Origin of the sequence: Streptococcus wuxiensis, from assembly GCF_040888245.1 — a bacterium.
In the GTDB taxonomy this organism is placed as follows: domain Bacteria; phylum Bacillota; class Bacilli; order Lactobacillales; family Streptococcaceae; genus Streptococcus; species Streptococcus wuxiensis.
In genome coordinates this window covers 1-54,491 of sequence record NZ_JBFNFE010000007.1, presented here as the reverse complement: position 1 = coordinate 54,491, position 54,491 = coordinate 1, and the positions used below count along the sequence as shown (strand labels likewise).

The window sequence follows — 54,491 nt, the reverse complement described above, 5'->3', positions numbered from 1 at the left end:
GGGATAGTCTTAGTTGTTGAACCATCTTCGAATGTTGCTGGAACATCATCATCCATTGGTACACTTGGATCACCTTCTGTAAACTTAGGTTTACCTGTTTGTGTCTTACCTTGGATATCTGTTGATGTAACATCTTCAGCTGTTGGAACTACTGGAGTAATCTTAGGTGTGTAAGTTGTTTCTACAGCAGTACCGTTAGCATCTTTAGCTTGAACCTTAACTGGAACAACATCACCTGAGTATGACTTGTCAGTTGGTGTGAATGTTACAACACCTGTTTCCTTATCAACTGTGAAAGTACCGATTTCTTTACCTTCTGGTGATTTAGCAACTACTGATGTAGCTGGTTTGCCATTTTCGTCAAGAAGAGTAATGGTATCCTTGTCGATTGGTGCAACTGGGTCACCTTCTGTGAATGTTACAGTACCAGTTTGAACCACACCTTGAGGTGCAACTGATTCAGCTGGTGTTGCAGTTGGTGTTACCGGAGTTACTGTTGGTGTGTACTTAGCTGTTACTGGGGTACCGTTCTTATCTACACGTTTAACAGTCACGCCTGTTCCTGTTCCTGTGAATGATTTTTCTGGTACGAAGGTTACAGTTCCGTCTGGTGCTACTGTGTATGTTCCTTCACCTGGGATAGTCTTAGTTGTTGAACCATCTTCGAATGTTGCTGGAACATCATCATCCATTGGTACGTTTGAGTTACCTGGTGTGAATGTTGGTTTACCTGATTGTGTTTGACCTTGTTTATCAGTTGAAGTAGCATCTTCAGCAGTTGGTGTTACTGGTGTTACTGTTGGTGTGTAAGTTGAAGAAGCTTTTGTTCCGTTCATATCTTCACGAACAACTGTAACTGATGGAGCTGTACCAACAAATGATTTTTCTGGTACGAATGTTACTGTTCCGTCTGGTGCTACTGTGTAAGTACCAACACCTTCAACTGTCTTAGTTGTTGAACCATCTTCAAATGTTGCTGGAACATCTTCGTTGATTGGAACAGTTTTTTCTACTCCATCAACTGTAACAGTTCCACCCTTGAATTCAGGCTTACCTTTTTGAGTTGCGCCTTGGATGTCTGTTGTTTCAGCTGGTGTTGCAGTTGGTGTTACTGGAACAATCTCAGGTGTGTAAGTTGTATCAACCTTGATTCCGTTTGAGCTTTCAGCTTGAACCTTAACTGGTGTTACTTTACCTGTATAAGACTTATCAGTTGGTGTGAATGTTACAGTACCAGTTGCTGGGTCGATTGTGAATGTACCGATTGGTGTTGTTCCATCTTCAGCATAAGCTGTTGTAGTTGTAACTTCATTACCATCTTTATCCAAAAGTGTGTAGCTGTTATCTTTAATAGTGATAGCTTTTTCTTCACCGTTTACAGTAACAGTTGAACCTGCAAATGTTGGTGTTCCTGTTTGAGTCGCACCTTGGATATCTTTAGATGTAGCTGGTTTAGCTGTTGGAACAGCTGATTTTACAGTTGGTGTGTAGCTTGCTTCAGCAGTGATTGTTGAAGTTTCACCTTTGCCATTTGTAATAGTTGCAGTTGCTTGAACCTTAACGCCTTTAGCTGGTCCGACAAAGTCTGGTTCTGGAGTGAAAGTTACCGCTCCTGTAGTAGGATCAATAGTGTAAGTTCCTTCTCCTGGAACTGTCACAGTAGTTTCATCAGTAGGTTGACCAGTTGCTGGGTCTACCAATTTCTTACTTGTGATTTTCGCAGTCTTATCGTTGCTTAACTCAAATGTAGGAGTTTGAGTTTGTGGAACGTTTTGGATGTCCTCAGAAACTTTGTCTGTTGGTGTGATTGTAATTGGAGTTACAGTTGGAGTGTACTTAGCCGTAGCAGTCTTAATGTACTCCTCTTGAACCTTACCATCTTTGTTTCGACCAACTGGTGCTGACAATGTAACTTCAATGCCTTTAGCTGTTCCTACAAAGCTTGGTTCTGGAGTGAAGGTTACTTCACCTGTTGAAGGATTAATCGTGTATGTTCCTTCTCCAGCTACTGTTACAGATGTCTCATCAGTCGTGCGACCAGTTGCTGGGTCTACCAACTTAGCAGGATATTCTGCGCTTGGAGTGACTGCAATCTTGTCACCATTTAAGTTAGTAGCAGTTGTGTTAAAGGTTGGTGTTTCTTTTTGAGTTGCACCTTGAATATCAGTCGATGTCTTGTCAACCCCTTCGATTTCAATCGGAGTGACTGTTGGAACGTACTGACCATCCATAGTATTCAACTGACCATTAATGTTTGGTTCTTTGTCTGGGAATTTTGATGACCAACCAGTATCGTAACCATTGTTATCTACACGACGGATAGAGATACCATCTGCAGTTCCTAGGAAGTTATCTTCTGGGATAAACTCAACGTCTACGTCTTTACCATTGGCAGTGATCTTGTATTTCCCTTGACCTGGTACAACATAGTAACCATCTGCATCAAGCGTTGCGCGGTTGCCATCTTTATCAACGATGTATGGTTCTACTGTCTCGTCGATAACTGCCTTAGAGTTGCGTTGATACTTGTGCTCTCCACGTGCTGTAAAGGTTACTGTTGCTGTTTGTTTAGTAGCTTGAGGACCAGAAGTTTCCTTGAATTCCCCTTTAGGTGGGTGGGTGATTTGAGTCTTGAAGTCTTCTACTTCCCCTGAGAAGGCCATGCCAGTTGGGCTTTCGATCTCGTTCGCTTTCTTAGCGATACGAACACGAGCACCAAGTTCGTTGACGCTAGGATCGATGTAAGTCTTGCTGTTTGCAAAGGTCAACTCGACTGTCCCATCTTGGGTCACTTTTGCAAGATTAGAGCGTTCATCTTCGTCGAATTTACCATTTTGGTTAAAGTCTACCCAACCATAGATATAAGCTTCTGAAGCTCCGTCCAAATGGGCTTGAACTGACATCTTGTAGTTCCCTGGGCGTGTACGGTCCATCTTGATCATCTCATTGGTTGTACCTTTGAGTTCTTCAGGAAGCAATTGATCAATTCCTTCATCGGCTGTAGTTGACTTATCATCACCGAACCAGTCAAGAGTCGTGTTTTCATCCATATCTGGGCTCACATTACCAAGATACGGTTGATTTACTTTAGCTCCAGTCACACCGTCAACAGTTGCAATAGTATGGACTGCTTTACCATATGACTCAGGAGCATCCCCTTCATCAAGTGGGAAGAATCCTAGCATAGCAGACTGTTTACCACCTGAAGCGATATAAAGTCCCACTTCAGATGCTCCACGCGTCATTACGAGTGGAACTGTGTAATTTCCTTCAGAAATGTTTGGTCCAAAGACGCCTGTCCCTAATCCACCGGTCACTTGGTCAGGATTTCCAAAGTACTTCCAAGCTACTGGTTTCTTATCAGGTCCAACTTCAGTAGAGCCACGAAGTTGTCTAAGGTTTTGATTATTGTATTTAGGTGAAGGTCCCAAAAGGTTGTCTGTATCTTGTGGTTGATAAGGAACAGAAGTGGCTGGTCTATTAAATTTCTTCCATTCCCCAATGTGCTGCCAACCTTGTCCGTTGGTAGTGAACATAACAAATTCACCAGGGTTAGCAGACTCGCCATCAGCCATGACAACAGCCGGCTTCACTGTCTTGCCACGGAAGGTTGCAGAGATTTCAAACTGAACCCCAATATTCCCACCATTATATGCAGAACTCATGGTCGTCTGCTTGTTTTTGGTATCAACGTTTTCTAGTTTGATTTCACTCCAACGAGTTTGGGCATCAGCGATAACGTCGGCTTCTTTGCCATCAGCAAAATATTGCCTAGCAATTGGTGAAGTAACACCACTTACATAACCATTTTTAGCATTTGGATCATAGGTTGCTTTTTCTGCTTCTGTAGCCCCTTGATTTTCCATACGATTTTTATAGATTTCAGTCGCTTGGAATGGTTTCAAAGATTTAACTTTTACCGTTACTACATAACCAGGCATGATTTCCTTGGTATAAGTAGCCCCAACTTGAAGTGCTAAGCTCTCTGTTAGCTCATTTGGTTTCAGTTCATCTTTAGCGACTTTGATTATTTTCGCTCCTGTCCAGTTAGCTACGTCTCCAAAGTCCAACCAAGTAATCTGGCTAGTCATAGATTTGGCATCAATATCTGTTGTAAAGCCAGGTTTTTCAACTTTTGGAGTTGAAGTTGCATCTACAACGTCTGCACCAATTCCAGTAGCTGTTGCAGTATCTGCACGGAAGGCTGTGTTTTTGTCAATCTCTTTACCATTACGAGGGTCGTTTTTCCCTGTATTTGCGATTGCGTTAGTACCTTCAGCTGGCTTTGTGTTTTCTGCAGGTTTACCTGTAGTGGTTTCTGTCTTTTCAGTAGCTGCTACTTTTTCTTCGGCTACAGCTTTTTCTTTGTTTTTAAGTTTAGAATTAACAATAGTTACAAGTGATTGGTAAGCTGCGTCAAGTTCAGCTTGGCTTGTAGCAGAAGTAAGTGCATTTTTAGCATTAGCAAGACCTACCTTAAGAACTTCAACACTCTCGTCTGTCTTGTTGCTGTATTTACCATTTGCCACGTTTGCTTCAATTTCAGCAACGTAAGCTGCCAATTTTTCGCTATTTAGCTCAGGTTTTACTTCAGTAGAAACTGCAGGGGCTGCTTCTGCTTTATAAGTTACTTCTTTAGCAGGTGCTGCTTCAGTAGTTACAGGAGCTTCTGCTTTGTCTACTTCTGTTGTAGCTGCAACTCCTTCAGCTTGTTTTTCTTCAGTTACTTCATCAGCTCCGACACCTGTAGCAGTTCCGAGCATTACCAACGTTCCGAGTAAGACCGAGCAAACTCCTACATGAAGCTTACGGATCGAGAATCGACTAATTCGGTCGTTAAACAGATCATTTTTCATGTTTTACCTCCAATACCCTTTTGGGAATGTATATATTGTTATAGTTTATGCATTGTTTTTTCCAAAATCCTAAACATGCAACGCTCCTATTTTAGCACTATTGTACTTAAAAACCAAGCATTATGCTCATTGTTTTGAAAGTTGAAATCAATATACATTTATTCCATTTTTTTACTATTATTTCAAGAAAATATACATTACACTTTCATGTCCAACACACACCAAAAGAGGGAAGTTCCCCTCTTTTAGATGAGTAGATTATTCACTTGTTTCAACAGTCTCTACTAGGACATCCACTTGCTCTTCCTCTTGTGAATCAGCAAGAGATGATTCTTCATTGATCGCTAGTGGTTCAATGTTACGGTAGCGAGCCATACCAGTACCCGCTGGGATGATCTTACCGATGATAACATTTTCCTTGAGACCAAGGAGATGGTCTTTCTTACCACGGATAGCTGCGTCTGTAAGGACACGAGTTGTTTCCTGGAAGGAAGCTGCTGACAAGAAACTATTTGTTTCAAGTGAGGCTTTGGTAATTCCCATAAGGACTGGGCGACCAGTCGCTGGCACACCACCTGCGATAAGAACATCTTTGTTGGCATCTGTAAAGTCGTTGATATCCATGAGAGTACCCATGAGAAGGTCTGTATCCCCTGGATCCATGACACGAACTTTGCGGATCATTTGACGAACCATTACCTCGATGTGTTTGTCACCGATTTCTACCCCTTGGCTACGGTAAACTTTTTGTACTTCACCGAGGAGGTAAGTTTCAACTGACAAGACATCACGTACAGCAAGGAGACGTTTTGGTTGGATAGAACCTTCTGTCAGAGCTGCACCGCGAGAGATTTGATCTCCAACTTGGACACGCATACGGGCTGTAAATGGTACCACGTATTCACCTTCGCCAGTTTCACCTTTAACGAAGACTTTCTTGGTACGAGTTGAAGCATCTTCTTCGATGGCTGTAACTTCCCCTTTGACTTCTGTGATGACCGCTTCCCCTTTAGGATTGCGGGCTTCAAAGATTTCTTGGACACGAGGAAGACCCTGAGTGATATCGGTATTTGAGGCAACTCCACCCGTGTGGAAGGTACGCATTGTAAGCTGTGTACCAGGTTCCCCGATAGATTGGGCAGCGATTGTACCAACTGCTTCACCAACCTCAACCGCATCACCAGTCGCCAAGTTGATACCGTAACAGTGACGGCAGACACCATGACGAGTGTTACATGTAAATACAGAGCGGATGGTTACTTCTTCAACACCAGCATTGACAATTTCACGTGCCTTGTCTTCTGTAATCAATTCATTTGGACCGATGATAACTGCACCAGTTTCTGGGTGTTTAACAGTTTTCTTAGTGTAACGACCATTGAGACGTTCTTCGAGAGACTCAATCATCTCTTTACCTTCAGTAATAGAACGGATCAAGAGACCACGGTCAGTTCCACAGTCATCCTCACGAATGATAACGTCTTGGGCAACGTCAACCAAACGACGAGTCAGGTAACCTGAGTCGGCTGTCTTAAGGGCCGTATCGGTCATACCTTTACGGGCACCGTGAGTTGAGAAGAACATTTCGAGTACTGACAAACCTTCGCGGAAGTTTGAAAGGATAGGCAATTCCATGATACGTCCGTTCGGAGCAGCCATCAGACCACGCATACCGGCAAGCTGTGAGAAGTTTGAGATGTTACCACGGGCTCCAGAGTCCATCATCATAACGATAGGGTTCTTAGGATCTTGGTTAGCAACCAAACGTTTCTCCAATTTTTCACGGGCAGCACGCCATTCAGCTGTAACAGCATTGTAGCGTTCGTCATCTGTGATCATACCACGACGGAATTGTTTTGTGATTTGTTCTACACGTTTGTGTGATTCTTCGATGATTTCAGCCTTGTCTTCAACGACTGGAATATCAGCAATACCCACTGTCAAACCTGCAAGAGTTGAATGGTGGTAACCGAGGTTCTTCATACGGTCAAGTAGGGCAGATGTTTCTGTCGTACGGAAACGTTTGAAGATTTCAGCGATGATATTTCCAAGGTTTTTCTTCTTGAATGGTGGGTTGAGTTCAAGTCCTTCAATAGCTTCCTTGATATTTCCACCTAATGGCAAGAAGTACTTAGCCGGAACACCTTCTGTCAAGTTAGCATTTGTTGGCTCTTGCAAGTAAGGTAGTCCTTCTGGCATGATATCGTTGAAGAGGATTTTACCTACAGTTGTAAGCAAGATTTTGTGTTTTTGCTCTTCTGTCCATGGTTTGTTAAGGCTATCTGTTGCGATACCAACACGTGAGTGGAGGTGAACATAACCATTACGGTAAGCCATGACAGCTTCGTCACGGTCCTTGAAGACCATACCTTCGCCTTCACGACCAGCTTCTTCCATAGTCAAGTAGTAGTTACCCAAAACCATGTCCTGAGATGGAGTAACAACTGGTTTACCATCTTTAGGATTCAAGATATGCTCAGCAGCAAGCATCAAGATACGAGCTTCTGCTTGGGCTTCTTCTGAAAGAGGTACGTGGATGGCCATTTGGTCACCGTCAAAGTCGGCATTGTAGGCTTCGCAGACAAGCGGGTGCAAGCGAAGGGCTTTACCGTCAATTAAGACAGGTTCAAAGGCTTGGATACCTAAACGGTGAAGGGTAGGTGCGCGGTTCAAAAGTACTGGGTGTTCTTTGATAACTTCTTCGAGGATATCCCAGATACGTTCATCTCCACGTTCTACCAAGCGTTTAGCCGCTTTAACGTTTTGAACGATATCGCGCGCAACGATTTCACGCATAACGAATGGTTTAAAGAGCTCGATTGCCATTTCACGTGGCACACCACATTGGTACATCTTAAGAGTTGGACCAACGGCGATAACGGAACGTCCTGAGAAGTCAACACGTTTACCGAGCAAGTTTTGACGGAAGCGTCCTTGTTTCCCTTTGAGCATATGGCTCAATGATTTAAGCGGACGGCTACCTGGCCCTGTGATCGGACGACCACGACGGCCATTGTCAATCAAAGCGTCAACCGCTTCTTGAAGCATACGCTTCTCATTTTGAACGATGATACCTGGCGCGTTCAACTCAAGCAAACGAGCCAAACGATTGTTACGGTTGATAACACGACGGTAAAGGTCGTTCAAGTCAGATGAGGCAAAACGGCCACCATCCAACTGCAACATTGGACGAAGATCTGGTGGAATAACTGGAAGGATGTTAAGAACCATCCATTCAGGCTTGTTCCCAGACTTGTGAAAAGCATCCAAAACATCCAAACGGCGGATAGCTTTGACACGTTTTTGTCCAGTAGCTGTTTTTAACTCTTCTTTGAGTTCAGCAATTTCTTTTTCAAGATCTACTTGTTTCAAGAGGTCTTGGATCGCTTCGGCACCCATTTTGGCAACGAATGAACCATGACCAAACTCACGCAAGCGTTCACGGTATTCACGCTCTGTCATGATAGACTTGTGCTCAAGTGGAGTATCCTTAGGATCAATTACCACATAAGCTGCGAAGTAGATAACTTCCTCGAGGGCACGAGGACTCATGTCAAGGGTCAAGCCCATACGGCTTGGAATCCCCTTGAAATACCAGATATGAGATACAGGAGCTTTTAACTCGATGTGTCCCATACGTTCACGACGAACTTTTGTACGCGTTACTTCAACACCACAACGGTCACAAACAATCCCTCTGTAACGAATGCGTTTGTATTTACCACAAGCACATTCCCAGTCTTTTGTAGGACCAAAGATCACTTCGTCAAATAGTCCTTCACGTTCTGGTTTCAACGTACGGTAATTGATTGTTTCAGGTTTTTTGACTTCTCCATAAGACCATGAACGGACTTTGCTTGGAGAAGCTAGTGTGATTTGCATACTTTTAAAACGATTTACATCAACCACTATTTCTTCCCTTTCTATTATAAGTGAACTGCTTATTCTTGTTCAGCAGCTTCTTCTGTTGTTTCCGCTTTTGCATTTTCTTCTGCTTCAAAGGCTGCTTTAGCCTCCTGAGCTGCTCTTTCGCGGGCTTTTTCAAGGTCATCTACGTGGATGACATCTTCGTCCATTCCTTCATCAAGGTCACGAAGTTCCACTTCTTGATCGTCTTCGTCAAGAACACGCATGTCAAGACCAAGAGATTGCAATTCTTTCACAAGAACTCGGAATGATTCTGGAACACCTGGTTTTGGAATTGGTTTTCCTTTTGTAATAGCTTCATAAGCTTTCAAACGTCCGTTGATATCGTCAGACTTGTAAGTCAAGATTTCTTGAAGGACATTTGACGCACCATAGGCTTCAAGCGCCCAAACCTCCATCTCACCGAAACGTTGTCCACCAAACTGAGCTTTACCTCCGAGTGGTTGTTGTGTAACGGTTGAGTAAGGTCCGACTGAACGAGCGTGCAATTTATCATCAACCATGTGGTGGAGTTTGATCATGTACATGACACCAACTGACACACGGTTATCAAATGGTTCACCAGTACGTCCGTCGTATAGGATAGTCTTAGCATCGCTATCCATACCTGCTTCTTTGACAGTATCCCAAAGATCTTCAGAACTTGCTCCGTCAAAGACTGGCGTTGCGATGTGGATGCCAAGAGTACGAGCCGCCATACCAAGGTGAAGCTCCATAACCTGACCGATATTCATACGTGATGGCACCCCAAGAGGGTTCAACATGATATCGACTGGAGTTCCGTCTGGAAGGTAAGGCATGTCTTCTACAGGAACGATACGAGAGACAACCCCTTTGTTTCCGTGACGTCCGGCCATCTTATCTCCGACCTTAATCTTACGTTTTTGTGCGATGTATACGCGAACTAGCATGTTAACACCAGATTGCAATTCATCACCGTTTGCACGTGTAAAGATTTTAACATCACGAACGACACCATCGGCACCGTGTGGTACACGAAGGGAAGTATCACGCACTTCACGAGATTTGTCACCGAAGATAGCGTGCAAGAGACGCTCTTCAGCAGAAAGGTCTTTTTCACCCTTAGGTGTGACTTTACCTACAAGGATATCCCCTTCTTTAACCTCAGCACCGATACGGATGATACCCATTTCGTCGAGGTCTTTAAGGGCATCTTCACCAACGTTTGGAATTTCACGAGTGATTTCTTCAGGCCCAAGCTTTGTATCGCGAGTTTCTGATTCGTATTCTTCGAGGTGAACAGATGTGTAAACATCGTCTTTCACCAAGCGTTCGCTCATGATAACGGCATCCTCGAAGTTGTAACCTTCCCATGTCATGTAGGCAACGATTGGGTTTTGTCCAAGCGCCATTTCACCTTTTTCCATAGAAGGTCCATCAGCGATAAAGTCACCTTTTTCGATGACATCGCCAACTCGAACAAGGGTACGTTGGTTATAAGCAGTACCTGAGTTTGAACGACGGAATTTTTGGATGTGGTAAACATCAAGGGAACCATCTTCACGACGAACTTCTACTTTGTCCGCATCCGCATAGGTAACCTTACCACCATGTTGTGCAATAACTGCTGCTCCTGAGTCATGGGCTGCTTGGTATTCCATACCAGTACCAACGAAAGGCGCTTTAGGATCAATCAAAGGAACAGCCTGACGTTGCATGTTGGCACCCATGAGGGCACGGTTGGAGTCATCGTTTTCCAAGAAAGGAATACATGCTGTCGCAACGGCAACTACCTGCTTAGGAGAAACGTCCATATAGTCAACGCTTGATGCTGGATATTCTTGGTTAACCCCTTGGTGACGTCCCATGACAACTTTTTCAGCAAAAGTTCCATCTGCGTTCAATTTAGAGTTGGCCTGAGCTACTGTGTATTCATCTTCTTCATCGGCAGTCAACCAAACAATTTCGTTGGTAACTTTACCAGTTGCACGGTCAACTTTACGGTATGGTGTTTGAATGAAACCATACTTGTTGAGGTGCCCGTATGAAGACAAGTTGTTGATCAAACCGATGTTTGGTCCTTCAGGTGTTTCGATTGGACACATACGACCATAGTGAGTGTAGTGCACGTCACGCACTTCATATCCAGCGCGGTCACGTGTCAAACCACCAGGCCCTAAGGCAGACAAACGACGTTTGTGAGACAACTCAGAAAGTGGGTTGTGTTGGTCCATGAACTGTGACAATTGTGAAGAACCAAAGAATTCTTTGATCGCTGCAGTCACTGGACGGATGTTAATGATTTGTTGAGGTGTCAATACTTCGTTATCTTGAACAGACATACGTTCACGAACATTACGTTCCATACGTGAAAGTCCAAGACGTACTTGGTTGGCAAGCAATTCACCAACAGCACGAATACGACGGTTTCCGAGGTGGTCGATATCATCGATACGACCGATACCTTCAGCCAAGTTAAGGAAGTAGCTCATTTCAGCAAGGATATCTGCCGGAGTGATAGTGCGAACTTTATCATCTGGATTTGCATTTCCGATGATTGTTACAACACGGTCTGGATCAGTTGGTGCCACAACCTTGAATTTTTGAAGAACAACTGGTTCTGTCAAAACAGCTGAGTCATTTGGAGTGTAGACAATCTTGTTCAAATCGCCATCCAAATGACTTTCGATGCTCTCGATGACATCGCGAGTCATAACAGTACCCTTTTCAACTAAGATTTCACCAGTTTCTGGGTCTACCAATGGTTCAGCAATTGTTTGGTTGAGCAAACGAGTTTTAATATTTAATTTCTTGTTAATCTTGTAGCGTCCAACAGCTGCCAAGTCATAACGACGTGGGTCGAAGAAACGAGCCACAAGCAAGGTACGTGAACTCTCAGCAGTTTTTGGTTCACCTGGACGAAGACGCTCATAAATTTCTTTCAAAGCTTCGTCTGTACGAGAGTCCATTGGGTTTTTATGGATATCTTTTTCAACAGTGTTGCGAACCAACTCGCTGTCACCAAAGATATCAAAGATTTCGTCATCGCCTGAGAAACCAAGTGCACGAACCAAAGTCGTAAATGGAATTTTACGAGTACGGTCGATACGAGTGTAGGCGATGTCTTTTGAGTCACTTTCCAGTTCCAACCAAGCTCCACGGTTAGGGATAACAGTTGAACCGTAGCCCACTTTACCGTTTTTGTCTACTTTATCATTAAAGTAAACACCTGGAGAGCGCACCAACTGTGATACGATAATACGTTCACCACCATTGATGATGAAAGTACCCATCTCAGTCATGATTGGGAAATCACCAAAGAAGACTTCTTGAGTTTTGATTTCGCCAGTTTCCTTGTTAATCAAGCGGAAAGTTACAAAGATTGGTGCTGAATAACTTGCATCATGGATGCGAGCTTCTTCAAGCGTATATTTAGGTTCTTTGATTTCGTAGCCAACAAATTCCAACTCCATTGTTTCTGTGAAGTTTGAAATTGGCAATACATCTTCAAACACTTCCTTCAGACCATGGTCTAGGAAATCTTTAAATGAATCAGTTTGAATTTCAATCAAATTTGGTAAGTCAAGAACTTCTTTGATTCTTGAAAAACTACGACGGGTACGATGTTTCCCGTATTGAACGTCATGTCCTGCCAAGATGATTCTCCTTTTTAAATAAAGTTCCAAGCTTAGTCGCCTAAGCTAATAAATATCGTTTAATGGTTCTAAAACCCCTATCAACTTATCCCCCTTGACTAATTTTTCAGAATCTTTAAATCTCTGTTACAGATGCAAAAAATACCGAAAAAAAGCACAAAAAGAGCAGTTAAATCTGACTTTTTTCAGGAGATTTAACTGCTGTGAGCCTTGTCCGGACAATATTTCAGACAAAACCTACGACAAATGATTACTCATATTATACCCGATTTTCTCTAATTTTTCAAGTCCTTTGAAGGATTTTTCTTGCTTTAGTATAGTTGTGGCTTGTTTTCAGAAAAGGTGATTTTCATACATCAACCTTACTGTGGTTTTTCTAGGATAAAAATTTCATCCGAAGAATAACTGCTTTCCTTGTAGCCAAGCTGTTCATATTGTTTGACCAGCTCGACATAGAGTTCACTCGTATCCTTACTCTTTCTTGGAATCACCACAAAATCAATAGATGAGTCCACTTTCTGACCGTTGTGATAGAAAATGTCATATAATTTTTGATGTTTTCTAAGAATTGGTGTGTATGGATGTTCGGCGACAACTGAAGATTCAGACGGCAGACTTTCTAAAGTATACTTGATATTATCAAAATTTTGTTTATTCTGATGATAATAGCCAATATTAAAATTCCATTTATGCGTCAACTGGTGTAAGAGTATTCCAGATACAACGATACCTATCGTAACTGTAAGAACAATTAATTTTTCTTGTAAAATCTTGTGGATTTGAAGTTCTTCTAAAGAGAGTAGAGTCATTAGAAAAAGCAGTGCTGCACTACCATAACTATATTGAAAACCAATATCATACTGATAAGGCCAGTTTGGCAACAAATTAATGACAACAAGTGGTAGAGCCAATAAATAATTTTCCCAACTACGTTGTACAAGAGGTAGGAAACAAAGTGGAGCAAGCATTAAGAACAAATAGCCCAATCTTTTCGCGGTGAAAATTGTACTGATCACATATTCTGGATGGGTCAAGAGATTTTTCAAGACCATGAGCAATCCACTCTCACCATTCTGTAGGTAGGTATCGAAACGAGAGACCATACCTCCTTCACCATAAGCACTCAAGAGATACATCGCAAACATGAAATAAACAATCGGTAAAACGATATCTGCTAACAGTATCCGTACTTTTGTTGTTTTCGATAAGGTAAAACGTTTTTGTAAAAGGAAGTAGGCGCCAATACTAATAACATAGATAAAGGCATCTTCCTTTACTAACAAAAGCAGCAAAGTCGAACCTATAATACCCAGTTTTTGCTCGGAAACAATGAAATAGAATAACCAGAATATCAACGCAGTTAGGAAACAATTTTCATGGAGATGAGTCCCTCCTGAAGTTGTAATAACTGGGAATAAAACAAACCATGCTACCGTCAATATATTTGTTAGTTTAGAAAGTTTGAATTTAGGAAGCAGTAGTTTTAGAGGAATAATTGCAGAAAAAGCAATTAAAACCTGTAAAATGTCTAACGTCTCTACATATGGGAATAATTTATAAAAGGGAAGCATTAGATAAAAGATTGGAGAAATGTGTACCGCAAAATGGGAAAGCACTCTGTCTCTCTCCAATGTTGTAATCGGAGTCCAATCTGTATTCATACGCTCAAACATTTGAGAAAAAATACCAATGTCAAAGGTAGTTACTTCAATTGTCTTGACTTTATAGTAGACAACGACACAGAGATACAAAACATAAATAATACTAAGAGACAAGACTGCCCACCATACTATTTTTTTATGCTTTTCTAAAAACTCCTTTACTGGTAACTGTACAAAAAGTAAAATCAGTACAGCAGAAAAAATCACTGCTAAAACGACTGGCCAAATTAATGTATAAAATCTTGTAGTCGTTAAATCAACGGCGTGAAAACCAAGCGCCGTATCATTAAAATTTGAATCAACTAGGGTTAACAACCGGGGGAGTGTCCCTACTACCGTAAACAAATATAAAAAAGATAAGGTTTCACCTTTGAACTTAAAAAACACAAAGAGAACCACAGCCAAAAGTAGTAAACCTAGCGCCAGGAAAAATGAAATACTTTTATAGACAGCAAAAAATAAAGCTAGGCATGAAATAAGAATATTAATCCTACGAATATTGAGGGATGACTTTATTTCCACTACACCAATGAATACAGCTGCTATAAGAAAGACCAAGATTTTGTCAAAAACAGGTCCCGAATTTAGACTTAGAAAAAGATCTTGCGGAGCATAGTGCAATAAATTCAATAAAATAACTATTAAATATGCACCGAGACCATACGATAAAAATTGCTTTCGTTTTTCAAAAATATTTCCTAATACTTTTTCCACAGTTATAATCCTCCTAATAATAAGATAATTGTATCATAATCCTTCTATTCCTTCTATCCTTTTTTGAATCTTTTGCAACACTATCAATGGAATAGCTTCTTTTTTCATTCTCGAAAAAACTGAACAGAAAAAGAGTGGTTCAAACTAGTAATAATCTAGGCCGAACCACTCTATTCTAATTTCCTACTCTAACTCGCGTAACGATACCGTCTTTATCAGTCATGCTGAACTCTGCCGAAGAAATCCACTGAGTTACCGCTTCGCTACTTTGAGATTGAGTAAATACTTTTAATAATTCCTCTTTGTCCTCAACTTCAACCACATAGTAGGCTAGCCCCACCATTCCATTCTTACGTCGAACTAAGTTTTTGCCACCCCATTCATTTACAGCTAGATGATGGTGATAAGTTCCTGATGCGATCCAACTGGCATGTGGAATCGTGAATTTATTCTCCAGACCTAGAGACTCTTGATAGAATGTACTCGCTTATCAGCCAATGTCAATCCAGATGCTCAACGCTGATAACACAAGAAAAACCCTCCCCGTGTAGGAAGGATTGTTTGGATTTAATGAGCCAACATTTCTTGAGCAATCTCTTGACCTGATAAGCCATCTGGATAGTAGGTTGGCCAGTTGTCCATCTCTTCAAAGAGGGCTTCTTGGCTAGTGCCTCCAAAGAAGATATGGAAATGCTCTGCCTTGACCGGAGCGATATTGTGGTCGCTAAACTGAACATACTTGAATTGTCCAGCGTCTGCATCAGTCGCTTCAAAGAGGAAGCGTACTCCACGATTTCCTTTCTTATAAGTCAAAATTTTCTTGCCGACATACTTATAAGTATATTGCTTACTTTGGCCTCCTTGGATAAATTCCATAGTATTATCTGCAATATTAATCTTGTTTACATCTGTTTGGTAACCTTTTTGATAGTAGGCTTTGTATTCATCCTTGGTCATCTTACCAGTCAATTTAGCCTTGTAGTCAAATACTTGATCAAGAGTCCCATCCTCAAGGAAAGGATAGACTGACTGCCAGTTGCCAGCATAATCACTCAGGGTACGGTCCTTAACATCTGCATCCTCAAAGTAGCCATTTTGAACGGTTTTAGTTTCCTCTGCCTTTTCTGGTTCAATCTCTGCTCCTGCCTGATCAGTTGTTTGCTTGAGTGCCTTGAGGTTTTTCTCCATGATAGAGATATAGGTTTCTCCAACCTTCATGTCCTCTTCGGTCAAGCTTTCAAGAGGATTCAGAACATCTAACTTCACTCCTGTTTCTTTTGAGAGGGTATTCGCTAGGGCTTGAGAAGCATTTTCTTCAAAGTAGATATAAGAGATTTTGTTTTTCTTGATGTACTCGGTCAATTCTGCCAAGCGGCTTGCTGAGGGTTCCGCATCTGGCGAAAGCCCAGAGATAGAGACTTGAGTGAGTCCGTAGTCCAAGGCAAGATAACGAAAGGCAGCGTGCTGAGTCACAAAACTCTTTTGTTTTGCACTAGAAAGTCCTTCAGTATAGGCCTTGTCCAGAGCTTGCAATTTCTCGATATAGGCAGCTGCATTTTGCTCAAAGGTTGCTTTTTTATCAGGATAGTCAGCTGATAAACTGTCACGGATGTGCTCTACAAGCTTAATGGCACGCGCAGGAGACAACCATACATGAGGGTCATACTCGTGATGATGACCTTCTTCACCATGGTCATGGTCTTCCTCTTCTTCACTTCCTGGAAGAAGCAACATATCTCCAGTAGCTTTAATGGTTTTTACTTTTTTTGCATCTAGAGATTCTAAAAGTTTAGGAACCCAAGTTTCCATATTTTCATTCTCATAAACAAAGGCATCAGCATCTTGGATTTTAGCGACTGCCTTAGGTGATGGTTCATATTCATGTGGCTCTGTTCCAGCCCCGATTAAAAGTTCGACATTGGCTGTATCCCCTGCTACTTGCTTGGTAAATTCGTAGACAGGGTAGAAAGTTGTCACGATATTTAATTTCCCGTCTGCTTGTTTTTGATTAGAGCAAGCGACTAAGAATAAGGTCACAAGACTTGCCAAAAGTAGGCTTAGTTTTTTCATTTTCTTCTCCTATTTGATAAAACGTTTGAGTAAGCTGACTACTAAAAAGACAACTACAAAGATAATGGTGATACTTGCACTTGGTGGTGTCTCTGCATAATAGGAAATATAAAGCCCCGCAACCATGCCTAGAAAACCAATGACGCTAGCAAGTATCATCACAGAACTAAAGTTTTTACCTAGACGCAAAGCAATACTTGCTGGTAAGACCATGATAGTCGATACCAAAAGCGCTCCCGCTGCTGGGATCATGAGTGCAATAGCCACACCCGTTACCATGTTAAAGAGAATAGACATGGTACGCACTGGAAGACCATCGACAAAAGCTGTATCCTCATCAAAAGTTAGAATATACATAGGTCTTAAAAAGAGGAAGGTCAGGATTAAAACAACCGCTGCAATAACAAAGAGACCAATGACCTGCTCTTGACTAATAGTCACAATAGAACCAAAAAGGTATTGGTCCAGACTCATAGAGCTAGAGCTCTTACCCTTACTCATAACAATAAGTGAAACTGCAAGGCCTGTAGACATGAGAATGGCTGTCCCAATCTCCATAAAGCTTTTATAAACCGTACGTAGGTATTCAAGGAAGACCGCTGCAATCAAGACAATCACAATGGTTGAAATGGTCGGAGAAATTCCTAAAACCAAGCCAAAGGCAACCCCTGAAAGCGAGACGTGACTCAAAGTATCACTCATAAGACTTTGACGACGCAAGATTAGGAAGGTCCCAAGAACTGGTGAAAAGAGACTCATGGCAATAACAGCCAAAAAGGCTCGCTGCATAAAATCATAAGACAATAGATTAAGCATGCTCCACCTCCTGGTCACTTTCATGGACATTGAAGCAACGCCATGGGGAATCTTGGTCTCGGACCAGGTGAATATTACGATCTGCGTAGTCCTTAACTTCTTCAGGATCGTGAGTAATCATCAAAACAGCCTTGCCATGATGGTGGGCACTGTGGTGCATGAGTTCATAAAACTCATCCTTGGTTCCCGCATCCATCCCTGTCGTCGGCTCATCCAAGATAAAGATATCAGGATCTGAAGCAAACATACGTGCGATAACAGCCCTTTGCTTTTGCCCGCCAGAAAGGGAGCCAATGCGTTTATCCCGATGTTCCCACATACCAACAGAGTTTAAACTAGCCTTGATATGTTCCTCATCGTGAGCATTTAGACGACGGAACCAACCTTTTCTTGGATAACGACCTGATTTGACAAATTCATAAACGGTACTTGGAAAGCCTGCATTAAAACTGGCAATCTGTTGAGGAAGGTAGGCGATTCTTAGTTTTGTCCCACGAGTATTGGTCTTTGAAATGGTAACTTTGCCAAATCTTGGTTGCAAAATACCAAGACTGGCCTTGATAAGAGTCGTCTTGGCAGCTCCATTTTCTCCAGTGAGGGTGACAAATTCCCCACTATCAACACTGTAATTGATATGCTCAAGCACAGGTTCCTTGTCATAATAGAAGGACAAATCCTCTACTGTGATGTATCTCATTACTTGATTTCTCCTACTAAAGCAGTTAAAAACCGCTGGATAATTTGTTGCTCCTCAGCCGAGAATTGACTGGCAACTTGTTCATAAGTCGAGAGGGTGTGCTCATGATGATGGTGATGCTCTTCAGCAATCGGTCGAGCTAAATCTGTCAATTGATAGAAAATCACTCGAGCATCCTTTGGATCCTTAGAAGCTTCCAGCATCCCCTCTTTAATCAAGGACTTAATGGCCTTGGTGACGGCTGCTTGACTGACATTGAGACGGCGAGCCAACTCCGAATTCGTTAATGATTCCTCTGATAAGAGCATAAGAATATGCTCCTGGGTATTCGTCAAGGCCACTTCACTCGTGCAATGACCAATCAAAATTTCATGCTGATTTTCAGCTTTCAGGATTACTTCATTTAAAAAATGATCAATTTCTGTTGCTAATTGTCTCATGATTTGCCCCTTTCTTCAAACAATTTTTCTATTATTACAGTACTTTCAGTCTGTTTGTTTACTAGTTAAGTATATCACATCCAAGTATAGAGTCAAGAAAAAAGATGAAAACAATTTTTTATGTTTTCATTTTCTTGATCTCTTTTTACTTACCCTTATTCAAATGAAGAGGCCGCTACAACACTGTCCATTACCAAAAATCTTTCATTACAAAGAGCCCAAAACAAGGTTCGGGCTCTTTTGCTATTTATTGAAAATCTTTAATATTCCCATCGTAATTTGCCCAATCTTGGCTAAAGAAGCGGTCATTCATTTGATAACTAGGTGCTGTTGTTGGATTGCTCAAAAAAGGATTTACAACCTTATCAAACGCCAGCCAGCCTAACCAACCGATATGAATCGTATCCTTGACAAAATAAGATTCATCACCGTTTTTTGAAAAATCAGCAATATTGGTAAAACCTTGACTCTCCAACTGGTAACGAATTTTTTCGACAGAGTGTTGATACATTTCCTCACTTAATCCTGTATAATTCATCCATTTTTTATTGACAGGTTGAAAGACAAAGATCACATTGACCTTAGATTTGGCAAATTGATCAAGCACCAGCTGTAAATCATTGTATTCCCTTGACTGGAGGAAGTTGTAATTTTTTTGATACCCTTCCCACTTTTTCAAATCCTTCTTTAGTTGAGTATTGTAAAAGTGGTTCTCCATTCCCAAATCATTATTGGTCGTGTTTTCTTCTGCATCCTTACGTGCAATATTTTCCAATTCTTCATACGAAAACTGATCTGGGAGACTACTCAAATATTTTTCAATATGATCTTTATACTTTAATCGGCCTCGGATGGAGAATTGACCAAAAAGGGCTGCTTGTCTTTCATTGAATTCTGCAGAAGCTGTAATTATTGAATGATCAAAGTCTGACAACTGTTCATTCTTAGCCAGTTTTTCAACAATCCCCTTCATAGGTACGCTTGGATTCTGCTTCAAGAGTCTATTAGCCGCATACTGAGTGGCCACATCCCCAGATTGATTTTCCAAGAAGGCAGTTAACTGATCATTGTTAAAATAAGTTTGAAAAGTAACTGGATCTTGATCTTCCTTTGTAAACCACTGTGGAGAGATCACAAACACCGCTTGTTTATTTTCAAGTTCAGATGTGATTTGTTGCATCCCAAAGTACTGGCTAAGAGAAGCTGCTCCTGCCTGCCCCATAAAATACGGACGGTAGGAGCGATTATACTTTTCAGCCAACACTCCTGGATGCATACTATCAAAACGAATCCATTCACTCGACCCAAAGAAAGGGACAAAACGCATATTAGGGTCTGTTAGAGCTCTCACTTTTTGGCTTCTCTCCTTGAAGCTTTCTGCACTTATAGAGGCTGCAGAGTATTTTTCCTCCATAAGATTATGGTTCTTGCTACTTGGATAGAAACAGATAAGAAGAAAAACCAATAATCCCGCTACAAAGATAGGCCCAAAGATTAACCACAGGCGTTTAAGCATTCTTTAACTCCGTAATTCCTGCCACGATTTTATTGGCTGTATTCCAGTCATCACGGCCAAATTCTGTAACCGGGACACGAATATCAAAGCGATTTTCGATTTCCACGATCAATTCAACCGTTCCCATGCTATCCAAGACACCTGCATCGAAAAGATCTTCATCCATCATGTCAGAAACATCTTCCATAAATAATTCATCGATTATTTCAATAACTTCTGATTTGATATCCATTTTTTAATTCCTTTTATTTTTTAAACCATAAATCATTCAAAAATCCAGAAAAGATTAAGAATGAAACCATTACGACATGGAAGGTTATCACAATGCCAAGCAACTGAGCCCAACGATTCTCAAGCAAGGGAGGTCGCCCTGCTTTTTTTCGTTCTTTATTGAGCGTTTTTTTCTTTCGAACCCAGGCATCATTCATCACTAAGCCTATCCCATGAAAGAGTCCGTAAGCGATATAAAACCATGTTATCCCATGCCAGAAGCCCATGAGGAGCATGTTTAGGATATAGGCAATACTTGAAGTCACATTTCGATTCTTAAAAAGCTTCTTTCTCGTCATCACCATGACCATGCGCATAAAGACAAAATCACGGAACCAGAAGGATAAACTCATGTGCCAACGATTCCAAAAATCCTTCAAATCCCTTGACAAGAAAGGTTTGTTGAAGTTAATCGGACTACGAATCCCCATCAGATTTGAAATAGCTATAGCAAACATAGAGTAACCTGCAAAATCAAAGAAGAGTTCCAAACCAAATGTGTACATGATGGCCACTACATAATAGTTAAAGACACCACCTGTTTGTAAAGCTAAATTCTTTAGCGGTGGTAATAAAATCTCGCCTAAAATATGAGCTAGGATAAATTTATACAGAAATCCCCACATGATATACCGAACGGACTCGGCTAGCATATCTAGCAACTCATCGCGCTCTGGTATCGTCTTATAATTTTCATTAAAACGTTTGAAACGATCAATAGGACCACTTGAAAATGTCGGCATAAAGAGAAGAAAACGCAAATACTCCCACATTTTCAAATCCTTAATGACTCCATCTCTAAGTTCGATGATGATTCCCACTGAACGAAAGGTCAAATAAGAGATTCCTACGAATCCCAGCAGAGACTGTGTACCGTTAATAGCTGGTTGCACCTTGACAAAGATGATGGGAAGGAGGGACAGAAAACTAACGAGGTAGAATACCCAGTTGCCATCCTTGCTTTTTCGATAGTGCTTGTAGAAAAGCAGGAGCAATATTTCCCAGCACAGATAAATACCCAAGGCAGCCAATTGATTGGTCTTGCCTCCCGTCAACATAGTGACTATAAAGAACAGACTAACCAATATTTCATACCAGCCAAAACGTTTTTTGAAAAAAAGACCGATAAAGATTGGTAAAATTGCAGCAATCACATAAAAAAAGTACTGCGGATTCCCATACGGCTCAATATGAGGCAGCTGTTTCAGGAAATCCATCATCTATTATTCACCTCGTTAATCAATCCTTTGATGTCAATCTTGCCATTTGGAGTCAGTGGCAATTCCTCTCTGTAAAGAAACTTAGATGGCATCATGTAAGACATCATAATATCTTCCAAGTCTTCCTTGATCGCTTTGGTAACATCAATCTCGCGCTCAAATTGTTCCTTGACCCCATCTTTTAAGATAACATAGGCCAAGAGATTTTGAACCTTGTGATCTTTATTATAGCGCGGTACCGCAACAGCCGAGTCAATGTACTGAGATTTGTTCAAGTTTTGAGAAACATCTTCTAGCTCAATACGGTAGCCGTTAAACTTAATTTGGAAATCCATCCGTCCACCATAGAGAAGGAGGCCTTCATCTGTCATGGTTCCGACATCTCCCGTATGATAGGCTGGCAGACCTTCAAATTCGAAGAAGGCTTCTGCTGTTTTCTCTGGATTATTCATATAACCCTTTGAAACAGCTGGTCCAGACACGATGATTTCCCCTTGCTCTCCATTTGGCAATTTGTTGCCTGCCTCATCAATGATGAAGGTTGGAGAATCTTCTTTGGTATAACCAATTGGCAAGCGTTTAAGTGTCGCTAACATCTCATCTGTGATAGCAACCGCCGACAAAGCAACTGTTGCTTCTGTTGGTCCATAGGCATTGATGATGCGCGCATTCGGGAAACGTTCACGCAGTTTTTGAGCCGTTTTAACAGTTAACTCTTCCCCATCAAAGTAGAAATGGGTAATGCCTGGCATCTTTTCAGCATTGAAATCTTCAGACAGCATGGCCATATCTGCAAAAGATGGTGTCGAAGTCCAGATAGCAATCGGAAGAGAAAAGATAGTTGCAAAGAGTTGTTTGAAGTCTTGAGTAATGGCTGATGGGAGGGCAAAAAGCGTGCCTCCAAGAGCCAAAGTTGGCGCCCAATACATGACAGACAAGTCAAAGGAATAGGGCGGTTGCGCCAACATTTGCGGACGCTCTGGCGTCGCAAATTCTTTATCTGTGTTCATCCAGTTGGTGAAGCTGAGCAGGTTATCATGTGAAATCTGCACCCCTTTTGGTTTCCCAGTTGTTCCTGAAGTAAAGATGATGTAGTAGTTATCATCCCCTTTGACCGGATGTTGCAAATCATAGGCATGCTGAGCCGCATAAGCTTCACGCACTTGCTCCAAGGACATGATTGGAGCAGCTGGGTTTTCAATTGGAAACTCTTTGATGGCGATGATTAAGCTTGGCTCTGCTACTTCAACAATGGCAGACACGCGCTCCAAGGCAGAATGGCTGTCAATTGGGATATAGGCATGGCCAGATTTGGTCAAGGCCACAAAGGTTGCTAACATTTCATATTCTTGGCCACCAAAGACCACAACAGGTGACTTTTCAGGAAGTTCCATCTGGTCAATATGGGCTGCTAAGCTATCTGAATCAGCCTTCAATTGGCCATAGGTATGCTCTTCTCCAAGGATATTGTATACCGGAAAATTAGGCTGCTTTTGAGCATAATGCTCAATGGTTTCAATCATATCTACTATTGGTTTATTTGACACAATAGGGGTTCTCCTTAAAGTTAAAATTCATTGTAGATAAAGCCACCCTGACCTTGACCAAGATAACTAAAGAAATAAAGCAAACCCAGTAAAACAATAAAATACAAGGCTGTCCGACCAAGAAAGAGGTAGAGTTCTTTTCTCTGTTTCATCAAGAAAAACCTTTCATTCCTGTAATTTTCAACTAAAATAAAATCAATTTCTTACTAACTTATTTTCTGCTATTATACCACTTTATAAACTATTTTTTCAATTGTTTTCCGTCCATTTCCACTACATTTCAACATCATTAAATTGTTCCATATGATACCTTCTAATGATAGCTTTAATGCTTTCCAGTATAGATTATATTGGGAGCTACAACAAAGTAGGCTCTATACTACCTATAGAGGACTCCCCACTATAAATATTATAGAGCCTTATCTTATGTCTCACTTTATCGATAGAATCCCCTTTATCTAGAGATTTTTATAATATGTAATCTTAAAATTCACTATAGATGAAATCTTGAATGTTCGAAAAATCAGTTACAAAACAGTAGATTACGATGCTTAAAATAACTGTGTAGAAAAACAAGGTCCACAATAGTAAACGATGTGTGTCAGTTAGTTTCATTTGCAAATTTGTAAAGTTCTTTTTCAACTTCCATCCATCCTTTCACCCCAACGTGCATCACGTCAAATAAAAAGTAATCTTCATACTCTTTATTTCCATAGTTTAACACCGTAGCACCGTGGCTTTTGGCAATACTTTCTATTTTTTTGTAAGTTTCTTCACGCATTTCTCGTGAAACACCTGTGTAATCATTCCATTTACCATTTACAGGAAAGATAATGACTTCAACTTCAATTCCCAATTCCTTAGCAACTGTCAAGAAGAGTTCCATATCTGAATACTCTGGTGACTCTATGTAGCTCAAGTCTTTGTTAGAATCTTTCAACGAAGCATAGCGGTCTCTCAAGTAGGTATTGTAGTAGTTATTATCCACAGCATAATCATTGTTATCTGTTTTCTTTTTAACTTCTTCTACAAACTTCTTCGTCATCTCCTCCCAATCATAATCCGGCGTTTTATCTCCTAGTGCAGGATAGTCTGATTTGGCATGATTTTCATAGAATTTTCGTTTAAGCTTAAAGGAATAAATTGCATTGTCAAGCTCCAATAGTTTTTTATCAATGATTGTTCCTTTTCCTTCTATGAAATAGCTTTTATACTTTTTATAGATATCATTTTGTTGTTTGTTTCCTTTGGTAATTTCAATAATGCGATTAATCAGTTTTTCTTTGGTTTCCTTACTGATTTTCTCGTTATCTAGCATGTGGAAAATATGTTCCTGAGAAGCCTTGTTCAAAAAGGCATCTTGATGAGTCCCATCCTTTTCGAACCATTGAACAGACTCTACGATGGCTACTTTTCGCTTACTCATAGCACCCTCAATCGAACTCAAGGTCGTAGCTTGAATGATATTTTGAGAATAACTGGTTCCTATCTGCATGATATTAAAATCATTGTAGTTAAAGATTTTATTGGGATGATAATCTTCATTTATCGTCGCAACTAACTCTGAGGAACCCATTAGAACTAGTGTATTGGGAGTGATATTATTTGTTAGAATATCTCTACTTTTATACTTTTCATAAGAAGTGCTGTAGCGAATACTATTGTCCTTGACTTTATAATAGTCGTCAATCTTCTTGACATATGTCACATTTAAAAGAGCAAGAGTCGCAATTACTAGCACAAGCGATAGTAAAAATGCTTTTAACTTTATCATCTTGTTTTGTCCAATCTCCTTGTTTTAGCAGATCTCTTTATCTACTTAGAATTGCCATAATTATCTTATAAGGTTCACCTGAAAAGATAAAGAAGCCAATCATAACTAAATTCATGGTCATAAACCAACTTATTAGCTTGTACCAAGTTTTATTTTTATATTTCTTATAAAAAGTGCTTTTCTTTTGATAAATTTCAAATCCAGACATCAAGATTCCATGGTAAAAACCATAAGCGATGTAGCTGACACTAATTCCATGCCAAAATCCCATAACCAACATATTGACCATATAGGCATAGGCTGCATTGTGTAATCTATTCTTAAACCATTTCTTTCTGATAACCTGCATCAAAACTCTTGAAAATACGAAATCTCTCAACCATGTTGACAAGGTGATGTGCCATCTAGTCCAGAAATCCTTGATATCAATACTCAAGAAAGGTTTATTGAAATTCATCGGTGTCTGAATACCCAAAACGTTACTGCTTCCAACAGCCATCAAACTATACCCCGCAAAGTCAAAGAACAGATAGAGAGTATACAGGTACATATATTTGATTGAGTAGACAACTGTACCAGTATTGCTTAGAGAAAGTAGTATCTGGTAAACATAGTTGATAAAACAACCTTGTAGAGAAGGCCTAAAACGATGCGGTAAATACCATCACCTGCTAACTCTAGGTAGTCTTTTCTAGGCATGACTTCATTGATCTCTTTTAGAAATCTTCTGCTACGATCGATTGGACCAGAACTAACTGTAGGGAAAAAGAGTAGAAACTGCAGATAATCTTTTACACTGATTTTTTCTTTGATTAAACCATCCGATATTTCTAGCATGATCTGAATGGTCTTAAAGGACATGTAGGAAATCCCAATAAAAGCCAATAAATGTAGCTGGGTTATTGCAAAGACTTTATTGACCACTAAAGGTAAAATGGATAACATAACTAGAGGTTTTAACCGTTTTGAATCCATTCTTTGTGCTATGAAAACTAGGACATATTGGTAGATGATGAAAGCCAATAGATAAACAACCATGGATTTACTCTTACCATAGATGGCTCCTGCAAATAAAATTGACAGACTTAAAATATAATAATCCTTACGCTTGCCAAAATAGTTTAAAACAAAGCCAATCAGTAAAACCACAAATAATAGAAGGAAAAACTCATTCCCCTCAAAATAATTCATACCAGATGGACTCCTTTTCTCTTTTTCTCATCTCCTGATTTGTCATTTTAGGATTAGTCCCTATCATATTATCAAGGATAATTAACTTTATTCATTATATCATAATTTAAAAACTATATACCTCTATCATCCAATTTCCTAAATAAAAAATCCAAATGACTCCCACCACTGAATTCCAATAACGAGACAAAATTATTTACACAACAAATATAATTCAAGACCTAAAAGATTGATGAATGAACTAGTGAAGTACTCTGTTTTTTAGCTGAAATAATAATTAACACCAGTATATAAACTTAAAAAAATCAAAACGACCAAAATGAAGTGAGGCAGCGCTCCTTATTTTGGTCATTTTTGGTAAGTTATGTTTATTGAGATATAAATATTTGGGTTTTATTATCTTAGAAAAGTGAAAATACGAGAACTGCTAGGGCTGCACCGATAACAGGTCCCACAACTGGAATCCAAGCATAAGACCAGTCTCCATCGCCTTTGTTTGGAATTGGCAAGATACTGTGCATGATACGAGGTCCAAGGTCACGCGCAGGGTTCAAGGCACAACCTGTTGTCCCACCTAGTGATAGACTAATACCGGCAATCAAAGTCCCCACTGCAAAGGTGCCGATACCTGCCTGAAAATCATAAAGCCCCAAAGCAAAGATTGTCAATACCAAAACAAAGGTGCCAAGGATTTCACTGATTAAGTTAGAAACTGTATCCTTGATGGCCGGTCCAGTACTGAAGGTTGCCAGGATATTGCCTGCATTTTCTTCTGCCTCATAATGCGGTTTGAATTGCAACCAAACCAAAATCTGACCCAGCATAGCCCCTGCGAACTGAGCTAGGATGTATGGGAAAACGGAAGCCCAAGAGAGCGTTCCTTTTAAGGCCATCGCAAACGTTACAGCTGGATTTAGGTGGGCTGGGCTGAGCGTGCCAGATACAAAAGCCGCAACGGCTACAGCAATTCCCCAACCCATAGAAGTCACAATCCAACCTGCATTGTTGCTCTTGGTTTTAGGAAGAACCACACCTGCAACAACACCATTTCCTAGAAGAATCAGGATTAAAGTCCCCAAAAATTCTCCAAATAATTCTTTCATCATATCGTTGTCTCCATTTTAAAGAAGGAGAGGGAAGGCAAGGAAGGCTTGTCTCCCTCTCTTCTAGTTTTTCTTAATTTTTCAATGCCGCTAGATCGTTGTTAGCAAGGGCTGCTTCAACATCCGCACGGTAAGCTGCTTTTTCTTCATCAGACCAGTCATAGAATCGTCCCATTTCATCCAGAACTGGCTCCACAATGCTATCCAAACTATCACGCATAAAGAGCATGTGGTTGGTACGGCGAAGGAGAAAGTCAACTGGGCTCAGAGCCAACTCATTGCGCATTGCATAGTGAAGGGACAAGGTATCTGCCAAGCTGAGTCCGGGCGCTTGTTCCAAGCTGTGAGCAAGAGCAAAGACTTTCGGTGCATTTGAACCGTAGAGATTTGCTAGGTAATGAGCTTCCTTGCTATCCAAGCCACGTGACACTCCAAGTTGAGCAAAGGCTTCAATTTCTGAGTCCACATTTGCTGGGTTCAATTCTCCACCTGAAACAGGATAAGTCTTCGAGTTGATGAGTTTAAAGCTGCGGTCAAATTCTGCTTTGAGAATGTCAACCACGCGCTCCATAGCCCCTTCAGCCATCTTACGGTAGTCTGTGATTTTACCACCAGCAAGGGTCAACAGGCCATTGTCATCACGATCCAAGCTCGAACCACGAGAAACTGCAGATGGATCCAAATGTTTCTCAGAAGTACTGCTTTCAAGCTTGCTGACAGCAGACTCAACATCTTCACGCGTTTTTTCTTTAGAAAGATAAGATTCAACAGTCGCAATCAAGTTGTTAAAGCTTTCATCGCTGATGGTTCCGTTATTTCCTCCATTGTAGTCAGAAGCGCTATTGCCTGCGATCAATGGACGAAGACCTGCCCAGCTACTTTCGATATCATCAATGGTAATGTTTGCTTCTGGGAAGCGGTTGTTGACAATGCCAAGTAGATAATCTACATCTTCCTGAGTCACTTTTGGATGTTCCAAATCGCCTGTGTAGTCTGTATCGGTTGTACCAAAGTAAGTCTTGTTTTCACGTGGGAGAACAAAGACCATACGACCGTCACCCAAACTAGTGTCAAAGTAAACTGGCTGTGAAACCTTGATCTTGCTTGAGTCCACTACCAAGTGAACTCCCTTAGTTGGACGCATTTGTGAGAATTGTGTTCCCTTATTAGACAAATTACGCACCTTGTCGCTCCAAGGACCTGTTGTGTTAATCACCAGACGCGCCTTGATTTCAAAGACTTGGTCTGTCAAAAGATCACGAGCTACAACACCTGTAATTTTGCCACTTTCGTCAAAGAGGAAGCCTTCTGCTTTAACGTGGTTGGCAATGAGAGCACCGTCTTGGTTGGCACGTTTGATATTTTCAATCACGAGACGCGCATCGTTGTTACGGAAGTCAAGATAAACTCCACCTCCTACCAAACCTTCTTTCTTCAAGTTTGGCTGGCGTTCCAAGACTTCTTCTTTGCTCAAAACCTTGTTTGCAGCAGGCGTATTGTTAACCCCTGCCAATAGGTCGTACAAGTCCATGGCTACTTTGAGACGGAAAAGGCTAAATGTTGCTCCATCCTCGTCGTAAACTGGCAAGAGCATTGGATCTGGTTTTGGAATATGTGGAGCGACTTGTTGAACCACCGCACGCTCAGAAACTGTATCTGATACCACTTCCACGTCGAATTGTTTGAGATAACGTAGACCTCCGTGGACCAATTTTGTTGAACGGCTAGATGTTCCTTCTGCGAAGTCCTGCATTTCAATCAAACCAGTGTCAAGACCACTGGCTGCTGCCTGCAAAGCTACACCAGCTCCTGTAATCCCGCCACCAATAATCAAGAGATCCAAGGTGCGTTCCTGCATTTTTTTAATTGATAATTCACGTGTTTTCTTTGAAAATTCCATATTTACACACTTTCTATCTGAGTCACTTTATTCTTCCAATATTAGTCATCTACTTCCGCAAAGACTTGAGTTGCTTTCACAGCCTTCTTCCAGCCCTTATAGAGTTGTTCCTTACGAGATTCGTTCATCGATGGTTCGAAAAGTTCTCCTGTCTCGTTCAAGAGTTTCAACTCATCCAAGTCCTTCCAGTAGCCCACTGCCAAACCAGCTAGGAAGGCTGCACCTAGGGCAGTTGTTTCCAAGTTTTTAGCACGGGCAATATCGATTCCCAAAATGTCAGCCTGGAACTGCATGAGGAAGTTGTTCATGGCTGCACCACCATCTACCTTCAAGACTTGGATAGCTGTCTGAGCATCCACTTGCATGGTGTCGATGATGTCACGTACTTGATAAGCGATAGATTGCAAAGTCGCCTTGATAAAGTCTTCTTTAGTTGTTCCACGAGTCAAGCCAAAGACAGATCCTCGAGCGTTTTGGTTCCAGTATGGTGCCCCTAGACCTGTAAAGGCAGGTACGACATAGACTTCGTCATTATTGTGAGAATTAAGAGCATATTTTTCAGACTCTGGTGAGTTTTCCACCATGCGAAGACCGTCACGAAGCCATTGAATGGCACTTCCTGCGATGAAGATAGAACCTTCCAAAGCATAGTAAACCTTGCCGTTAATACCATAACCAATCGTTGTCAAAAGGTTGTTTTCAGACAACTGCATTTCTTCACCAGTGTTCATGATGATGAAGGAACCAGTTCCGTAGGTATTTTTAACCATACCAGGATCAAAAGCCAACTGACCAAAGAGGGCTGCTTGTTGGTCACCTGCCATACCAGAGATTGGCACTTCTCCACCGTAGAAATGGAATGGAGCTGTCTTGCCATAGATTTCAGAGTTAGAACGAACTTCTGGAAGCATAACCTTAGGAATATTGAGGATTTCCAAAATCTCATCATCCCATTTAAGATCCTTGATGTTATAGAGCATGGTACGAGCTGCGTTTGAGTAGTCAGTTACGTGAGCTGCGCCGTCAGTCAATTTCCAAACCAGCCAAGTATCAATGGTACCAAAGAGCAATTCACCCTTTTCAGCTCGCTCTTGAGCGCCTTCTACATGGTCCAAAATCCAGCGAACCTTGGTAGCAGAGAAGTAAGCATCGATGATTAAACCAGTCTTTTCATGGAATTTTTCCACATAACCTTGGCTTTTTAGTTGTTCAGCCAGAGGAGCAGTTTGGCGTGATTGCCAAACGATAGCATTATAGATAGGGAGCCCTGTTTTCTTATCCCAGACGACAGTTGTTTCACGCTGGTTGGTAATCCCGATGGCTTCGATTTGACTTGGTTTCACACCACTTTCGATGAAAGCACCCGCGATAACTGACTGAACAGAGTTCCAAATTTCATTGGCATTGTGCTCTACCCAACCTGCTTGAGGGAAAATCTGAGTGAACTCTTTTTGGCTGGAGCTGACCTTTTCTCCTTTTTTGTTAAAAATGATGGCACGAGAACTGGTAGTTCCTTGGTCAATAGCCATGATGTATTTTTCTTGTGACATGTGCTGTCCTCCTGATAAAATCTTGAGGGGGTTCCTCTTTACAGTAACTAGTATACAAAATAAAGCGCTTTCTTGTCTATCAATTTTTTTAAAATTTTAAAAAAAAGTGAGGAGATTGTGCGAATTTCACAAAAAAGACCTGAAAAATCAGGTCTTTTAGGCAAATAGCATCTGACGGATCGTAGCTAAATCTTCGATGTCCAAATCATTTTTCAAATAGTAGACAGGTGTTTGTTCTTTCTTATGGATAGGGTTATTTGTAACCAGCAAGTCATAATGACGAGTACGGTCATAGGCTTCGATGGTAATGAAGCGATTGTACTCCAAATATCGTTTTAAAAGGGCTGACATTCTCGAAAAAACAAGGAAGCCTGCTGTTAGATCTAGCCCTATTCTCAGATGCTTGCCTATATTTTCTGCCATATACTCCATCAACTGAAGCCATTCCCAAATGATTTTTTTATCCAGATCCGTCCCCTGATGAAAGGCAGGTAGAGCATGAAAAATCTCCTCTGCCGTTCCCCTAAAATCATGTTCCATCAGCAAATAAGGATGGCGATGCTCTATCTGATACTTGTATCGATCTTGCAAGATATAGCCCTTGTAGAGATAAACTTGACCACAAAGCTGACTGAGTTCATAGGTGACATGGTCCTCTGTATAACCGCCCAGTAACTCTTCCTTCTTCATTTCTTGAATCAATTGCGTCAACAAATCTGCCAACTGCCCTCCAAAACCAAGAATATACTCCATAGTATGAAGAGGAAGAATACGATGAGAAAGGAGAAATGAAAAGAATATCATCATCTCCCCATCTTCAGTTCCTAGAGGAATGTGCTGGCCACCAAAAAAAGAAGAAGCCTTGCCAAGTAAACGAAGGTAGAAAATATTGTCAAAATACCCCTGCATTTTTTCTTCTATAACCTGAAATTGACAGGCGTTAACCCGAAGGCGCTGTTGACTGATATGAGTCCAGAGAACCAAGTCTAATTTCTGACCCGAAGACAAGCTGGCACCGCAGATTTCTTCTAGGGTAGCAATATCCTGCTTTCTCTCCGCTTTCTGCATATGACTTTCCCACTCCTGACTGGACCAGACCTTGCGGAAAAGGCAGAAATAAAAGTAACGAATCTGATGCTCTGGACCTCGCCAACGACCATTTTGGATGGATAAGTCAAACTCTGACAAAATATGATTCAAGCTAGACAAATGGCGACCAAACGTGGCCTCGCTAATCATTAATTCTTGAGCCAGTTGATGGGCTAGGAACTGTTGGTGATAGAGAAGGTAAACCAAAATTTGGTACTTAATGGCATTGTCTAGAAATAAGCTCCGAATCTCTCTCCCCTTTGTGGCAGTACCGACAGACAGACGCAGGCTTTCATCATCCAAGTGGATGGTCAGCTCTAACCCTCTTTCTAAAGCATTTTCGTTAATTAGAGAGATATACTTGGTTAAGGTCGCCTTTGAAAAACCTGTTTCTTCCATGGCTTCCTTGACGGTTGTCTGCGAATCTTGTAATAAAAAGGAAAGGACTAAAAATTGACCAGATTCGGCTTTTTCCATCAAATCACCTAAATACATTTGTTACCCCTTTCATTTTCTCCTTCAAGAATAGCATAAATCTTTCAAATGCTGAAATAATCTGTTTCTCATTTTATTTTAAAGCTGATTTCCTCGTCATTATTCCTCAGAAACAGCAAACACACCACTCCCTCTTTGGGCATTTTTATGCTAAAATAGTAGCTATGGATAAAATTATTAAAACTATATCAGAAAGCGGAGCTTTTCGTGCTTTCGTTCTTGACAGCACGGAAACCGTCCGCACTGCTCAAGAAAAACATCAAACTCAAGCCAGTTCAACTGTTGCACTTGGCCGTACCCTTATCGCCAGCCAAATTCTCGCTGCCAACGAAAAAGGAAATACCAAGCTAACCGTCAAGGTTCTTGGAACTAGCTCCCTCGGTGCCATTATCACAGTTGCAGATACCAAGGGTAACGTCAAAGGCTACATTCAAAACCCTGGTGTTGACATCAAAAAGACTGCAACTGGTGAAGTCCTAGTTGGGCCTTTTGTCGGAAATGGTCAATTTCTAGTGATTACAGACTATGGCACTGGAAATCCCTATAATTCTATGACGCCTCTTATCTCTGGAGAAATCGGTGAAGACCTAGCTTTCTATCTTACAGAAAGTCAACAAACGCCTTCAGCAGTTGGCCTCAATGTTCTTTTAGACAAAGACGACAAGGTCGAAGTTGCAGGTGGTTTCTTGCTCCAAGTATTGCCAAATGCCAAAGAGGAAGAAATCGCACGTTTTGAAAAACGAATCCAAGAAATGCCTGCTATCTCTACACTTCTGGAAAGCGATGACCATATTGAAGCCCTTCTCAAAGCAATCTATGGTGACGAGCCCTACAAATGTCTGTCCGAAGAAGAAATTCGTTTCCAATGCGACTGTAGCAAAGAACGCTTTATGGATGCTCTCGCTAGCCTCCCAAGCTCAGATTTACAGGAAATGAAGGATGAAGACCACGGGGCAGAAATCACTTGTCAATTCTGCCAAACAACTTATAACTTTGATGAAAACGACCTGGAGGAACTCATTCGTGACAAATCTTAATACACCTTTTATGATTGGGAACGTCGAGATCCCAAACCGGACGGTCCTTGCACCCATGGCCGGTGTGACCAACTCGGCCTTCCGTACCATTGCAAAAGAACTTGGAGCTGGGCTTGTGGTCATGGAAATGGTCTCTGACAAGGGAATCCAATACAATAACGAAAAGACTCTTCACATGCTTCATATCGATGAAGGCGAAAATCCAGTCTCTATCCAACTTTTTGGTAGTGATGAAGACAGTCTCGCACGCGCAGCAGAATTCATCCAAGAAAACACCAAGACCGATATCGTCGATATCAACATGGGCTGTCCTGTTAACAAAATCGTGAAAAACGAAGCTGGGGCTATGTGGCTCAAGGATCCCGACAAGATCTACTCTATCATTAACAAAGTTCAATCAGTCCTTGATATCCCTCTCACTGTCAAAATGCGTACAGGCTGGTCTGACCCATCCCTAGCAGTTGAGAATGCTCTAGCTGCTGAGGCTGCAGGAGTCTCTGCCCTTGCCATGCACGGACGGACCCGGGAACAAATGTATACTGGACACGCGGACCTTGAGACCCTTCACAAGGTTGCCCAAGCTCTGACAAAGATTCCATTCATCGCTAACGGTGACATCCGCACTGTCCAAGAAGCCAAACAACGTATCGAAGAAGTCGGTGCTGACGCTGTTATGATTGGACGCGCAGCTATGGGGAATCCTTACCTCTTCAATCAAATCAATCATTACTTTGAAACAGGAGAAATCCTGCCTGATCTGACCTTCGAAGACAAGATGAAAATCGCCTACGAGCACTTGAAACGCTTGATTGAACTCAAGGGAGAAAAGGTTGCTGTCCGTGAATTCCGTGGACTGGCTCCTCACTACCTTCGAGGCACATCTGGAGCTGCTAAACTCCGTGGAGCTATTTCACAAGCCAGCACTCTGGCTGAGATTGAAGCCCTCTTGCAATTAGATAAAGCTTAATCTTCTATCTCACAAAAAAGGCAAAGCTCAAAAAGAGCCTTGCCTTTTTATATATTTTCATCTTGCAAATCTAGTTGCTTCACTCTAGCTATATAGTAGGACATAATCAAAAATAAATTGAAGCTGACAATCCAAATAGACCATTCATGGAAAAAATGCATCGATACAGCCAAACTAATTGCCCCCACTACAAAACTCCCTACAACAATCCCATAGTTTAAGGCTTGACGACGATATTCTTGGATGTTTCCTTCTCCCCTAGTTATGCGATACAAAGCGGTCAACATCTTTCGGTAATTTCCAGAAGTCATAAAAATGACATAAGGATGATCTTCAATCAAACTACCCGTAAATGTTAGCATCATCATACCTGTTCCAAAAGCAATAAAAGGAACTTCTAGTAAGGGAAATCTCGAAAAGAAGGGCAGAAGAAGAGTTCCAATAAATAAGGGAAGCAGCATCTTAACCCGCCAATAGGCTGTTTTACGATATTCCTTCACGTGTAAGGAAAAAACAAATCCTAGGGAAAAGAAAATAATGGAGCAGAATCGCAACATGGTATTGATAACATGTGAATCGTGCCAATCTGATATCAGTAGGAGAATATTCCCTGTCTGTGTAGCTACCAAACTATGGTACTGGATATGACAAAATACATCCAAAGAACCACCTATAAAGCCAAGGAGCACTCCCATGAGTCGTGTGTTTTGAGGTAAAATTAATTTATCTGCCATTGATTTACCACTCATTCCTCTTTGATGCATTTATTATACCACTTCTCTTTGAGAAATTAAGTGAAAAACAGTCAGACTACTCTTTGTAGAACTAAGTCTAGACAAGACTTGAGGGTCTTTCTATGGTTGAATCAAGACAACACTAGAAACTGTTCCATCTGCTCCTGTTGTAATTTGGATGATTTTTCCACCACCAATTTTGGCATTATATTTACCATCATCAAGAGTATAGGCATAGCCTCGGATAGAGTAGTTTTCTTTCTTGCCATCAACAGATTCTACTGTAAATTGACCACCTGATGAGACAGTGATAGTCTCGCCATTGGCACCCTTCCAGCTTCCTGCTGCTGCTGAAAAATCACCATCGACCATGGTTAAAACGCCTTTGTAACGTTTATTGTGTTCTGCCTGCTTGTCTTGTAATTTGCGGTCAGTCGTTGGGTCATAAGTTGACTGGCTTGCTTGATTAGATTGACTTTGTGAAGCTTGCTGATTAGAAGATGGTTGAGATGGAGTTTCCTGTTGCTGAGGAGCTTGGGGAGTTGGTGCAGCTTGGTTGGATTCTTGATTCTGAGTTGTAGGACTTGAAGCTTGTTCAGAGGAAGATTTAGCTTTTTCTGAAGTCGTAGTACTTGTTGAAGCTTTAGTTTTACTTTCTTTGTTTGAAGAACTTGCCTTTGAACTTGACGTGGTTTGTGTTGTTTTATTTGCATTGTCGTTTTTAGCTTCTTCTTTTTTATTACCACATGCTCCTAAAAGCAAAGTTGAAGCCAATACGGCTACTGCTAGTAAACGAATTGAATGTTTTGTTTTCATGATGCGCCTCCTGTGTAATCTTTTTGAAATGTTGTGAAATACTTCTGTAACATTATTGTAATATTTGTTTTTAAATCTGTCAACTATTTATCTAAAATTTTTTAGAATTATTTTTTAGTACATTTATTTTCTTACTCCTCCTATATCTTTTATTCGTAAAGAATTTAAAAAAAAACAGGAAAATTTTTCCTACTAAAAATACTATATTTTACAAGTGTAATCGCTTGCATTTTTTTCTTGAAGGGCTATAATAAAATTGAAATAGGATATTGGAGGTGTAGGTTTATGTCAAAGAAATATTACAAATATCTTCCCTGGTTGATTATTGGTGCTTTCTCTTCTTATGGGGTTGCTACTCATTACGCTCAAACAACATTTGATTTGTTCTACCTAACTGCCATTTTCATGATTGTCTACGTGGCTTTATTGTATTTACACGAACATTATTTAAAATATAAATACAAAGATTTATTCATTCGAATCATGAGAAATCCTAATAAAGATAAACATCCTTAAACAAAAAGAGGTCGAGAAAATCCCGACCTCACTTTTTTATGACTAATAAGTCTTTGAAACGATGGCTGAATTGACTTTTGATACAAACTTTATTTTCTCCATTCTCAAGCTCAACCAGTCATCGGACTTGTTAAAACTTCTCAGGACTGAAACTAGGAAACCAAGACTTGAGCTATCGATTTCTGCTCCCAAATTTTTTATTTCAATCGATAGGTTTTTCTTGGTTTCTTTTTAGGCACTCGTTTGACCCCAACTTCTTCTACATACTCACCGTATTTTACGAGAAAGTTATTGCTGACGATTGGTCGTCCTGGGTTGATGAGATTGACTAATTCGGTTCCTTCATAGACAGTGAATTCCTCCTCTAGCAGATAGAGAAAGGTCGGATTCCAGTCAAGACGCCCCTGGATTCGTTTAATAGACTCTTGGATAATGGCATAATGGTCAAAGGCGAAGGCTTGCTCGTCCAGCTCCACTCCCTCTAGGAAGCACTTACCCGTCTGAAAATCAACATCGACAAAAACCACATCCTTGGCATCATCACCAGCTTGAACGAGATCAAGTACGCGGCTAGGTAGATACACCAAGTGGGCGATAGTAACCGTCCATCCCCGCGGATCACGACCTGGAGTAGATACTGTCATCAACTGTTCGATTTTTTCCAAAGGAAGGTCAAGGTTAACCTCCTCTCTCACTTCACGCTGACAAGCATGGGCAGCATCTTCCCCTTTATCCATAAAACCACCGACCAAAGCCAAACAGTTTTGATAAGGATGGGACTTGCGACGAATTAGCAAGAGTTTGATTTTCCCTTCCACAAAGCAATAAGCTACCATATCCACCGTCACGCTCGGTTTTTCATACTGAGGAAGTTCCTGTTTGTAGTACCAGTCTAAAAATTCCTTCTCAGTCGCATGAATCTCAAAATATTCTCTCTCTGTCATTCCAGCCGGGATTATCGTTTCAGCCATCTTATCCCTCCTTGACAGCCTTAGTCCATTGGTACCAACCGACTAGACTATTGAGGGTGTAGACCCAGTACATCCCTTGGATATGGATGTTTTCACCCCACCAGAGGTAAATACTAAAGAGATTGGTTGCAATCCAGAAAATCCATTGCTCACGGTAAAGACGTGTCATCAAGAGCTGACCAACACCATTGGTCGCATCGGTAACACTGTCACGGAAAGGACGAGCACTGCTGATACTTTGGTAGGCTAATCCCATGCCAATCCAGATGATAGCAGTCAAGGCCAAGTACTTGAGCCAATCAATCAGACCGAGTTTCTTAGCTTCAAAGTGAGACTCCTCTGGTCTTCCTTGCTCATTGATCCGATTAGACAACCAAGTATAGAGTCCAATAGGCTGCATGACAAAGAAATAAACTGTTGTCAAAACTTCACCGTAGAAAGTCGCATTCATAGCTAAGACCAAATAGATTGCGGAGTTAATAGCTCCAAAAAGGTAGTTACTAGCTCGACCTTCAGCTACTAAGATAACGCAGACAATCCCTGTCCAAGAGGCCAAGAGACCGATCCAGTCATGACTTTCTGTGTTTTGTGTAAACTCCAGAATAAGAGGAACACTTGATAAAGCAATCAAATAGAGCCACTGGAAAAGACTACGGCCCACAAAGAGGTCTTTCCAAATCAAACGCATAACTCCTGCAAAACCAATTTTACGAGCTTCCGCGTGAACATTTTTAAAGTTTTCAATAAATCGTGTGATTTTTTCAGTTATTTTTTTCATTTTCTTCTCCTAATCTGCTTGGTAAATGGCATCAATAGCTACTTTTGCTGCTTCATAATTTCCTAGATAGTCATCAGCTAGATAAACATGAGGGATATTGCCTAGATATTGCTCCCTCATCATATCCAAATGCTGAGAAAAACTTTGACGGATATGATCTTCTGCCATGGTCATGTCGCGAAAACCATCATTGACATAAGAGCCAATAGGTTGCACAAAGAGGATTAAATCCCACTTTTCCTTGGCTACGATGGAAACAAAGAGATTATCAAAGGTCTCTACGGACAAGTCCTCCTGCTCTTCGCTTTCCATGTAGTAATCGTAGTAGCCCTTGGTTACTAGTGAGTTGGTATCTGCAATGACTAGGCCTCGATTGGCATTGCTATCGATTAACTTGGAAGTTTGATCATATTGGCCCAAAAGAAGGTAATAATAATCTTTGGGGGTAAGCTCATCATCTCGGACATTATTTTTTATCTGATACTCACGAGCATACTCCAGACTGACTGGCGCGTCATAAAAGCGAGCTAAATCCTTGGCTAGAGTTGTTTTACCATTACTAGCACTTCCCATAATCAACACTTTTTTCGTAAACTGACGGCGGAAAGGTTGAGCGATATATTTCCAATATTTGCTTGGATTTTCACGAATCATGCTAGCCGAAATTCCAAATTTTCTTCCCTGTAGAACAGTCTCGAAACCACGTTCTGACAATTCTTGTTGGTATTCGGACTCTCCTACAAAAAAGATGAGCTCCTCACCATTCTGGTCATAGGAAATGGCCTGCAACATCTGATCCAACCACTCCTGCCAGCCCATCGGATAGCGTGGAATATTGGTTTCGTCAAGTTTACAAACAGAGGTCAACTCATCATCTCGAAAAGCTTCACGAATATAGCGAAATCTCTTTTGTAGTGTAAGCCCTACCTGTTCACCACGATCTCCCTTATAACCTGAAACTACCACCCAGACCTGATCACACTGACGCTTTGCTCGCTGAATTAGATCGATATGCCCCTGATGGAGAGGGGCAAAGGTACCAAAAACAACCGCTATACTCTTTTTCATATCTGTTTAACCTTTTTATAAATTTTTATATTTTGTATTATACTCTGTCTTGTTATGTTTGTCAAGACTTTTTTATTATTTTTTATAAAAACGTTGCCACATGATATTAATTTTATAACTTGATATACAAAACTTGAGCAGGAGAATTCTGTTTTGAAATCCTTAAACTAAATGCAAAATCCAAGTCCTTATTTAAGTAACAACTTTTCAAAAAAGAGGCTGAAACAATCTGTTCCAACCTCACTTTTTTAAACAATTTCAAATTTTAATTGGCCAGCTTTGACACCAATTTTAAGTGTCTTACCTTCTTTCAGTTCACCTGTAAGAAGGAGTTCTGCTAGTTTGTCTTCTACTTCTGTTTGCAGAGTTCTGCGCAGTGGGCGAGCTCCCATCTCTGGGTCATATCCCTTCTGAGCTAGAAGCTTAAGGGCAGATGCTTGGAGTTTCAAGTCAATTCCTTTTTCTGCCAGACTTGCAATCAATGGTTTGACCATAATCTTAACCACTTCCTGCATATCTTGACTTGACAAGCTGTGGAAGACCACCTTTTCGTCAATACGGTTGATAAACTCTGGACGATAAGCTTTTTTCAACTCTTCGAACATCCGTTTTTCCATATTTTCTTGGTCAAAACGAATATCCTTAGCTCCAAAACCGACTGTCTTGTCATCACGAAGAGCTGTCGCACCAAGGTTTGACGTCATGATAATAATGGTATTTGAGAAATCAACCTTGCGACCCTTACTGTCTGTTAAGACACCATCATCCAAGACCTGCAAGAGCACATTAAAGATATCTGGGTGGGCCTTTTCTACCTCGTCAAAGAGAAGTACTGAGTACGGTTTGTTACGAACCTTCTCGGTCAACTCTCCGCCCTCTTCGTAGCCTACATAACCTGGAGGAGCTCCATTGAGACGACTAGCTGCGAATTTCTCCATGTATTCACTCATGTCAAAACGAATGAGAGCTGACTCGTCATCAAAGAGAACTTCTGCCAAGGCTTTGGCTAATTCAGTTTTACCAACACCTGTTGGTCCTAGGAACATAAAGGATCCAATTGGACGTTTGTTATTGCGAATCCCCGATTGATTTCTGCGAATGGCACGACTGATGCTTGATACCGCTTGTTCCTGACCGATAACACGTTTATGCAGTTCAGCTTCTAGATTGAGATATTTCTTGGCGTCCGTTTGTGTCAATTTTTGAACTGGAATACCTGACAAGCGACTCAAGGTTGTCAAAATATCAGATTCTTTTACCAGATCTTTATAGACCGGAACTTCCTGCTCTTTTGCAATGAGCTGAGCTGCTTGTTTCCATTTGCCATCCATCAAGGCCTTGTCTGCTGCTGTTAAACCTGACTCTTCTTTTTTAGCGTGTTTCGATTTATTTTGGACAGTTGCTGCCGCTTCATCCAAAAGATCAATCGCTGAGTCTGGCAAGTGACGACTAGTCAAATAGCGATGTGCCATTTTGACAGCTGTTTCGACTGCATCATCTGTAATTTGAACATGGTGGTGTTTCTCATAAGTTGCCTTCAAGCCACGCAAGATAGCCATACTATCAGCCACACTTGGTTCCTCAATCATCACTTTTGCAAAGCGACGAGAAAGGGCTGCATCTTTTTCGATGTGTTTTTGGTATTCTTCCTGAGTGGTTGCCCCAACAGTTCTCAGAGTTCCACGCGCTAGGGCAGGTTTCAGGATATTGGCCGCATCCAAGGTCGAATCAATACCACTTCCTGATCCCATAATGGTATGAAGCTCATCGATAAAGAGGATAACCTTACCGTCTTCCTCGATATCTTTGATAATATTGTTCATACGTTCTTCAAAGTCTCCACGGAAACGAGTTCCTGCAACCACATTCATCAAATCAAGTTCTAGGACTCGCATCTTAGCCATCTCATCAGGCACATTTCCGTTGACAATTCGTTGCGCAAGGCCAAGTGCCAGAGCTGTTTTACCAACACCTGCATCTCCAACTAGAACTGGATTATTTTTTGTTTTTCGACTCAAGATTTGGATCATACGAGAGATTTCTTGGTCACGCCCGATGACTGGTTCCAACTTGCCTGAACGAGCTTGCTCTGTGAGGTCATGAGTGTAATCTTCCAAACCACCACTTGGAGTTTGAGGCATACCCATCATATTGGCCATAGAATTTTGCTTATCTGCTACTGATCTGTGGCGCTGACGCAGAGCCTTCAAATCTTCCTTTGTCCAACCAGCACGCGCTTCAAGACTACGACGAAGCCCAGCAATCTTGACTTGATCTTTCTGATCTTCATAAGAAAATCCTGCTTTTTCCAAAATGCGAGTAGCTAGGGCATTGCCATCATGCAAGATAGCGTAGAGAAGATGCTCTGTTCCCAATGCTTTGGCATGTACCACCGAAGCAACATGTTCCGCCTCCAACATCAAGACGTTCAAACGATAGGAAAATGGGAGCTCCTTGTAATCTTCCTTGTGGTTATAGTTGGCTTCTGTTAATTCTACAGCCACTTCCTCCAAACGATCAATCTCATACGGGAATTCATTTAAAGTTGCTCCAGCAACACTGTAGCTATGATTGGCCATGGCAATCAGCAAATGCCAAGACTCTAGGTAATCTGCACCAAAGCGACTCGCTACCAGAAAGGCGCTATCGATGCATTCTCTCAATGCTTTTGAATATTTCATGTCGTTTTATTTTCCTTTTCTATCTACTTCATGCAACAACTGACGAAGCATATTAGCACGAATATAATTAGCTTCCTCACCTAGAATTCGGTCTGTCCCCATAGCTAATAATAGACTCATCTCTTGGCGGGTCATGAGTTCTTGTTCGACTAAGAGTCTTAAGACATCTTCAAAGATGACTTGGTTCACCTCATCACCCACTGAATACAACAAATCGCGGAGCATATCATGATGGTTAGAGAATTCAATTCGACCAATGCGAATATAGCCTCCACCACCACGTTTACTCTCAACTAGATATCCTCTACTCTCTGTAAAACGAGTCTTAATCACATAGTTGATCTGGCTAGGTACGACTTGAAAGGTATCCGCTAGCTGGCTTCGTTGCAATTCTACGATACCAGATTGTTCTAAAATCGCCTTGATATAGGCTTCAATATGGTCCGATGTATTTTTAAATTTCATAGCTTGCTACCTCCTTCTTAAACTTTGACCATCTTTGACTATACTATCATTTAAGAATCCATAAGTCAAATTTTAAAGGCTAAGTCTTTGGAAATACTGAGTTTTAAAAATAGCTACCGTTAGCAAACTATGCTTTGTTTTCTATTCTACATTTATGTTATAATAAAGAAGTTACAGCTAGCTTTCAAATCCTTTGAAAGTATGTTAATAAGTATCAAATATGTGCAAATACTGATTCACAATAAAAGCTGAGAAAGGTTTCGCTATGAAACAAGAAAATAAAATTTTTGGTATCCTAGCTATTGTTTTAGGAGCTATTGCACTCCTTGGTTCTTGGATTCCTGGTATCAATCAAATTTCATTCTTAATCGCTATCCTTGCACTTATCCTAGGTATTGTTGGCTTATGCTTAAACCGTAAAAATAAAAAAGTATTAGCTATTATTGGTACTGTTCTTTCTGTAGCATCTATTGTTTTTGCTGTGGGTAGTCAAGTTATCTATAATCAAATCCAAAAGAATGCTGCTCAAGATACCGTGTCTACTAATCAAGCCGAAGAAGAATTTACATGGACCAAGGAACAATTCGATGCTCTCAAACAAGGAGATATTCTTCAACGCGGAGCTGGTGGTACAAATTACGATGATGTCATAAAAGAACACGGCCAACCATCTAAAGAAAGCACGACTAAGAAAAAAGACCGTGAAAACAAAGTGATTTCTTATGTATCAACAGGTAATAATATCCAGTCTGTCACTCTTACCTTCGATAAACAAGAGGATGGTTCTTTCTTACTCATCTCTAAAGTTGCAATGGGTTTAGAATAAAGGATTCGTCCACACTATCACATCATAAACTATATAAAAACAAAACTTCGGTATGAATAAATCATTCCGAAGTTTTTAAATTATAGTTCCAAGCCCAACTCCTCTAAAATTTGGCGTTTGTAGGCAATTTTTTGAACTTCCTTGTCTTCGCCTTCAGACCAGTCGAGTTTGATTTCAGAAACAATCTGCCCAGGGCGATTTTTCAAGATATAGATACGGTCACTAAGATTAAGAGCCTCCTCGATACTATGCGTAATGATGAGTGTCGTCAACTCTAGCTGTTTATGAATATCAAGATACCAGGCATGAAGTTCCATCTTAGTCATCTCATCCAAAGCGCTAAAGGCCTCGTCTAGAAGAAAGAGCTTGTGCCCGAAAAGGTAGGTACGGAGTAAAGCAACACGCTGGCGCATCCCACCACTGAGTTCATGAGGGTACTTATCCCTTACAGCCGTCAACTGAAAGGTAGCAAGAATTTCATCTGCTTTGGCAATGGCTTCTGCCTTGTCCACCTTTTGGATCAAGAGGGGCAAAATGATATTGCCAAGAACTGTCTTATGTTCTAGGAGTAAATCCTTTTGGAGCATATAACTCACGCGCCCCTTAGGATTTTCCTCCCCATCAAGAATGATACGTCCAGACTGGACTTCTAAAATCCCTGCAATCAGGTTAAAGAGAGTAGTCTTTCCTACACCACTGGGTCCTAGGATAGAGACCACTTCACCTGAAGTCACTTGTAGGTTAATATCCTCTAAAATCTTTTCATCGTTGTAGGCATAGCTTACGTGTTCTAGTCTAATTTCTGTCATTATTTTACAAATTCGTTGGTAAATCCTTTATCTGTCAAGTCTTCCTTGAGGATTCCATTTTCTTTATCCCATTTGTAGAAGGCATTCCAGCGATCAGCATCAAATTGTCCCCATTTTTCCTTGTCGCTAGCATACTCTTTTGACAAGTATTTTTGAGATTCGATGACAAAGTCACGTTTATCCTTTAACTCAGGTGCATTCTTGATCAAGATATCAGCCGCTTCTTCTGGGTGATCCATCGCGTATTGGTAACCTTTTTTAATAGCTTGGATGACTTTACGAGCTTCTTCTTTGTTGTCTTTTAGATAGTCGTTGTTTGCGATGATAACTGGTGAATAGTAGTCAAATTCTTTAACGTAGTCTTTCAAATACATAAAGTTGGCATCCACACCTTGAGATTTGGCTAGGATTCCGTCCCAACCATAATAAATCCAAGCAGAGTCAAAAACTCCATTGGCAATCGGTGTGATCGAGTTCGAGTCGTTGTTTGGTACTTTTTCAACCTTCTCAAAGTCTCCACCTTGAGATTCTACCAAGGTTTTCAACATAGCAAGCTCAGTTGGGTCATTCCAGGTTCCGTATTTCTTACCAACCAAGTCTTTAGGACTATTGATATTGTCAGACTTACGAGAGATAATCCCTGATGTATTGTGTTCTACAATCGCTGCAACGGCAGTAATACCTGCTCCTTTTTCCAATTTCTTAGCCATGTAGTCTTGGAAATAGATAGCAAATGGCGCCTTACCATTGATCACCAAGTCAGATGAACTTTCTTCTGGTGGCAATTTCAAATCAACATCCACTCCAGCTTCTTTGAAATAACCTTTTTCTTTGGCTACATAAAGCCCTGTATGGTTGGTATTGGGTGTCCAGTCTAGGATAAAGTCAATTTTTTTTAGTTCTGCTTCTTTGTTATCCTTAGAAGCAGTTCCTTGGCCACAAGCCACAAGCACGACAGCTAGAAGAGCTGTTACAATCGTTAAAAACACTTTCCATGTTTTCTTCATTTTTATTTCCTCTTTTCTTTTTCCAAAACGCTCTATTTTAAGTACGTTTCCATTTAATCACATATTTTTCACTGATATCGACTAGCTTCATCCCCAGAAGACTGATCAGCGATACCAGAATAATAATCGCAAACATGGTATCATACTGAAACAGTTTTTTGGACTGAATCATGTAGACACCAAGTCCTTCAAAGCCTCCCAACCACTCAGATACCACTGTTGTGATGAAAGCATAGGAGACACTGACCCTCAGACCTGCATAAAAGTAAGGCAGGCTGACAGGGATTTTAAAATGCCACAGGATTTGCCAAGGATTGGCTCGCATCAGACTAAACAAGGTCAGCATATCCTTGTCACAATGCCTAAATCCATCTAGAATACTGACGATAATAGGGAAGGTTGTCGTCAAGATAATCAAGACAATCTTGGGCAAGATTCCATAACCCAACCATAAAACTAGGATAGGGGCTATGGCAATGGTCGGTATGGTCTGGACAACTACCATCATGGGGTAAATCAAGTCATTGAGCCATCCCAAACTATCCATAAGTACGGCCATAACACAGGCTATCAAGACACCCAAGACCAAACCTAGCAAAGCTACTCTCAAGGTTGCCCAGCTATGGTACCAGAGAAATTCTCTGTCACGAACAAAAGACTGGAGAATCTCAAGTGGTGTCGGCAGGATAAACTTTGGTAAGAGTTTTAAGAATCCCGCCACCTGCCAAAGAGATAAGACACCCAAAAATCCTAGCAGACTAATATGCCGTCTCATTATACTTTTCAAGTTTCTCATCGATGCTTAAAATCTCTCCTATATTTATTTTCACATTGGCAAAAACATTGTCTGCTCCTTGGCCCGCCACTTCTAACGCTTCTTTGAGAATGCGCATAAGCCCATCAAACTCCCCCTCCAAGACCGTTTCAAATGGTGTCACCACCATGGTCACTCCTTGAGTTTGCAGATAAGCAATGACCTTATCAATTACAGCTATGCGGTCAATCCCTTGTGACAGGGGCAGGACTTGTAAAGCAATGCTTGCTTTCATTCAAACCTCCTTCTAAGTTACAGTTTTTCTTTGTAAAAAAAGAAAAATCTCTTCCATATATGAAAGAGGTGCAAAATTAGGCCAAGTATCGTTCCCTACGCTGGCATTACCCAGATCAGGTGCGGTCGAAGTTTAACACTTCCTCTCAGACTGTACACAGACTCCCATATATTATATGGACATATGATAACGCAAAAAAAATAAGATGTCAAGGAAACTGCTTACAGAAAAGAGAGTGGGACAGAAATCGGTAATTCGTTAGAATTCGATTTCGTCATCCCACCTCCGCACAGTTGAGGAGGGCTGTAAAAGCTGATGAAATCAGCGTAGTACAGCCCACTCAACCACTGCGTCTTGCTCGACAATCCAAAGAAAATTGAGAGGCTAGGACTTTTGTCCCAACCTCTCCTCTAATCATCTATTCTCAGTTAATTCTTTCAATTAAAGCATAGGTGCAAATAACTGTGTTACTTCTTTAATCATCATTTGATACCATGTAGGGTTTATGGTATCCGAGAAGATTTCTTGAGATTGTTCAAAAATTCCTTCAAAATCTTTGCGAATATCTGCTATTGACTCTGTTTTGTAGAGTAGTACTGCATTTTCATAGTGATGAACCAAGCTACGATAATCCAAGTTAATAGTGCCGACAGCCGCAAATCGATCATCAACAATCATTTGCTTACTATGGATAAAACCAGGTGTGTATTCAAAAATGCGAACACCCGCAGATAAAAGATCTGGATAAGCTCCCCGTGTTACAAGTTGAATGAGTTTTTTATCCGGTATATGGGGCGTGACTATTCTAACGTCTACGCCTCGCATAGCCGCATTTTTTATATCCTCTGTCAAATCATAATCGATAATGAGATAAGGCGTTGTGATATAGACAAAATCTTCTGCTTGGTTAATCAAATTTTGATAAACGATCTTCCCTACCTTAGTTTTATAGATTGGCTTAGGTCCACTGCCGTAAGGGATACAAAGACCGCTACCAAATCGTGTCTGATTTTCCAAATGATACTGATCAAAGTCACTTATTTCCCCACGGTTGATGTACCAGTTCATGAGAAATAGTCTGGTAAATGCTTGAGTCGCCGGACCATCGATCCGAATCCCACTATCTTTCCAGTGTCCAAAACGTTCAATACGATTGATGTATTCATCTGCAAGGTTGATTCCTCCAGTATAGGAAATTTGTCCATCAATCACTAATATTTTCCGGTGGTCACGGTTATTATAGGCCACTGTCATACGAGGAATCACCTTATTAAATTTATGAGCATCAATTCCTTTAGAACGCAAATGAAGAGTATAATCCCCAGGCAAAGTCACCATACAACCGATGTCGTCATAGAGCATCTTGACTTCGACTCCCTGAGCTGCCTTTTCTTCCAGAACTTCGAGTATGCTATCCCACATCAAACCTTCGTCGACAATATAGTATTCTAGAAAAATAAACTTTTCTGCTCTTTTAAGATCCTCCAGCATCTGTTGCCACATTTCCTCACCGCTTGCGAAAAATTGTGAATCTGTCTGGTCATAGACTTCTGCATTACTATCCATATGTAGCAAGGCATTGATAATTCCGTAAGCTGATTTGTCTGTCTCCTGTAGTTGCAAATGGAGTTGGCGCCCATTATTCTCATGAAATGCAATAGAATTCAATTCCTGGAGTTGTTTCAGTTCTTTTTTTGATAGTCTTCTCTCACCAAACATGAGATAAAGCAATGGACCAAACACCGGTACAAAGGTCACAATCAACCAAGTCACTTTGCTTTCAGGTGACATCGAACGATTGACAATCGCTCTAACGGTTGCTACGCTAATCAAAAATACAAGAGTCACCCAAATAATCGGAGCAATCTGGATCATGTAAAGAATAATTCCGAAAACAAGAACTAATTCTATCAGGATAATCGCAATACTAAAGCCATACTTGGACATTAATAAGCGAAATTTTCTTATTCCCATATCTCCCTCTCAATTTCTAAGTATACTCCCTAATATACTGTCTGAAAACGCTTGTTACCTTCTAGTATACTTAGTTTCATAAAAGTTATCAAGCTTTTTCTGTATAGGCCGATAGTTCTACGTTTAAAATTAATTTAAAAAGCAGGCCACTTATAGGTGCCTGCTATTATTTTACAATTTCAAAGCCAACATATTAACCGTCATACCAGCTGCAGTTCCCATTAAGAAGATGGTATCACCTTCTTTTACATAGCCATGATCGAGTGCATAAGCCAAACCAAAAGGTACAGCAACGGAGACCATATTTCCATAATCCGTAACAAGGTTAAGGTACTTGTCTTCGTCTACACCCAGTTTTCCCATGACCAAAGGAAGAGCGCGACTAGCTTGGTGGGGAATAATATAGTCTACAGCATCTTTAGAAATGCCTGATTTCTCTTGGAATTCTTGGAACATTTCTGGAATGACACGAGCAGAAAGCAAGAGAATTTTCTTGCCTTTCATATCAAACATAAAATTTGTCTTAGTCTCTTCAGAGTACTCTTTTGGCTGATAAGAAGTCAAGCCTCCACGAATCTCTGTATCGTGAGCTCCCTCTGACCAAGTACGTTGAAGGCTTGCTATCACTCCCTTATCCTTATCACTTGATTGGAAAATAAAGGCAGCCGCTCCATCACTAAAGAGTTCATAACTTTCTTTTTGCTTTGGATTAAGGCCCAAGCTACCAACTTCACTGGATACAATCAAAACACGACGGTATTCCCCAGCTTCAATCAAATGTGACATAGTTGATAAAGCAGAGATAAAACTTGTACAAGTCGTATTGATATCCATAGCTGGGATAGAGAGCCCTTTTGCCACACGTTCATGAATCAAAGCTGCCGTACAAGGAATCGGCTGAACACCAACCGCACTAGCTGATACCAGGCAATCAATGTCTTTCATACTCAAATTTGCATTTTCAAGTGCAGCTTGGATAGCTGCTTCTGCCAAATCTAGTTGCGTTTCTTCATTTTCAACCACACGATGACGGGTCTGGTCTTTAAATTGCACTGTATTTTTTGGAAGGCAGACTCCATAACCTGCAATTTCTACATGTCTTTTTACTTCTGTCATAATCTTTTGTCCTTTCATAAACGTTGGATACGTTTGAGCTTACGACTTGTATCCCAGTGATAATCTGAAAATTGTATTTCAGGTTCTTTAAACTCTTTTTGTTGCGCCAAAAGTAGAAACTGCTCTGTAATCGCTGTTTCTACTTGCTCATCTCTTCGACTTAGACAAACTTCCACTAGCTTCTCAGAGTGTTGCTTGACTTGGTAATCTCCAACATTCTCCACAAAGAGAATGCAACGTCTGATAAAGTCAGGATAAATCCTTACCTGACCTCCATCTTGTCTATCAAAATAGAAGATATCATCAGAACGCCCTTCGACCTTGTCAATCCTTGTGTAATGAGAACCACATGGACAAGGTTCAGGATTCTCAACCAAGATATCGTTGAGCTGGTAGCGATAAACAGGCTGACTGCTCCGCTTAAAATCAGTAATGACTGGATAAAAACGTCGGTCATCCAAGTAGTGTTTTTCCACAAAAATGATGTCTTCATTGAGATGAAGATTCCCAACAGAGCAAGTACAAGCTAAGAAACCTTCCGTTGCTTGATATACTTGGTCAATAATCGGCAACTCAAAAGCGCTCAGAATTCGCTCTTTATCACTATCTTCCAAGATTTCAGCCACCGAAACGATTTTTTGTGGGTGTATGACTAACTCCCCATCTTTTAGGCGCTTGCTCAATTCAATCAACATAGAAGCAGGCGCTACCACAATGGTCGGTTGATAATTGTTGAGACGCTCGATATGCTCATCTGTATTCTTGAAAATATCAAAGTACTCTAAACGAATAAGTGACGTATTGATGGTCTGATAGAGTTCATTATCCGCTCTGAGGAAAAAGGCTATGCGGTGCCCAAAAAGTTGGCCCTTGGGCAACATCTTTGCCAAGATAGCTGCTGCCCACATACTTCTCTCTTTTTCAGTTGTGATAAAGAGTCCCCGGTGTCCAGATGTTCCAGAAGACAACCCAACAGCTATTTCTCCCTTAAGCTCTGTAAAATTCCTGGTCTTTTCACTTTCGATAGCCAAAGCCAAGGCCTCGTCTCGATCCACTCCTTGGGTGTTGAGCTCATTGAAATGCGTCATCATGAACGCTTTATCCATATGATCAAAGTCGTTAGGTACACCATTTTTAAAATAAGGTGATTCACGTTTGAGAAAATCCATATAGGCAGCCAGTTGCTTTTTCTGATAGTTTTCTAATGCTTCTCGAGATCTAAAGTTATGAAGCCAGCGAGTTTGGATAAAAGTTTTAAGAAAGGTTATTTTTTTCATACAAAATCCGCTCAATCCTTTCTACAGGGTCATGGCTAACTAGCACTTCTATTCCATCCTTTAAAAGCTCTTCCAAGAGCTCCGTTCCTTTGATATAGGCTTCCTTGTTGTCCTGCACCAAGGAAGGAATCAGATGCATCTGTTTCGTATAGGGTAAAAGGTCTATTCCCCAACAAAGATCTGCTGCGATAAAGAGATGATAATCTGGAATAAAGAGACAAGCTTGCCCCTTAGCATGCCCATCTATCGAAGCTACAAGGATACTTCCGTCTCCAAAAAGATCGATGGTAGGGCGATACTTAAAGTTAGCATTTTGCTGATTTGCCTTGATGACTGTCAATCTTTCCTCGAAGTCACTCGGCAAAAATTCTTTAAAAATTAAATCCTTTAGTTTTGGTTTCTTGTAAACATCATAGACTTCCTGGGTCAGGATAAAGTTTGCATGAGGAAAGAAACTAGCCCCTCCCAGATGATCTGGATGTAAATGAGAAAGCAAGACATAGTTAATGTCTTCTGGCTTAATTCCTTTAGCTTCTAGCAAATGTAAAATCTGATCCTTTTCCGTCATTTGAACTGGCGTTCCGAGACGATAAAAGCCATAACGAAGTTTCCTCTTAATATCATAGTGATAGCCAGTATCATAAAGCAGATACCCCTTTTCCCTATGCTTGATCAAAAAGACACCTGCTGGAAAAGTCATCTTTCTATTCTTGACACCCTTAAAGAGCAAGCCGGCATAACTAGTACAATACCCTGCTGGGAAATACTCAATGCTTTCGATAATCTTGGACATATTGCTCAATCCCTTCTGAAATACTTATTTTCGGATGATAACCCAGCTCCTTCTCAGCCTTACTAATATCAAGAGTCTGACTATAACGAAGCAGGTAATAGGTATAGCGTGTCAGGGCTGGCTCCCCTTTAAGATTCAGAGTCTTATAAAGAAATTCTAAACTACTGGCAATTCCCGATAATAGAGATGCAGAAATTTTTCTATATTTGATTGGATAACCCAAACCTGTCAAGCTTTCCTCTAGCAAATCCCTAAAAGCTCTTGGCTCGCCATTAGTGATGTTATAGATATCACCCTTTGCTTCTGGAGCTTCCAAAGCTAAACGAATTGCTAAAGCTACATTTTCCACACAAGTCATATCCATGAGCTGACGCCCATCTCCAATCAAAGGAATTCCTATTTTTTGACTAAGATTGATCACCCGTGGCAAAATACTGGTATCCCCAATCCCAAAAAGTCCACGAGGTCTCAAAATAATACTAGGAACATCTGGATAATCTTTAAAGAGTTTCTCCGAAGCTAATTTACTACGGATATAGTTATTGAGATTGTTTTCCTCTGGAGCATCACTTTCTTTGATAGCCAATTGATCCTTAGGAGCAGCATAAATACTTGGCGAGGATACGTAGGCTAAGCGCTGAATCCCAGCTTGACGACAAGCTTCGAGAACCGTTTTAGTCCCTAAAACATTGGCCTGATAAAAATCTTCCCACGGGCCCCAAACTGTTGACAGGGCTCCCGCATGAACGACCAGATCCATCCCCTTACAAGCTTCTCCCACATCCTCAGCTTTGGTTAGGTCCCCTTGAAAAAAACTGACCGAAGAATTCTCTAAGGAGTGACCAATTTTTCTATTTCTACCAAAAGCTCGGACCCGATAACCATGCTCGACTAATTCTTCTACAACATATTTACCCAAGAAACCTGTCGCTCCAGTTACTAAAACTGTTTTCATTTTTCTTTCTCCTTATCCGCTAGAAGATGCTGAATTTCACTCTCCAAAATTTCCGTTGGATGATAAGACTGCGCAACCTGGCGCAAAGTCTCTAATTCTGGCCAATTTTCTTTAGCTAACAGTTCCTCAAAGGCTTGTCCAATGGCCTTGCCATTATCTCTCTTAGCTTTGAAAGCAATACCGGCCTCAACCCCACGAACGGCATAATCAAATTGATCATAATCATGAGGTAATATCAAAGCTGGTTTACCATAAATAATGCATTGATAAAAAATCCCAGCTCCACCATGATGAATGACATAATCCATCTGAGGTATATACTCCTTATAAGGAAGATAAGAAACAACGGACAAATTCTCCATGAGATTCTCACATTGAAAAGCTTCTCCACCAACACCGCGAGTCACAAAAAAGTGACAATCCGGATGAGCTTTCGCAAGTTGCTTAGCTTGATAGATAAGGTTCTCTTTAGCCCAAGCTAGCTGTGTCCCACAAGTTACCAAAACTTTCTTTCGCTCTATAAAAGGAGTTAAATCTAAAGGATAATCCTCTCGAGCCTCAACTGAAGCCCCTGATGGGCCCACCCAACGAAAATGCTCTGGAAATCCCTTTTTAAGTTCTAATTCTTTCATGCCAATGGCAAGAATGGAATAAGGAGAATAAATTGTCTCATGACCGAGTTGGTTATATAATTTAAATTTATATCTCTTTAAGCGATCACGGAATGAAAAAAATACAATACGTTTCACTATACGAGTTGCTTTTCTCCCCAGAAATTGTATTGTAGCCTGCCAAGAATTCTTTGGACTACCCATGCCACCAATTAAACACGGAGGACCATCAGTAGTTTCTAAAACAAATTGTGTAGCCATGGTAGTTATCCAAGGGATTCCAAGTTGATTAGCCACCAAACCACCAGACAACGTAATAAAATCAGCAATAACAATATCTGGCCTATTTTTTCTCCATTCTTCTAATAATTGATCTGAAACTAAATTAATTAAGTCAATACTAGCAGAGAGTTGATGATAGGCTGATAAAACTCCTAGTTGCTGAACATTATTTGCTGCACGTTCGAAATCCTCAATGTGATCTTCTAATATAGGAACAACAGTGAAACCTGCGGCCTCAGCCACTTCTTTTTTTTGAGGACCAGTGAATAAACGAATCTCATACTGAGGATTATGAAGTAAAGGAACTAATAAATTCATTGTTGGATATAAATGTCCACTTAAAGGGACAACTACAACATCAATTTTGATTCTTTTCATATGTCTAGAATACCAAAAATAAAAAAAAAGAACTATCATTAGGATAATTCTTCACCTGAATATTAGTTTTTGAAACGAAAACGCAATAAACTTTAAAGTAAATGTAATGTAAATTTACAGATAAATGATGATCTAAGAGAATAATCACTTTTTTTAAAAAATAAAAAAGGCATCTGCCTCAATCAAAGTATTGACCTATCGGGAAGACAGGATTCGAACCTGCGACACCTTGGTCCCAAACCAAGTACTCTACCAAGCTGAGCTACTTCCCGAGTTAAATGTTTAATGCACCCTAGAGGAGTCGAACCTCTAACCGCCTGATTCGTAGTCAGGTACTCTATCCAGTTGAGCTAAGGGTGCTCTTCAATATATGCCGAGGACCGGAATCGAACCGGTACGATCGTTACCAATCGCAGGATTTTAAGTCCTGTGCGTCTGCCAGTTCCGCCACCCCGGCCTCTATAAGCGAACGACGGGATTCGAACCCGCGACCCCCACCTTGGCAAGGTGGTGTTCTACCACTGAACTACGTTCGCATCGACTCTGGTTTATATTAAAAAAAATGCCGGCTACATGACTTGAACACGCGACCCTCTGATTACAAATCAGATGCTCTACCAACTGAGCTAAGCCGGCTGATTTCTATTATGCGGGTTAAGGGACTTGAACCCCCACGCCGTTAAGCGCCAGATCCTAAATCTGGTGCGTCTGCCAATTCCGCCAAACCCGCAAATATGACCCGTACTGGGCTCGAACCAGTGACCCATTGATTAAAAGTCAATTGCTCTACCAACTGAGCTAACGAGTCAAATAACTTTCGTTATTACGGTCCCGACGGGAATCGAACCCGCGATCTTCGCCGTGACAGGGCGACGTGATAACCGCTACACTACGGGACCTATGGGAGTTAACGGGATCGAACCGCTGA

39 protein-coding genes, 8 tRNA genes and 2 pseudogenes are annotated in these 54,491 nt (G+C 40.9%); 4 read left to right on the top strand and 45 right to left on the bottom strand.

Annotated features, from left to right (window positions below):
• The 20 genes and pseudogenes from AB2B47_RS07925 to AB2B47_RS07830 all read right to left on the bottom strand — a co-directional run.
• The coding region (locus tag AB2B47_RS07925) for a CshA/CshB family fibrillar adhesin-related protein (RefSeq protein ID WP_320694036.1) at positions 1-4,856 on the bottom strand (4,856 nt) is incomplete at its 3' end.
• Positions 4,857-5,114: 258 nt separating this feature from the next.
• Positions 5,115-8,765: a DNA-directed RNA polymerase subunit beta' gene (gene rpoC / locus AB2B47_RS07920; protein WP_320694035.1), complete on the bottom strand. Its 3,651-nt coding sequence runs from the start codon at positions 8,763-8,765 to the stop codon at positions 5,115-5,117.
• Positions 8,766-8,797: 32 nt separating this feature from the next.
• The gene (rpoB, locus tag AB2B47_RS07915; protein ID WP_195184051.1) at positions 8,798-12,400 is read right to left on the bottom strand and encodes a DNA-directed RNA polymerase subunit beta; all 3,603 of its coding nucleotides are present in this window, start codon (positions 12,398-12,400) and stop codon (positions 8,798-8,800) included.
• 362 nt (positions 12,401-12,762) lie between these two features.
• Entirely contained in the window at positions 12,763-14,775 is a 2,013-nt protein-coding gene (locus tag AB2B47_RS07910) for a DUF2079 domain-containing protein (RefSeq protein ID WP_320694034.1), read from the bottom strand.
• Positions 14,776-14,950: 175 nt separating this feature from the next.
• A pseudogene (locus AB2B47_RS07905) lies at positions 14,951-15,262 on the bottom strand (VOC family protein); the annotation flags it as partial.
• Between the two features lie 80 nt (positions 15,263-15,342).
• Positions 15,343-16,845: a zinc ABC transporter substrate-binding protein AdcA gene (locus tag AB2B47_RS07900; protein WP_004254008.1), complete on the bottom strand. Its 1,503-nt coding sequence runs from the start codon at positions 16,843-16,845 to the stop codon at positions 15,343-15,345.
• A 9-nt stretch (positions 16,846-16,854) separates the two neighbouring features.
• A complete protein-coding gene (locus AB2B47_RS07895; protein WP_006147771.1) occupies positions 16,855-17,661 on the bottom strand; it encodes a metal ABC transporter permease in 807 nt (268 codons plus the stop codon).
• A complete protein-coding gene (locus AB2B47_RS07890; RefSeq protein WP_006147770.1) occupies positions 17,654-18,358 on the bottom strand; it encodes a metal ABC transporter ATP-binding protein in 705 nt (234 codons plus the stop codon). Before AB2B47_RS07890 ends, AB2B47_RS07895 begins: the two co-directional genes overlap by 8 nt.
• Positions 18,358-18,798, bottom strand: a complete 441-nt coding sequence (gene adcR / locus AB2B47_RS07885) for a zinc-dependent transcriptional regulator AdcR (protein WP_320694033.1) — start codon at positions 18,796-18,798, stop codon at positions 18,358-18,360. The genes AB2B47_RS07890 and adcR overlap by 1 nt, the downstream gene beginning before the upstream one ends.
• Positions 18,799-19,045: 247 nt before the next feature.
• Complete coding sequence (gene dltD, locus AB2B47_RS07880; RefSeq protein ID WP_320694032.1) at positions 19,046-20,314, bottom strand: D-alanyl-lipoteichoic acid biosynthesis protein DltD; 1,269 nt, start codon at positions 20,312-20,314, stop codon at positions 19,046-19,048.
• Positions 20,307-20,546, bottom strand: coding sequence for a D-alanine--poly(phosphoribitol) ligase subunit DltC (gene dltC, locus AB2B47_RS07875; RefSeq protein ID WP_000351968.1), 240 nt, complete (start codon positions 20,544-20,546; stop codon positions 20,307-20,309). Before dltC ends, dltD (AB2B47_RS07880) begins: the two co-directional genes overlap by 8 nt.
• A gap of 13 nt (positions 20,547-20,559) precedes the next feature.
• Positions 20,560-21,804, bottom strand: coding sequence for a D-alanyl-lipoteichoic acid biosynthesis protein DltB (gene dltB / locus AB2B47_RS07870; RefSeq protein WP_320694031.1), 1,245 nt, complete (start codon positions 21,802-21,804; stop codon positions 20,560-20,562).
• Positions 21,801-23,351: a D-alanine--poly(phosphoribitol) ligase subunit DltA gene (gene dltA, locus AB2B47_RS07865; RefSeq protein ID WP_320694030.1), complete on the bottom strand. Its 1,551-nt coding sequence runs from the start codon at positions 23,349-23,351 to the stop codon at positions 21,801-21,803. The genes dltB (AB2B47_RS07870) and dltA overlap by 4 nt, the downstream gene beginning before the upstream one ends.
• A 20-nt stretch (positions 23,352-23,371) precedes the next feature.
• Entirely contained in the window at positions 23,372-23,503 is a 132-nt protein-coding gene (locus tag AB2B47_RS07860; RefSeq protein WP_049525793.1) for a teichoic acid D-Ala incorporation-associated protein DltX, read from the bottom strand.
• 449 nt (positions 23,504-23,952) lie between these two features.
• A complete protein-coding gene (gene dltD, locus AB2B47_RS07855; RefSeq protein WP_320694029.1) occupies positions 23,953-25,125 on the bottom strand; it encodes a D-alanyl-lipoteichoic acid biosynthesis protein DltD in 1,173 nt (390 codons plus the stop codon).
• 37 nt (positions 25,126-25,162) lie between these two features.
• A pseudogene (gene dltB, locus AB2B47_RS07850) lies at positions 25,163-26,316 on the bottom strand (D-alanyl-lipoteichoic acid biosynthesis protein DltB).
• A gap of 401 nt (positions 26,317-26,717) precedes the next feature.
• Positions 26,718-27,422, bottom strand: coding sequence for an MIP/aquaporin family protein (locus AB2B47_RS07845; RefSeq protein WP_320694028.1), 705 nt, complete (start codon positions 27,420-27,422; stop codon positions 26,718-26,720).
• Between the two features lie 70 nt (positions 27,423-27,492).
• Positions 27,493-29,319: a type 1 glycerol-3-phosphate oxidase gene (gene glpO / locus AB2B47_RS07840; RefSeq protein WP_320694027.1), complete on the bottom strand. Its 1,827-nt coding sequence runs from the start codon at positions 29,317-29,319 to the stop codon at positions 27,493-27,495.
• A 41-nt stretch (positions 29,320-29,360) separates the two neighbouring features.
• A complete protein-coding gene (gene glpK, locus AB2B47_RS07835; protein WP_320694026.1) occupies positions 29,361-30,869 on the bottom strand; it encodes a glycerol kinase GlpK in 1,509 nt (502 codons plus the stop codon).
• Positions 30,870-31,025: 156 nt separating this feature from the next.
• Complete coding sequence (locus tag AB2B47_RS07830; RefSeq protein WP_320694025.1) at positions 31,026-32,453, bottom strand: helix-turn-helix domain-containing protein; 1,428 nt, start codon at positions 32,451-32,453, stop codon at positions 31,026-31,028.
• A gap of 164 nt (positions 32,454-32,617) precedes the next feature.
• Between AB2B47_RS07830 and hslO the strand changes: the two genes are divergently transcribed.
• Complete coding sequence (gene hslO, locus AB2B47_RS07825; protein ID WP_320694024.1) at positions 32,618-33,490, top strand: Hsp33 family molecular chaperone HslO; 873 nt, start codon at positions 32,618-32,620, stop codon at positions 33,488-33,490.
• A complete protein-coding gene (gene dusB / locus AB2B47_RS07820; protein WP_185761865.1) occupies positions 33,477-34,457 on the top strand; it encodes a tRNA dihydrouridine synthase DusB in 981 nt (326 codons plus the stop codon). Before hslO ends, dusB begins: the two co-directional genes overlap by 14 nt.
• A 47-nt stretch (positions 34,458-34,504) precedes the next feature.
• Here dusB and AB2B47_RS07815 read toward each other — a convergent pair whose 3' ends face one another.
• Together AB2B47_RS07815 and AB2B47_RS07810 are read right to left on the bottom strand one after the other, a co-directional pair.
• A complete protein-coding gene (locus tag AB2B47_RS07815) occupies positions 34,505-35,191 on the bottom strand; it encodes a YoaK family protein (RefSeq protein ID WP_036757999.1) in 687 nt (228 codons plus the stop codon).
• A 120-nt stretch (positions 35,192-35,311) separates the two neighbouring features.
• Entirely contained in the window at positions 35,312-36,007 is a 696-nt protein-coding gene (locus tag AB2B47_RS07810) for a hypothetical protein (protein WP_036757974.1), read from the bottom strand.
• Positions 36,008-36,292: 285 nt separating this feature from the next.
• Between AB2B47_RS07810 and AB2B47_RS07805 the strand changes: the two genes are divergently transcribed.
• A complete protein-coding gene (locus AB2B47_RS07805) occupies positions 36,293-36,523 on the top strand; it encodes a hypothetical protein (protein ID WP_320694023.1) in 231 nt (76 codons plus the stop codon).
• Positions 36,524-36,720: 197 nt separating this feature from the next.
• On the opposite strand, the gene AB2B47_RS07800 is transcribed toward AB2B47_RS07805, so the two are convergent.
• The 5 genes from AB2B47_RS07800 to AB2B47_RS07780 all read right to left on the bottom strand — a co-directional run bounded on the left by AB2B47_RS07800 (position 36,721) and on the right by AB2B47_RS07780 (position 42,486).
• Complete coding sequence (locus AB2B47_RS07800; RefSeq protein WP_320694022.1) at positions 36,721-37,494, bottom strand: NUDIX hydrolase; 774 nt, start codon at positions 37,492-37,494, stop codon at positions 36,721-36,723.
• A 1-nt stretch (position 37,495) separates the two neighbouring features.
• Entirely contained in the window at positions 37,496-38,272 is a 777-nt protein-coding gene (pnuC, locus tag AB2B47_RS07795) for a nicotinamide riboside transporter PnuC (protein ID WP_314945140.1), read from the bottom strand.
• Positions 38,273-38,281: 9 nt separating this feature from the next.
• Entirely contained in the window at positions 38,282-39,340 is a 1,059-nt protein-coding gene (locus AB2B47_RS07790) for an AAA family ATPase (protein WP_320694021.1), read from the bottom strand.
• A gap of 248 nt (positions 39,341-39,588) precedes the next feature.
• Complete coding sequence (locus AB2B47_RS07785) at positions 39,589-42,021, bottom strand: ATP-dependent Clp protease ATP-binding subunit (RefSeq protein ID WP_320694020.1); 2,433 nt, start codon at positions 42,019-42,021, stop codon at positions 39,589-39,591.
• A gap of 6 nt (positions 42,022-42,027) precedes the next feature.
• The gene (locus AB2B47_RS07780) at positions 42,028-42,486 is read right to left on the bottom strand and encodes a CtsR family transcriptional regulator (RefSeq protein WP_320694019.1); all 459 of its coding nucleotides are present in this window, start codon (positions 42,484-42,486) and stop codon (positions 42,028-42,030) included.
• A gap of 265 nt (positions 42,487-42,751) precedes the next feature.
• On the opposite strand from AB2B47_RS07780, the gene AB2B47_RS07775 reads away from it, so the two are divergent.
• Complete coding sequence (locus AB2B47_RS07775) at positions 42,752-43,312, top strand: CD20-like domain-containing protein (RefSeq protein ID WP_320694018.1); 561 nt, start codon at positions 42,752-42,754, stop codon at positions 43,310-43,312.
• A gap of 80 nt (positions 43,313-43,392) precedes the next feature.
• Here AB2B47_RS07775 and AB2B47_RS07770 read toward each other — a convergent pair whose 3' ends face one another.
• The 18 genes from AB2B47_RS07770 to AB2B47_RS07685 all read right to left on the bottom strand — a co-directional run bounded on the left by AB2B47_RS07770 (position 43,393) and on the right by AB2B47_RS07685 (position 54,462).
• Positions 43,393-44,121 (bottom strand): ABC transporter ATP-binding protein, encoded by a 729-nt coding sequence (locus AB2B47_RS07770; RefSeq protein WP_006152397.1) that lies wholly within the window; start codon positions 44,119-44,121, stop codon positions 43,393-43,395.
• On the bottom strand, positions 44,121-45,128 hold the full coding sequence (locus AB2B47_RS07765; RefSeq protein WP_075564999.1) for an ABC transporter substrate-binding protein: 1,008 nt from the start codon (positions 45,126-45,128) through the stop codon (positions 44,121-44,123). The genes AB2B47_RS07770 and AB2B47_RS07765 overlap by 1 nt, the downstream gene beginning before the upstream one ends.
• 37 nt (positions 45,129-45,165) lie before the next feature.
• Positions 45,166-45,924 carry an ABC transporter permease gene (locus AB2B47_RS07760; RefSeq protein ID WP_006152408.1) on the bottom strand — a complete coding sequence of 253 codons (759 nt, stop codon included), beginning with the start codon at positions 45,922-45,924 and terminating at the stop codon, positions 45,166-45,168.
• Positions 45,887-46,177, bottom strand: a complete 291-nt coding sequence (locus AB2B47_RS07755) for a thiamine-binding protein (protein WP_006152446.1) — start codon at positions 46,175-46,177, stop codon at positions 45,887-45,889. Before AB2B47_RS07755 ends, AB2B47_RS07760 begins: the two co-directional genes overlap by 38 nt.
• A gap of 441 nt (positions 46,178-46,618) precedes the next feature.
• The gene (cls, locus tag AB2B47_RS07750) at positions 46,619-48,151 is read right to left on the bottom strand and encodes a cardiolipin synthase (RefSeq protein ID WP_006152445.1); all 1,533 of its coding nucleotides are present in this window, start codon (positions 48,149-48,151) and stop codon (positions 46,619-46,621) included.
• Between the two features lie 171 nt (positions 48,152-48,322).
• The gene (locus tag AB2B47_RS07745; RefSeq protein ID WP_049503859.1) at positions 48,323-49,267 is read right to left on the bottom strand and encodes a 3-oxoacyl-[acyl-carrier-protein] synthase III C-terminal domain-containing protein; all 945 of its coding nucleotides are present in this window, start codon (positions 49,265-49,267) and stop codon (positions 48,323-48,325) included.
• A 14-nt stretch (positions 49,268-49,281) separates the two neighbouring features.
• Positions 49,282-50,544, bottom strand: a complete 1,263-nt coding sequence (locus tag AB2B47_RS07740) for a F390 synthetase-related protein (protein WP_223334833.1) — start codon at positions 50,542-50,544, stop codon at positions 49,282-49,284.
• The gene (locus AB2B47_RS07735) at positions 50,522-51,337 is read right to left on the bottom strand and encodes an MBL fold metallo-hydrolase (protein ID WP_320694017.1); all 816 of its coding nucleotides are present in this window, start codon (positions 51,335-51,337) and stop codon (positions 50,522-50,524) included. Before AB2B47_RS07735 ends, AB2B47_RS07740 begins: the two co-directional genes overlap by 23 nt.
• Positions 51,312-52,292 (bottom strand): NAD-dependent epimerase/dehydratase family protein, encoded by a 981-nt coding sequence (locus AB2B47_RS07730; RefSeq protein WP_006152429.1) that lies wholly within the window; start codon positions 52,290-52,292, stop codon positions 51,312-51,314. Before AB2B47_RS07730 ends, AB2B47_RS07735 begins: the two co-directional genes overlap by 26 nt.
• Positions 52,289-53,563 (bottom strand): glycosyltransferase, encoded by a 1,275-nt coding sequence (locus tag AB2B47_RS07725; RefSeq protein ID WP_320694016.1) that lies wholly within the window; start codon positions 53,561-53,563, stop codon positions 52,289-52,291. Before AB2B47_RS07725 ends, AB2B47_RS07730 begins: the two co-directional genes overlap by 4 nt.
• A 198-nt stretch (positions 53,564-53,761) precedes the next feature.
• Positions 53,762-53,835, bottom strand: a tRNA-Pro gene (locus AB2B47_RS07720).
• A 14-nt stretch (positions 53,836-53,849) separates the two neighbouring features.
• Positions 53,850-53,923: transfer RNA gene (locus AB2B47_RS07715), tRNA-Arg, on the bottom strand.
• Between the two features lie 11 nt (positions 53,924-53,934).
• Positions 53,935-54,020, bottom strand: a tRNA-Leu gene (locus tag AB2B47_RS07710).
• A 7-nt stretch (positions 54,021-54,027) separates the two neighbouring features.
• Positions 54,028-54,099, bottom strand: a tRNA-Gly gene (locus AB2B47_RS07705).
• A gap of 27 nt (positions 54,100-54,126) precedes the next feature.
• A tRNA-Thr gene (locus AB2B47_RS07700) sits at positions 54,127-54,199 on the bottom strand.
• A gap of 12 nt (positions 54,200-54,211) precedes the next feature.
• Positions 54,212-54,293 (bottom strand) — tRNA-Leu (locus AB2B47_RS07695).
• Between the two features lie 5 nt (positions 54,294-54,298).
• A tRNA-Lys gene (locus tag AB2B47_RS07690) sits at positions 54,299-54,371 on the bottom strand.
• A gap of 18 nt (positions 54,372-54,389) precedes the next feature.
• Positions 54,390-54,462, bottom strand: a tRNA-Asp gene (locus AB2B47_RS07685).
• Positions 54,463-54,491 lie beyond the last annotated feature (29 nt).

Coding starts and splice junctions, on each gene's coding strand:
- AB2B47_RS07900 (WP_004254008.1), bottom strand. CDS start 16,845: ATGAAAAAACTAAGCCTACTTTTGGCAAGTCTTGTGACCTTATTCTTA.
- AB2B47_RS07895 (WP_006147771.1), bottom strand. CDS start 17,661: ATGCTTAATCTATTGTCTTATGATTTTATGCAGCGAGCCTTTTTGGCT.
- AB2B47_RS07890 (WP_006147770.1), bottom strand. CDS start 18,358: ATGAGATACATCACAGTAGAGGATTTGTCCTTCTATTATGACAAGGAA.
- adcR (WP_320694033.1), bottom strand. CDS start 18,798: ATGAGACAATTAGCAACAGAAATTGATCATTTTTTAAATGAAGTAATC.
- dltD (WP_320694032.1), bottom strand. CDS start 20,314: ATGCTTAAACGCCTGTGGTTAATCTTTGGGCCTATCTTTGTAGCGGGA.
- dltC (WP_000351968.1), bottom strand. CDS start 20,546: ATGGATATCAAATCAGAAGTTATTGAAATAATCGATGAATTATTTATG.
- dltB (WP_320694031.1), bottom strand. CDS start 21,804: ATGATGGATTTCCTGAAACAGCTGCCTCATATTGAGCCGTATGGGAAT.
- AB2B47_RS07860 (WP_049525793.1), bottom strand. CDS start 23,503: ATGAAACAGAGAAAAGAACTCTACCTCTTTCTTGGTCGGACAGCCTTG.
- dltD (WP_320694029.1), bottom strand. CDS start 25,125: ATGATAAAGTTAAAAGCATTTTTACTATCGCTTGTGCTAGTAATTGCG.
- AB2B47_RS07845 (WP_320694028.1), bottom strand. CDS start 27,422: ATGATGAAAGAATTATTTGGAGAATTTTTGGGGACTTTAATCCTGATT.
- glpO (WP_320694027.1), bottom strand. CDS start 29,319: ATGGAATTTTCAAAGAAAACACGTGAATTATCAATTAAAAAAATGCAG.
- glpK (WP_320694026.1), bottom strand. CDS start 30,869: ATGTCACAAGAAAAATACATCATGGCTATTGACCAAGGAACTACCAGT.
- AB2B47_RS07830 (WP_320694025.1), bottom strand. CDS start 32,453: ATGTATTTAGGTGATTTGATGGAAAAAGCCGAATCTGGTCAATTTTTA.
- hslO (WP_320694024.1), top strand. CDS start 32,618: ATGGATAAAATTATTAAAACTATATCAGAAAGCGGAGCTTTTCGTGCT.
- AB2B47_RS07815 (WP_036757999.1), bottom strand. CDS start 35,191: ATGGCAGATAAATTAATTTTACCTCAAAACACACGACTCATGGGAGTG.
- AB2B47_RS07810 (WP_036757974.1), bottom strand. CDS start 36,007: ATGAAAACAAAACATTCAATTCGTTTACTAGCAGTAGCCGTATTGGCT.
- AB2B47_RS07805 (WP_320694023.1), top strand. CDS start 36,293: ATGTCAAAGAAATATTACAAATATCTTCCCTGGTTGATTATTGGTGCT.
- AB2B47_RS07800 (WP_320694022.1), bottom strand. CDS start 37,494: ATGGCTGAAACGATAATCCCGGCTGGAATGACAGAGAGAGAATATTTT.
- pnuC (WP_314945140.1), bottom strand. CDS start 38,272: ATGAAAAAAATAACTGAAAAAATCACACGATTTATTGAAAACTTTAAA.
- AB2B47_RS07790 (WP_320694021.1), bottom strand. CDS start 39,340: ATGAAAAAGAGTATAGCGGTTGTTTTTGGTACCTTTGCCCCTCTCCAT.
- AB2B47_RS07785 (WP_320694020.1), bottom strand. CDS start 42,021: ATGAAATATTCAAAAGCATTGAGAGAATGCATCGATAGCGCCTTTCTG.
- AB2B47_RS07780 (WP_320694019.1), bottom strand. CDS start 42,486: ATGAAATTTAAAAATACATCGGACCATATTGAAGCCTATATCAAGGCG.
- AB2B47_RS07775 (WP_320694018.1), top strand. CDS start 42,752: ATGAAACAAGAAAATAAAATTTTTGGTATCCTAGCTATTGTTTTAGGA.
- AB2B47_RS07770 (WP_006152397.1), bottom strand. CDS start 44,121: ATGACAGAAATTAGACTAGAACACGTAAGCTATGCCTACAACGATGAA.
- AB2B47_RS07765 (WP_075564999.1), bottom strand. CDS start 45,128: ATGAAGAAAACATGGAAAGTGTTTTTAACGATTGTAACAGCTCTTCTA.
- AB2B47_RS07760 (WP_006152408.1), bottom strand. CDS start 45,924: ATGAGAAACTTGAAAAGTATAATGAGACGGCATATTAGTCTGCTAGGA.
- AB2B47_RS07755 (WP_006152446.1), bottom strand. CDS start 46,177: ATGAAAGCAAGCATTGCTTTACAAGTCCTGCCCCTGTCACAAGGGATT.
- cls (WP_006152445.1), bottom strand. CDS start 48,151: ATGGGAATAAGAAAATTTCGCTTATTAATGTCCAAGTATGGCTTTAGT.
- AB2B47_RS07745 (WP_049503859.1), bottom strand. CDS start 49,267: ATGACAGAAGTAAAAAGACATGTAGAAATTGCAGGTTATGGAGTCTGC.
- AB2B47_RS07740 (WP_223334833.1), bottom strand. CDS start 50,544: ATGAAAAAAATAACCTTTCTTAAAACTTTTATCCAAACTCGCTGGCTT.
- AB2B47_RS07735 (WP_320694017.1), bottom strand. CDS start 51,337: ATGTCCAAGATTATCGAAAGCATTGAGTATTTCCCAGCAGGGTATTGT.
- AB2B47_RS07730 (WP_006152429.1), bottom strand. CDS start 52,292: ATGAAAACAGTTTTAGTAACTGGAGCGACAGGTTTCTTGGGTAAATAT.
- AB2B47_RS07725 (WP_320694016.1), bottom strand. CDS start 53,563: ATGAAAAGAATCAAAATTGATGTTGTAGTTGTCCCTTTAAGTGGACAT.